The following is a 57,671-nucleotide window of genomic DNA, read 5'->3' as shown; positions in this document are numbered from 1 at the left end:
ATGGTGAACGCTTGATGCATGGAAAGCGCGGAGGAATCGTAGCAATAGAACCTAGCTCGGGGGAAATCTTAACCATGATTTCAGGTCCGACTTATGAACCATCATTATTGGTAGGGCGAAAACGTTCTAAAAACTACAGCAAACTGCACTATGATACGATTTCCAAACCAACTTTCGATCGATCAATTTTAGCCGAGGCTTCTCCAGGGTCTCCATTTAAGACTCTTAATGCTTTAGTCGCATTACAAGAAGGGGTAATAGTTCCGAGTACAAGTTTCAAGTGTTATAATGGTTTCTATGTGGGTAGAACACTTCGAGGTTGTCATTGTGGTGGCGGTACTAGAAATATGAACGTGGGTATTTATAAATCGTGTAACGCATATTTTGCAAATACCTTTCGAAAAATATATGAAAAATATACCACTACCGACGAGGCCCAAGATGTGTGGTCTAAGCACATCAAAAGTTTCGGTCTCGGAGATTATTTAGGTTCAGATCTCCATACTGGTAGAAAAGGTAGAATTCCTACCAAAGAATATTATGACAAATGGTACGGGGATAATCGTTGGTCTTCATCTTATATTATTTCGAACTCTATTGGGCAAGGAGAAGTTTCTGTGACGCCAATTCAATTAGCCAACATGACTGCAGCTATTGCTAATCGAGGTCACTACTTCACGCCACATGTAATCAAGAAAGTTGCTGGAACTGACATTAGCATTCCCGACTTTGTCAAACCAAAGCATACTACCATTGACAAAAAACACTTTGATCCTGTTATCAGAGGAATGGCAGATGTATACAAAAAAGGTACAGCAGAATACGTACAAATACCTGATATCGAAATTGCCGGAAAAACAGGAACCGTTGAAAACTTTACCATTATCGATAGTGTTAAGACGCAATTGACCGACCATTCTGTTTTTGTCGCATTTGCGCCCGTCGAGAATCCCAAGATTGCTATTGCAGTATTTATTGAAAATGGATATTATGGAGGTCGATATGCCGGTCATATCGCATCCTTGCTAATTGAGAAATATATTAAAAGGGAAATCACTAGAAAGGACCTTGAAAAGGTTATGTTATCAACAACTTTAGAGTCCGAATATGCCAAGCCCTATAGTGGTGAACCTTTCAAAATCAATGAATACAATTGGAGGAGTTTACATGCCATAAAACCAAAAACGGAGGAAAACCCTTCTAAATAAATTCGCATGGCTGGCAAAAGTGTCCTAAAACGTATCGATTGGCTTACCGTTTTTATTTATCTAGCACTTCTAACGATAGGGTGGGTAAATATCTATTCCAGTACATTTACCGATGAGAATCTTTCGATTTTTGATTTTAGCACACTTCATGGCAAACAACTATTTTTTATTGGAGTAACTTTTGGTGCGATTATTCTAGTTCTCGCCCTCGAAGCTAGTTTCTATGAACGATTTTCAAGTGTTCTTTACATCATAGCGATGGTTTTGCTTTTAGGTCTCTATCCTTTCGGAAAGACGATTGCTGGGGCTACCTCATGGTATGACCTTGGCTTTTTCAACTTACAGCCCTCGGAGTTGGCCAAAGTCGCCACAGCACTTGCGCTGGCAAAATACCTAAGTGATATACAAACCGATATAAAACGAAGAAAAGACCAACTATATGCCTTTTTGGTACTTCTAATCCCAGTAATATTGATTGTTCCGCAACCGGATCCTGGTAGTGCCTTGGTATTTTTCGCAATGGTATTCGTTATCTTCCGAGAAGGACTACCCCTATATTATCTTGGTTTTGCATTTCTAGCCGTTTTGGTTTTTATTACAACACTTATGTTCGGAACAATATGGGTAAGTATATTTCTAGCCTTATTTATTGTTCTTTTCTTGTTGTTAAAAAGAAAGACTTTTAAAGTGCCAGTTTTTCCAATGATTTCAATTGCTGTAATAGCAATACTCTTTTCCTTATCCGTAAATTTTGTGTTCAATAATGTTTTTGAACAACGGCACCGCGACCGTTTCAGCTTATGGCTTCGCTTAGAAAAAGACCCAGTAAAGTTAGAGAAAATTAGAAAAACTATAGGGTACAACACCTACCAGTCTGAAAAAGCAATTGAGTCCGGTGGTTTCTTTGGAAAAGGCTTTTTAGAAGGAACCCGTACAAAAGGAGATTTTGTACCCGAACAGGAAACTGATTACATTTTTAGCACCGTGGGTGAAGAATGGGGGTTTGTAGGAACTACAACAGTAGTTTTACTTTTCACTTTGATGCTTTTGCGACTTGTTTATTTGGCAGAACGACAGAAGAATCCGTTTAGTCGCATGTACGGGTACGGGGTAATCTCAATCCTGTTTATTCACTATTTCATAAACATCGGAATGGTAATCGGAATACTTCCCACTATTGGTATTCCACTACCATTTTTTAGTTATGGTGGCTCAGGACTCCTGTTCTTTACAATCTTGTTGTTTATCTTCTTGAAGCTTGATTCAAATCGTTTAAAAGAGGGTATTTAAAACTTCCAATTCTGAATCCGAATTTTGCTTTCTAACTTATCCTCTGCTTCATCCGGTAGTTCACTGAAAAAATCTATTCCAGTTCGTTTTTCTATTTCATCAATGCTTACAACAAATTGTTTGATGGATTTGTTACTAGGCCGGTTCTGCATTAAAAATGCAATTGCCTTTAAATCTTTCGAACTTCCTTTAGCAATTATTTTATAATAGTAACGAGGAACATCAACACCTTCCTCTCCTATCTCATCTAAGCCACTTTCAAGAACACCTCCTGTAATAATGAAATGGGTACCATTTTTCTTTACCCATTGACGTGTTTTTATTTCTAATTGATTCCAGACCCCTGCATTAAACTCTCTATTCTGCGGACTTATATTACTCGTATAAAAGGTTTCGTTGTAAGCATACTCAGAAAAACGTCGATCTCCTGCTGGGCAGAGATGTCCTCTGTCATATCCTGAGCCCTTATAATTTCGCCAATCCGCAGATTTCGTTTTTACCTTAGGATCTTCTATAAAATAGGGTCGCTTGCGGTCATCATAAGTCAAATGCTTCTTTTCTAAAGGATAAGCCACCCATTCCGCTTGTTCAAACGGCTCATTGTACGAAAGTGAATAGTAGTCATGATTAACAATTGCACCCGTTGTCGATGTCGGAAGCACATAAGAAGGCATATCTGTTTGTATACTTTGTCCGTCAGGAGAAGTATAGGTATCCGGTGTGTAGAAATTTTCGAAGAGCCAAAAGCCCACAAGACAAATCAATAACAATACCGTATAGATTGTTCGGTTTTTTACACTTTTTCGCATGGCCAAATTTACTGTAATTTCAATGGAAATCCTTCTGATAATCCTGTAAGATATTAGCCTAAATTTCGACTAATAAATTGTATTTCCCCATTTACTTTTTTTACCTTGGATGGGGATTTGTTTATCTATAAATCCGACTAAAAAAGAAAGGAAAAAGATTATGCTTACATGGAAAGATGTTATTCATTTTGCAACAAAAGGAAACCCTAGCCCTGATACTCGAGTGGAAAAAGCAGAAGCTGAGTGGCGAGAAATTTTGACACCAGAACAATTTAGAATTACGCGGCTCAAAGGGACTGAAAGACCACACTCCGGAGAATTGTGTCACATTCACGACACCGGAAAATACAATTGTGTTTGCTGCGGCACACCATTGTTTGATTCGTCGATTAAATTCGAGTCAGGAACTGGATGGCCAAGTTTCACCGAGCCAATTAAAGAAAATGCGATTCAATACGAGAAGGATACCGCATTCGGTATGGTCCGCGTAGAAGTCATGTGCAATACCTGCGATGGACATTTAGGACATGTTTTCCCAGATGGACCCGAACCAAGCGGATTGCGTTATTGTATCAATTCAGAATCTATGATTATTGAAAAAGAGGAGGTAAATAATGGATAATAAAAGTTTAGAAATTGCAACTATTGGTGGTGGATGTTTTTGGTGTGTTGAAGCAGTTTTTCAGCAAATCAATGGTATCGAAAAAATAATATCGGGATACACTGGTGGAATTGCACCAGGTAAACCAACCTATCGTGAAGTTTGCTCAGGCCTAACAGGCCATGCAGAAGTAATTCAGGTATCTTTCGATGCCGAGGTAATTTCGTTTCGTGATATTTTAGAAGTTTTTATGACCAGTCATGACCCAACAACCTTAAATAGACAAGGTGGTGACGTGGGTACGCAATACCGTTCGGTAATCTACTACCATAATGAAAAACAAAAGGAAGTCTCAGAACTGGTGTTGAAAGAAATGACATCCTACTTTGAAGACCCTATCGTAACGGAAATCAGTCCGCTTGGTGTATTTTATGATGCGGAGGAATATCATCAAGACTACTACGCTAATAATAAATCACAGGGGTATTGTAGTGCTGTTATTACTCCCAAGCTTGCAAAGCTTCGCAAGATGCATGCAAGTAAATTGAGGAAAGTTTCAAGTTGACAATCCTTCTTAAACTTCTATAAAAAAAGCCCCGCTCATTGAGCGGGGCTTTTTTTATGTATATCCTTATAGAAATTATCCTTTTACGCTGGCCAATTTACCATTTTTAATGTTGTTGATTTTCAAATCTTGCAGCACATTAACCGCTTCTTCAACATAAACATCCTTAGCCAAATTCTTGTGCCAACGATTTCTCTTTTCACGTAAAACCGAGTCTTGAGTAAATAGCTCTTGCTCATACTTCAATGATTCGAAGGTAAGTTTAGAATCATAATCATTCATCTTCTTGAAATAGTCAGACTTCTTGTTGTCTTTTTCCTTTTCACTTTTATAGGCTTCATAGTTCAAGGAAATCACAGTTTCATCTTGCTGAGACTTGATCCATTGTGCATTCTCCTCAATCAGTTTTATTTGAGGATTAGCAGCCATTCGCTTCGTGCTATTTGCGATAGTTTGATCATAATCGATATAGCCATCCCAAAAGTCGTATTCTGCCGGAGTAATTTTATCCCATTTCAAAGGGTTTGATTGATCTCTTTCTCCGATATCAATATAACTGTACTTGTCTGGAACCACTACATCACTTTTAACACCTTCCAATTGTGTAGAGCCTCCGTTTATTCTATAAAACTTCTGGGTCGTCAATTTCAAAGCGCCCAAATCACCGTTTTCGTTGCTTCGAACAATATTATTCAGATCAATAACATTTTGAACTGTTCCTTTTCCAAAAGTCTGTTTACTTCCTATAACAACAGCTCTTTTATAATCTTGCATAGCAGCAGCTAAAATTTCAGAGGCAGAAGCAGAAAGCTCGTTAACTAATATTACGAGTGGACCATCCCATTGTATACGTTCATCTTTATCATCATATACATCCTTATCTTTTCCTGATGATTGCACTTGAACAATTGGGCCATCCTTTATAAAAAGTCCGCCCATTTCTACAACAGTTTTCAAAGAACCTCCACCATTATCGCGAAGATCTAAAATCAAACCTTCAACACCTTCTTGCTTTAATCGCTCCACTTCCTTTGCTACATCGGTTGCAGCATTGCGCTCACTGTAGTCATCAAAGTCTACATAGAACTTGGGTAAGTGAATTAGTCCGAATTTTTGATTTTCTTTCTTGATATTCGCCGACTTAGCAAAAGACTCCTCCAGCTCAACAACATCTCTAGTCAAAGATATAACCTCTTGTGAACCATCTATCTTTCGTACCGTTAAATCAACAACTGTACCTTCGGGTCCTTTAATCATTTTAATAGCATCATCTAAACGCATACCAACAATATCAACAGGCTCTTCACCATCTTGACCTACTTTCATAATGAGATCACCTACTTCTAAACGTGAATCTCTCCAAACAGGCCCTCCAGATATGATATCGGTTATTTTAGCTCCTTCAGGCTTTTTCTGTAAACGAGCACCAATTCCTTCAAATTTACCTGACATACTTGCGTCGAACTTGTCTTTATCATCAGGCGCGAAATAATACGTATGTGGGTCAAACTCATCCACAATAGTATTAATATACTGAACAAACCAATCTTTACGTTCTAAATCATCAACAAAATCGAAAAATTCAGCTAATGTTTTTCTTGTAGATTCTCTAGAGGATGATTCGGCCTCCTCCACAGACATTGCCTTTTCATTTTCAGCATGACCATGAGCCTTGGCAGTTTCCCCATCTTCATATGCATGCGAAATCTTGGAGTCATAAGTATTTAGTGTAGCATATTTCAGCTGTTGTCTCCAACGTTCTTTCAACTCATCTCTAGAAGTAGCGAAAGACATTTTATCATAAGCTATGTCAATTGTTTCCTCTTTTGAATAATCAAAAGGCTGTTCAAGCACTTCTTGGTAAATTGCTTGCGCGTCGGTCATTCGTTGCACCAAACGATCGTGTACAACATTAAAAAACGTGATGTCGGTATTTTTAATCTGGTCATCTATTTGAAATTTTTGCTGCTCAAACTCTTTGATGTCAGATTCTAAAAAATACCGTTTTGTGGGATCAATGACATCAATAAAATCCTCGAAGACATTCACTGAAAAATCGTCATCAATATCTTTGGGTTCATAATGTCCTTTTGACAAAACATAAGTGATTAAGTCAATCAACAATTTATCTTTATCATCATTTTCAAAGGTCTTATTTGTAAAGCTGCATGAAGCAACCGCAATTAACAATGCAAATAAGCCATAAGCGAAATTCTTCTTCATAAAATTCTGTTTACTATGTAATTTAATCGATGTGAAATAAAATATATCAAAGTAAAACTCAATGTGTGACCTATACTTCAATAGATTCTCTAAGATACTGAAAAAACCGTGCCAGTATGGAGCAAAGCCCCATTTTTTTGTTGAATACGATCGAATAGATATCTTTTTTTAAACGTATTTTTACAACTTAAATTATACACTTTGTCGAAACCTTTGATTCTTGTAACAAATGATGACGGAATTACTGCCCCTGGCCTTAGAGCTTTGGTCCGTTATATGAATGAAATCGGTGATGTCGTGGTTGTGGCACCAGACAGTCCACAATCAGGTAAAGGGCACGCTATAACTTTGGATATCGCTCTGTATTCTAAAAGAATGAAAATCGATTTGGAAAATGGTGCCAACGAGGAATATAGTTGTAGCGGAACTCCGGCGGATTGTGTTAAAATGGCACTTCAAGAGCTTTTAGACCGAAAACCTGATATCTGTGTTAGCGGTATAAATCATGGTTCAAATTCTTCAATTAATGTTATTTATTCAGGAACTATGAGTGCCGCTATTGAAGCTGGCATTGAAGGGGTTCCTGCAATCGGCTTCTCGCTTTGTGATTATTCTTGGAACGCAGATTTTGAACCTGCAGGAGAAAGTATTAAAAAAATTGTCAGGGAGGCACTTTTAAATGGAATTCCTCCCGGGGTCGTTTTAAATGTCAACATTCCCAAATTAGAAGCGAAAGATTTCAAGGGAATCAAAATTTGCCGACAAGCTCGCGCCAATTGGAAAGAGAAATTCGACAAACGTACTAATCCAATGGGCAAAGATTACTATTGGCTAACCGGAGAGTTTGAGCTTTTAGACAAAGGGGAAGATACAGATGAATGGGCCTTGGCAAACGGTTATATTTCGATAGTACCAACCCAATTCGACCTAACCGCGCATCACGCCATACAGAATATAAATAACTGGAACCTAAATGCATAAGAAAGAACTTTTAATAGGATTCGCAGTGGGTATTATTGCGAATACCATCGGTACACTTTTATACATTCTATTATTTTCGGATTTGGGAATAACAGAAACTTTTCAAGCAGCCATTCAACAAGGCCACCTTGGAAGCCTCTTAGCGCTAGGTGCTATTTTGAATCTAGTTGCCTTTTTCTTGTTTTTGAGAATTCGAAGAGATAATAGGGCCAAGGGAGTTTTGATTGCCACAATTATTACCGCTTTGGTTATTTTATATTATAAAGTTTTTTAGGGCAAGATGTTTGGTGCTCGATGCATAAAATCAATTCATCAAACACCATGCATCTAGCACCAAGCTCTTTAAGAAACAAATAATAAATGAAGTACTACATCATAGCAGGAGAAGCTTCAGGAGATTTACACGGTTCAAATCTCATCAAGGCATTGAAAGCCGAAGACCCAAAAGCAGAGATTCGCTGTTGGGGTGGTGATTTGATGCAAGCTGCTGGAGGTACTTTGGTTAAGCACTACAAAGAAATGGCCTTCATGGGTTTTCTTGAAGTTCTGCTAAATATCCTTACAATTTCTAAGAACATTAAGTTTTGTAAAAAGGATATTTACGAGTTCAATCCTCATAAGATTATTTTTATTGATTATTCAGGATTCAATTTGCGCATCGCAAAATGGGCCAAGACATATAATTTCAGCACGAACTACTATATATCTCCTCAGATTTGGGCTTCCCGTGAGGGCCGCATTGAAAAAATAAAGCGTGATATAGATTTCATGTATGTTATCCTTCCCTTTGAAAAGGAATTTTATGCAAAACATGACTTTCCTGTGCATTTTGTGGGTCACCCTTTGTTAGATGCAGTAGCCAATCGATCCGAAATTGACGAACAAGATTTTCGAACTTCTAACAATCTCCATCCTGAAAAACCAATAATCGCGTTGCTTCCTGGAAGTCGAAAGCAAGAGGTGCAAAAAATGTTAATCTTAATGTTATCTCTTACCGGCGAGTTTGCGGACTATGAATTTGTCATTGCGGGAGCTCCGAGTTTGGATGGTGATTTTTATGCACCGTTCTTAAAAAATCCGAATATCAGTTTTGTTTCAAACAAAACCTATGATATTTTGAACATTGCCCATGCTGCATTGGTAACTAGTGGCACAGCTACCTTAGAAACTGCTATTTTTAAAGTTCCGCAAGTGGTCTGCTACAAGGCAAATTGGATATCGTATCAAATCGCCAAACGCATCGTAACACTTGATCATATTTCTCTGGTTAATCTCATTATGAAAAAAGAAGTCGTCAAGGAACTAATTCAAGAAGAGTTGACTACCGAAAATTTGAAAGCCGAATTAAACAAAATACTCAGCGGAGATTTTCGAAACCAGCAACTAGCCTCTTATGAGGAACTGGAAAAAATGCTAGGAGGTCAAGGCGCAAGTGTTAAAGCTGCAGAATTAATTGTTACAAATAATAGCTGAGAAAAACTTCCCAACACAATAGAATTTCAGAAAGTCCCGTTCCACTATTTAGAGGCAACCCTTTTTTAATAGCCCGATAAGAACGCACTTTTCTAAAATATTTATTTAATTTTGAAGGCATGGGCATTAGGAACGCTTTGCATCTACATAAATTCGGGTACCTTTTGTTGGTATTGTTAATCGCAAGTTGCGGTGCTGTTAAAAAGAAAACGACTTACGGTAAAACTTCAAAAAAACGTACCGTTAGCGTTGCTCCTTCAAAAGAAGTTTCTCTTACTAGAGCACCCAGAACACGAAAAGAAAGACCTACTGCTTTATCACCCGCCGATAACATTATCAATACTGCATTGACCTTTTCAGGAACACGATACAAATACGGTGGAACAACGAAAAAAGGAATGGATTGCTCAGGACTTCTTTATGTTTCTTTCGGTGAACATGACGTACAATTACCACGAGTATCCTATAATATGGCAGAAAAAGGAAAACGCGTGCGAATCAATAAAGTTGAAAAAGGAGACTTGCTCTTTTTTAAAACCAAAAAACAGGCGAGAAGAATTAATCATGTAGGCATGGTCGTTTCAGTAAAAGGCGATGAAGTGAAATTTATTCATGCTTCTTCTTCAAGAGGGGTTATAGTCTCTTCATTACGCGAGGGTTTTTGGAATAACGCATTCGTAAAGGCCACTCGTGTCTTATAGTTTTCTTTTTTGACTACATTTAGTGTAAGAAATTACGTTAAATGGCTCTTCTGAAATTTGTTCCTATTAAGCTTACGCTGTGTCTTGTTACAGGTATTTTGATTGGACATTATTTTGACTTCGCGATTTACCATGTCTTATTTTCAACTCTAATTCTTATTGCTTTTCTTGGGTTTCTATTGAGTAAACAGACTAATAGAAACTCCATTTCTTTCGGATTGACGACCCTACTGACCACAATATTTTTGGGAATTCTTTCGGTATCCCTTTGGCAACCTAAAAACCAAAAAGACCATTACACACATCAAAATCTTGAAGAAACATATCTCTGGAAAGTAAAAGTTCGGGAAGTTTTAAAGTCTAATCTTTATTCGGATAGGTATATGGGGAATATATTTTCTATGGATGAAAAAAAGGTCTCTGGAAAGCTAGTTATGAATCTATATAGAGATTCAGGTACGGTCAAATTTCAAGTAGATGATGAGCTTTTCATATTTAGGAAGCTTTCCGAAATAAAACCACCATTAAACCCACATCAGTTTGATTATCAATCTTATTTGGCAAATATGGGAATCTATCATCAAATTCAGTTAGATAGCACAAATCATTTTGTTAATGAGAATTCCTCGAAAACTATCTACGGAATTGCCGCATCGGTTCGAAATAAAATCATTTCCAAGCTCCAAAAAGCTAATTTTGGAAAAGAAGAATTGAGTATTATTCAAGCTTTACTTCTTGGGCAACGCGATGACCTTTCAAAGGAAACCTACAACAACTATAAAAATGCTGGTGCTGTCCATATTTTAGCTGTTTCCGGATTGCATATAGGGATTCTTCTCCTGCTGTTACAATTTTTACTGAGGCCCTTAGAGCGACTCCCAAAAGGAAAAACCATCAAGCTTATCGTATTAGTTCTTCTACTTTGGTGTTTTGCTTTGCTGGCTGGTTTCTCAGCTTCAATAGTTCGCGCGGTTACTATGTTTTCTTTTGTTGCTTATGCGCTTTATTTAAATCGACCTAGCAATACCTTTAATATTCTCGCCTTATCAATGTTTGCGATTTTACTGCTGATAAACCCCATGCTTCTTTTTCAAGTAGGCTTCCAAATGAGTTATGCGGCGGTTCTTGCCATTGTTTGGATATACCCCATGCTGCAACAATTATGGTCTCCAAAGAACAAAATCATCCGTAAAATTTGGCAGCTACTTTCAGTTAGTGTTGCTGCGCAATTGGGCGTATTACCGATAAGCTTGTTTTATTTTCATCAGTTTCCCGGCCTGTTCTTTATATCCAATTTGATTATCGTTCCCGCAATGGGATTGATTTTAGGAATGGGAATCTTAATAGTAATGCTGGCACTTTTTGATATGCTTCCGCAATGGTTAGCTGAATTCTATAACGGTGTAATTGGATTAATGAATTCAATAATCGAGTGGGTAGCACAACAAGAAGCTTTTGTTTTTAAAGACATCTCTTTTGATACGATGCAATTACTTCTTTCCTATGGAATTATTATCAGTCTCCTCATGCTGTTTACGCGGATAAATTTTAAACGTCTTGCTCTATTTCTAGTATGTATCATGAGCTTTCAACTTTGGACAATCTACACATCCTATAAAACCCGAAATACGCAGATCCTACTCCTAGCCCATCGCAGTAAAAATTCTGTTTTACTCTATCAATCCGGATATCAACTTAATGTTACCACCTCAGACAGCATAAGTGCTTCAGCCATAGTTAAAGATTATGAAGTTGCGAAGCGTATCCAAGACATCCTGTTTCCCGATTTACAAAACGGCTATACATGGAGAAACAAAACGATTCTTATGATTGACAGTCTGGGAATTTATCCTTCAGGAAATCACGATTATATCCTGCTTACACAATCCCCAAAAATCAATTTGGAACGTTTAATCGATTCTGTACAGCCAAAACAAATTATTGCTGACGGAAGCAATTATCGAAGTTACATAGCACGTTGGAGAAAGACTTGTGCTAAAAGAAAGCTCCCTTTTCACTATACGGGTGAAAAGGGAGCTTATTATTTTGAGTAAATGATTTAATGATCAGATAATTCGAATCCTTCGGTTTCATCGTCATGAATAAGGGTCTCTTTATCCTCAGCTCCATGTGTTAGTCTCTTGAGAGGTTTTAATAAAAGTATCACAAGAATACCAAAAACTACGGCAAAAATGAACAATCCCCCAAAAACCTTTAGCTCACCGGCCTGAACTGATTTCTCACCAATAACTCCTGCAACTTTATTTCCCAATCCCGTTGCTGCCCAATAAACACCCATCATAAGGGCCATATATCTAGCTGGAGCCAATTTTGTGAAAAACGATAGTGAAACAGGAGACAAACATAGCTCTCCCAACGTATGAAATAAGTAGGCAAGTACCAACCAATACATCGCCGAGCTTCCGTTTGCTTCATATTGTAGTGATGCAAAGACCATATATACAAAACCAACTCCCATTATGATAACTCCTATGGCCATTTTAAATAAGGAAGAGGCTTCTTTTCCTTTTAACTTTCTTCTGGCCCAAAAATTAGCAACCAAAACAGCAAACAAAATTATGAAACCTGCATTTGCTCCTTGAAACCAAGCAGCTGGGACCTCCCAACCCATAAACATTCTATTTGTTTTCTCTTCGGCATAAAGATTCATCAATCCACCCATCTGTTCAAAACATCCCCAAAAAACCAGTACCATTAATAATGATAAAAGAAGTACAACATATCTATCTTTCTCTACTTGTCCATTAAGGTTTTTATAAATCATCATCATCAAACCAGTAATAAGGGATAACACTATGAAAAGTACTCCATAACCCCAATTATCAGGACCTTCAAAGGTAAAACCTGCATATACTGAAAAAGCCAACATTACAGCAACTATTCCTAATTGTAAGGGTGACTTGAAAAGTTGGGAAAACAAGGTAGCCAAACTAACGTCTGAGGATTTCTCTTCTACCGTTGGCGCGTTGCCTACATGCGTCAAAAATCGTTGCCCATATAGATAGACTAACAAACCTAACAACATTCCTATACCTGCCAAACCAAAACCATAGTGCCAGCCGTAAAGGGCAGCAACTAAACCAACCGAAAGTGACGCCGTAAACGAACCTAAATTTATTCCAACATAAAAAATACTAAACCCTTTATCCCGTCTAATATCATTCTGCTTGTATAAACCACCAACCATAGTAGAAATATTTGGTTTTAACATCCCGACGCCAAGAATTACAAGTCCTAAACCTGCATAATATGCCCAAATGGCGTCAATTGCTAGAACCCCATGACCAGCAGTCAATAAAACTGCTCCAATCGTCACTGCCTTTTTTTGACCAATTAATCGGTCAGCGATAAAACCACCTGGAATACTCATAACATAGACCAACATGGTATACCAACCGTATAATGCGAGAGCTTCAGTAGTGGTCCACCCTAATCCGCTCTGAGGGTCATTTTCTAAGGTTTTGGCCGTCATATATAGGGTCAACAAAGCCCTCATTCCATAATAAGAAAAACGTTCCCACATCTCTGTAAAGAAAAGGACATAAAGCCCCACAGGATGTCCAAAAAGTTCTTTTTGATGCGCTGGTTTTAATGCGTCTGCCATAATTAAGTTGGATTTGGTTTATAAGTTAGATTTAATAAAATTGGTCATTTTATTGTACAGTTGAATGCGCGTATTTCCACCGTATATACCGTGATTTCTATCAGGATAAATGGCCCATTCGAATTGTTTATTCGCTTGAATCAGAGCTTCAATCATCCGCATACTGTTCTGAACGTGGACGTTATCATCTCCTGAACCATGGACTAACAAATACCTTCCTTTCAACAATTCAGGGTAGTTGAAAGGTGAGTTATCATCATATCCGTTAGCATTTTCCTGTGGTGTTTGCATATAGCGTTCTGTGTATATTGTATCATAAAAACGCCAAGAGGTAACGGGTGCAACTGCAATGGCCGTTTCAAAAACATCGTTCCCTTTTAGTAAACAATTGGTAGACATAAAACCACCATAGCTCCAACCCCAAATACCGGTTCGTTTTTCATCAATATATGGAAGTTCACTTAACTTTTTTGCAGCTGCAATTTGGTCTTCTACTTCGAATTTGCCTAACTCTTTTTGGGTAACCTTTTTAAAATCTCGTCCTTTTAATCCTGTTCCTCTTCCATCAACACAAGCCACAATATACCCTTCTGAAACTAACATTTGATGCCAATAATCATTAGCGCCGTTCCAACGATTTGATACATTTTGAGATCCAGGACCACTGTATTGATACATAAATAGCGGGTACTTTTTTGCCGCATCAAATTCTTTGGGTTTTATCATGTACATATTCAAATCATTACCACTTATTGAAATGGTTGAGAACTCTTTTTTACTCATAGTATAGCCTTTTAGTTTTTCGGAAAGACCTGAGTTATCAATGATATCTTTAACTTTTTTACCACTCAATGCATTGTGTAAGGAATAGGTATTAGGTGTAGTAGTGCTTGAATAGGTGTTAATAAAGTAAGTGAAGTCAGCACTGAAATCTGCAGAATTAGTACCTGCTTTAGCGGTGAGTGCTTTTTTATCCTTCCCTGAACTTGAAATGCTGTATACACCGCGGTTGATTGAACCATTTTCTGAGGACTGATAGTAAATACGATCTTCATTTTGGTCATAACCGTAATACTTTGTGACTTCCCAATTTCCTTTTGTGATTTGATTCATCAATGGTCCTTCTTCACTGTATAAATAGATATGATTCCAGCCATCCTCCTCGCTTGTCCATATAAAACTATCGTCTGCTAAAAAGGTAAGATTATCAGTTATATCAACATATGCTTTATCGGTTTCCTCCAATAAAATTTCGACAGTATTATTTTTAGTATCAACCGCATGCAATTTTAAATGGTCTTGGTGTCTATTAATCGTCTGCACGCTCAACTTATTAGGATTATTCATCCATTTAATCCTCGGTATATAATATGGTTTACCCAAATCAACTTTTGAAATTTCCCTTGACTTCACATCTAACATGTGCAGGGTGACTATTGCATTTTCTTCCCCAGCCTTGGGATATTTAAACACATGAGGTTTTTGATATAATCCTGTTCCATAAACATCCATTGAAAACTCTGGAACATTGGTTTCATCAAATCTTAAGAAAGCGATTTTACTTCCGTCAGAATTCCACTCGTAAGCTTTGACCAAAGCGAATTCCTCTTCATATACCCAATCTGTGATTCCGTTGATGATTTTATTCTTTTCTCCGTCCGAAGTAAGTTTCGAAGTATTCTTAGAGGCCATATCAAACAGATATAAGTTGTTATCCGCAACATAGGCTACCATTTTTCCATCAGGAGAAATCGATGGTTCTTGAATTTTAGTTTCTGAGATTTTAGTCAGACTTTTCCCTTCCAAATCATAAACATAGTAGATACCAAGCTTTGAACGTCTAAAAATTGGCTCAATCTCTGTAGCCAACAACAGTTTTGCTTCGTCGTTTGTAAATTCGTAAGAATCAAATTTGTCAAGACCTTCAAGACTTTCTGAAGAAACTATAGTTTCAACCTTGGCTAAAGTTTTGTAATCGTATTTATCTAAGCTTGTATTGCCAGTAGTTCTATCTTGATTTAAGATGGTATACTGCTTTCCATTTTTCATAGAACGTAGTGCTTGCATACCTTCAGTTTGAAAGGCTCCACGATAAATTTCCTCAACAGTAATTTGTTTTGTTTGGGCAAAAATAGTTGCTGAAAATGCGACTATTGAAAAGAACAAAATGTTATATTTTCTCATAAATCAACATGAATGCGTTAAATCTTTCAAGTTTACTAATAATTATACAAAAATCAGCCCTTTCACCTAAAAAAGAAACAAGTTTCGGACAAAGCGACTCGTATTCCGTTTTTTGACCACAGACCTGTTTATATGTATCTTTACGAATCTAATCACCAACAGCATGACTAAACCTATTCAGGGGTTTTCAAAACTTACCAAAGAAGAAAAAATAGACTGGATTGTTTCCAATTATACCCATGATGCCGAGTCTGCAAAAATCATCTTAAAACGCTATTGGAATGATGATGAAGCTTTACAAAATCTTCATGACGAGTTCATAGAGAATACGATTACGAACTATTACCTTCCCTTAGGTATTGCTCCAAACTTTTTAATCAATGGTAAACTGTATGCCATACCAATGGCCATTGAGGAGAGTTCAGTAGTTGCCGCAGCCGGTAAGGCTGCAAAATTTTGGCTAGACCGAGGTGGATTTAAAACTACCATTCTAGGTACTGAAAAGATAGGGCAAGTTCATTTTATGTTTTCAGGGGATGCTGATAAATTGAAATCTTTCATTAATTCTGTTGAAACTAAATTACGTTCTGAAGCTTCGGATATTACCAAGAATATGGAAAAACGAGGCGGTGGAATATCTAAAATCGAGCTGCGCGATAAAACCGCTGACCTTGATAACTATTACCAGCTGCATTGTACTTTCGAGACTTTGGATGCTATGGGCGCCAACTTCATCAATTCGTGTTTAGAGCGATTTGCAAAAACCTTTAAACAGGAAGCTTTACATTTTTCTGAATTTGATGAAACTGAAAAGAATATTGAGATTGTGATGAGCATTCTCAGCAACTATGTGCCTAATTGTTTGGTACGTGCTGAAGTTAGTTGCCCAATTGATGAATTGGCTGACAATGACACCGACGCCAATGAATTTGCTAAAAAAATGATTCAGGCTATTGAGATTGCCAAAGCAGAACCACATCGGGCCGTTACCCACAATAAGGGAATCATGAACGGTATAGATGCCGTTATTTTAGCGACCGGAAACGATTTTAGAGCTGTTGAAGCTGGCGCGCATGCATACGCAGCCAAAGACGGAAAATATACGAGCCTTACGGATGCCAGCATTGAAAATGGAATATTTAAGTTTTGGATTGAAATTCCATTAGCAGTAGGTACCGTTGGTGGATTAACAAGTCTACACCCTTTAGTAAAATTAGCCTTGGAAATACTTCAAAAACCTTCGGCACAAGAATTAATGCAAATAGTTGCCGTTGCTGGATTAGCCCAAAATTTTGCCGCTGTTCGTTCGTTGGTAACTACGGGTATTCAAGAAGGGCACATGAAAATGCATTTGTTGAACATACTAAATCAGTTGGGCGCCAACGAAACTGAAAAAGCTACCTTGACCGAGCATTTTAAGAAAAATTCAGCTACGCACAGCGCCGTTGTAGAAGCCTTTGAAAATCTCAGAAAAGGAATATGACTCAGGAGTTCTATAGCAATGGAAAACTATTAATCTCTGGGGAATATGTTATTCTTGATGGTGCAGTAGGGCTGGCATTACCAACTAAGTTTGGGCAATCACTACGTGTGACCAAATCGGAACATGCGTACATCAATTGGAAGAGTCTTGCTTTAGACAAGTCCGTTTGGTTTGAAGCAGAACTAGATTCCTACAGTCTTGAAATACGACAATCTTCTGATTTAGATACTGCTCGAACGCTTCAAAAAATATTACGGCAAGCAACAAAGCTCAATCATAAATTTTTATATGGTTCTCAGGGATATTCCATAGAATCCTATTTAGATTTTGACCGTAGTTGGGGTCTAGGTTCTTCTTCCACATTGATGAACAATATTGCACAATGGGCGGAAGTAGATGCTTTTCAACTCTTATGGAATGCATTTTCTGGAAGTGGCTACGATATTGCTTGTGCTCAAAATAATACTCCAATCAAATATCATTTGAATGAAAGGCAGCCAATAGTCGAAGAAGTTGAATTTAATCCTACATTTAAGGATAGTCTATATTTCATCCATTTAAATGAAAAGCAAAATAGCCGTGAAGGTATCGCCCAATATCGAAATCAAAATTTTGATAAAGCACAACTGATAGAAAGAATTTCGGATATCACTAGACAACTTGTAACCGCTAAAAGTTTATCCGAATTTGAAAGTTTGCTGTCTGTACATGAAAATCTGATCGCTGACGGGCTAAAGCTTACAAGAGTAAAAGACGAAAGGTTCTCTGACTATACGAGAAGCATCAAGAGTCTTGGCGCTTGGGGTGGAGATTTCATACTTGCTACAGGAAATAAAAATGCTCCGGCATACTTCAAGAGTAAAGGATATGATACGGTAATTCCTTATGCTGAAATGATATTATAAAGAAGCCTTCCCATTGGGAAGGCTTCTTTATATTTTTTTCACTAAGATTATTTCGTGCCCAGCTTTAGCTATTAGTAAAATACAGCTCGATTATCTTCTATTTCTGATGCTTCTTTTAAGGCATCGAAAACTGCTGTATTTACTCTACCTGCATTTGAGTTCTTCAAAGTGTTCGCATACGTACTATAATTGTCCAAGGCCGCAGCTTCTTCTTTTTTCGTTACCATCACCATAAACACTCCTGTTTCTCCTTCTATCAAACCAGAAGTTTCTCCTTCATTCATTGCATAGGCAGCTCCTACGATAGCAGCTTCTCTTCCAGCACCTGGAATCGTTGGTGATTTTACCGTTAAAGCAGTAGCGTTTGACATCGAAACATTGGCGTCTTTTGCCAAATCCTCCATTGATTTTCCCTGATGTTGCCCTATAATCTGCGCCGCTTTTCTTTCCTTTCTGATTTTTGGAAGAATACTTGCGGAAGCATCCTCTACAGACATCACACCCTCTTTATACGCTTTCGTCAATTGCACTACAGCGTATCCGTTATTGATGTTGAAACGCTTGATATCTCCAATTTCGGTATCCTCATTAAATGCCCATTGCACAATGTTACGCTGATTTGTAAGTCCTGGTAAGTTTTCATCCAAGGCGTTAATTTTATTTACGGGTCTTATGAGATATTCACTTTCTTTTGCCAAGTCAGTGAAAACTTTATCTCCTGAAACCGTAGCCATTTCAAATTTAGTTGCCTCAGTAAAAAGGTTGTTAATGGTTTCTTCAGAAGCTTCAATTTCACGAGCTAAATGCGCTATTTGAACAATATCTTCTTTATCATCCACTCTTACAATATGAAAACCAAAATCAGTCTCAACCAAACCGATTGACCCAACTTTGTTACCAAAAGCGTAGTCGTTGAATTTTGGGGTCATAACCCCTTCTTGAAAAAATCCTAAATCCCCTCCGTTCGGCGCAGAAGGACCATCTGAGTTGTCTCTTGCCAATTCTACAAAAACAGCTCCTGGCTTTCTAGCATCCCTTAATAATTGTTTAGCTCTTGCTTCGGCTTCTTCTTTTGTTCTTTTTATTTCTGGGTTTGCGCGTTCAGCCCCTTCATAAGTAACTAAAATATGACTTGCCTTTACAGAACCGTTTGTCTTTCTAGCTATCATCTTGGAAATCTTGAAGAAATTTCCATCACGGTAAGGTCCAAAGGTTTCCCCTACATTCAAGGTCATTAACGTATCTGCAAATGAGGCAGGCAAAGCATTTTTAGCTTTAAAAATCGTATCGAATTTAATATCAGAATTTCTGTCTACAAATACACCAACATCTGTAGTATTTCTAAAACCTGGAATAGTATCTACAAGGTTAGTTGACGTATTCAGTTCAGGTGAATCATCCATTAATTTCAATAACCCATTCTCAATAGCAGTCTCATCTGCTGCGGACGCCTTTTCTTCAAAATAAACGAATTGAAGATCTCGGGCTTCCTCTTGCTTATATTCATCTTTATGGGCATTGATATAAGCTGCAATCTCGCTTTTTGTAACCGTAATTGTACTATCAGGAATAGAAGAATAAGGCACTCGAACATATTTTAAATCTACTTTGTTATTCGCTAATTTATAATCGAGTTCACCCTCTTTTAAAGTCGCTCCAACACCTGCCTTGACCAAATTAAAATACGCTTGTTCCTTTGCACTTTGAATTATGCTTTTCTCAGTCTGTAGCCATCTTGCGTATCTACCATCCTCTCTGGTAGCTTTCATATCTTCAATAAAATCGCGGAATTTATTTTCATCGAATATGCCGCTTTCATCTTGAAACTGAGGACTCTGAGCATACCCAGGAATAGTCTTGATGTAATTCATGATTTGATCTTGTTCGATATCAATACCCAAATCTTCAAATTGCTGTCCTAGAATGGTATTGCGCACCTCTTGATCGTAGACTTGATTTACAAGTTGTAACGAAGATGTATTAGCAGAGTTTTGTGAGGCAAACTCAATCTTTTGTCTAAATGCGTCTACCGAAATTTCTTCCCCATTTATTTCAGCTACTGTTGAACCAACTTTTCCCGTTGATCCGAAATCGCTGCTTGTAAAAACACCTGAAATTACAAACGCGAACAATGCCATACCAATTATCAAAATCAAAATGGTGGTTCTCTTTCTTATATTTTCTAAAATTGCCATCCTATGGAGTATTTAAAATCAGTTCGCGAAATTACCATTTTCTTTTCACCTGTTCAAATTTATTGTGCTTGTTAGATAGCTGTAATTCGCTATTAATGCTATTTTTAGACTAGGAAAGTATAATTTCACCCTTTTCGATTTTAACGAAATAAAATGGGCTGAAATTTAATCCTTTTCGACAAGCTCTAACATGACCAAATCAATTTTCGTACTCGAGACCTCAAGAACAGTAAAACGAAAGTTTTCTACCTCAATTTCTTGGTCCTGCTCAGGGATTTCCCCTGTTTCATTTACTAGCAAACCTCCCAAGGTTTCGTATTCATCTGACTCGGGCAGTTCGAACTTGTAATTTTCATTCAAATAATCCACATCTAAGCGGGCCGAAAGTTTATAGGATGTTTCTGATAGCTGCTCCTCAATCAAATCAGTGGAATCGTGTTCATCCTCAATTTCTCCAAAAAGTTCTTCTACGATATCTTCAACGGTCATGATACCTGAGGTTCCACCATATTCATCAAGAACTACCGCAATACTTTTATGTTTCTTAATCAGCACATTTAGAATATCGTGAATGAGCATAGTTTCTGGCACAAGCTCAACGGGTCTTAATATGCTTTTTATGGTCTTCGGTTTTTTAAAGAGTTCAAAGGAGTGCACATAACCAATAATATTGTCAACAGTATCTTTAAAAATTAAAATCTTTGAGTAGCCGGTTTCAGTAAAAAGCTTGGTGAGATTTTTAGGAGTTTCATGAAGTTCAACTGCCGTAATTTCTGTTCGGGGCACCATGACTTCCCGAGCTTTTACGGCTGAAAATTCCAAGGCATTTTGAAAAATCTGTATTTCAGTATCTACTTCATCTTCTTCTTCAACGGTTTCCATTTGTTCTGTAATATAGTCTCCCAACTCTATTTTACTAAAGGATAACTGTACTTCATCACCATCCGTTTTCAAGAATGTTTTCAAAATAAAATCTGAAATCTTAATTATGAACCAAGAAAGAAATCCGAATAAAACATAGAAAATATATGCAGGTAAGGCGAGTACTTTCAGTAAAGTGTTCGAATAAATCTGAAATAAAACTTTAGGGAGAAATTCCGCAGTAAGTAAGATTATCAGGGTCGAGATAAGAGTTTGGGTAAGTAAACTAAAGTCTGTCAAAATTAGTTTGAGAAAACCACTCGAAGTATCAGAGAGACCAATAAACCACTCCATCAAAACCTCACCCATGAAGAGACCATATACCACTAAGGCAATGTTGTTTCCGATAAGCATGGTAGCAATAAACTTAGAAGGCTTTTCGGTAATAAGTCTAAGTATTTTTGCCAGAAAACCCTCTTGCTTTTTTTCAATTTCAATATGGATTTTGTTTGCTGAAACAAAGGCAATCTCCATTCCTGAAAAAAATGCGGAAAATAATAAAGATAGAATGATGACAAGGGTGGAAGTATCCAAAACTACTCTTTGTTTTCACGTTGTCGTTGCTCAAATCTTTTTCGATATTTTCTACGAAACAAAAACATACCTATTGAGGCCACAGCAAAAAACACGAATAAGTACGCATAATTACGATCGGTATTCCATACTTGGGTAATTTTATACAAGGAGAATATCGCTACGAACAAATACAAGTACTCGGTATATCTTAAAATTTTAATCATCAACTGGTTCTTTTTCTTGGGCTTGTTCTTTTTCTTCAGGTATCAGCATTAAACCATAGGTTTTATGCGCGTATAAAAAGTTACGGTCTTTGCTAAAATCCATTCCTTCCCCGTCCATAATGGTTCCATCCTCAGGATTGGTATAGGTAAACGTTTCATGAGTAAAAATCCACTCATTGACTTGGTCTAAATAAAGTTGGGATGTTTCTAATTTTTTCCCATCATGGCTTTCCAACACCACATTACCCCGTAAATCTATCAAATTCGTGGCAGAATAAATAATTCCGTAATCGGCTTTTACAATACTTTTTTGGTCGCTATCATCAAAAAAATCCATGTGCAATCCATTTGGAAAGGTACGATATGGGAATTCAAGATTGGTAAAATCTTCTTGCATCGGGCTTGTCAAAACTGAAATCACCCTAGAAGATTCTGTAGAATCAGCTATAATTACCTGGTTGGCCTCTGTATATGTAAGCACAAAATTCTCTGCTATCCCTACTGGGAAAACATTCTTTTTGGCTTCATCACCCACGCGTTTGTAATTATCCCCACAGGAAAAAAAAAGCATTGCCACGAATATCGTGGCAATGCTGTTAAATGTATTGTATATGGGTTTAACCATCTTATAGGTTAGGTACTTTTACGCTACCGCCAACCCAACAACTAAAAGTTACTGTCTTACCGGCCATACCCGCGGTAAATATCATTTCTTTTGTTGGTGCCTTAGCAGAATAACTTGCCGCAGCCTTACTCGCTCTTGAACTTAAAGAAGGGTCTACTCTACCTGCCTTACGAGCCATGTCAGCCGCTTTCCAATAAATGGCACGTTTGTCAAAAGTAGTGTTGCCACATTGATTTGCGCTACCCGCATAGAGACTGGCAATTAACAAATAAGCTCTCCCGTTTGCCGGATTTGAATTAATAGCATCCTGGGCATATTTTCTAGCAGTAGACTTGCTACCTTTTCTATATATTGTAGCGACTTTATATGCAATATTTGACCTTCTTTTAGCATCTGCCTCTAACTCCAATGCTTTATTGAAATCTGCTATAGCACCTTTAGTGTCTCCAGCCTTCAGTTTCAGCTGACCTAAATAAACATAAACATCAGCAGAAGGATCGAGACCGGCCTGTACTTCTACCATTTTACTAAATAAAGGATCATCGGTACATTCTTTGGAAAACATTCTACTAACCGCTCGTTTGACCCAAGTAACATCCCCTTTCTTCTCATCAAAATTCTTTTGATATAAGGGAATTAAGTTGCCACAATCAGCCAAATCACCTAATTTACTATCAATACTTCCCGCTATCTTACCAAAAGACTTAGAATTTGTTGTGGCTGCTTTTAATCGCTTTTTCTCCTTTGAAGTCAAGGTATTCTCCTCTTCCTTAGGAAGTAACTTTGTAATTGTATCTGTTAACTTTCCATTTTCAACTTCAATTTTTTCGGTAACCTCATCATAAACATCAAATACCTCTTGTAAATCTTTTTTACCAGCTTTATGCAAATCAACTAAACTAGAAAAATAAAGGTATAAAGCTTTTGGGTTTTTAAAATTATCCTTGTCCTCAGTAAAAGCTTTTCCCAACTCACTATAAATTTCATCGTCAGAAATCATTTTGTTGTCATATCTAATGAGTACCTTATCTATGATAACCTCGGCGAGTTTAGTCTTCTTTGGAAAGTGAACCATACTTGCATCATAAAGAGCCAGAATATCATTAATAAAACCATCTTTCTCGGCACCTGAAGATTTTTTGATTTTGTCCTTTAAAATTCTTTCACCATAAATAAAATTTGCTCGGTTTAAGCCAGGGCAAGTTTCGTACACCATTTTCCATGGTGTATAGGCCGCATCATAATTTTTAACTTTCACATGCTCGGTATAAATAGAGAGGTTGGTAACACACTCTGTATTTTGAGCTTGGGCATTGCTTATCGCCATTGACCCTAAAAGCATGATTGCCGTAAAGTAGAGTTTCGTTTTCATATTCGTTTTTAATTTAAGTGGTTAATGTACTAAATTTTAGTTAGTTAATCTTTCTTTTTAAGAACCATCTGTCGTTTAATGACAGCCCGATATTTATTTTAAAATAATTTTCTTCTATAAGCATCATCTCAGTTGTTCCTCTTTTCCCAATCTCAAAACCGAGATTAATATTAGAAAAACCGCCAGCACCAGATGCCAACGGTAGACCAACTCCAAAAGTTATGCCAAAGTTATTTATTTCGGTGTTGTTAACAACCATACCTGTATTCTCCATTCGGACTCCCGCACGATACGTGACCCGTTTCAAATAGCTCTCAAATGATGTGTAATCTGGTATAAAAAAACCACCAACCGCAATAGTGTTTGCTTCTTGATAGCTCAAGTTATCCACATTGATAAAGTCATTGGAAAAGGAACTTAAATCTTGAAAGCTATATTCAGCACCTAAAAACCACTTTTTATCCTCCCCTAAGCCCAGCCCCAAAGTCGTTCTAGTAGGGATTTTCAAACCTGTTTCCTTAAGTCCGTTTGCTTCCAAATTCACATCAATAATCTCAATGTTTGCTCCCGAGGCTCTTGAGAAGGAACCTATTTCCTGGGTATTTCGGGTACTAAGGTTCGCTTGCGTGTTAATTCTAACCGAGCTGTATAATTTGAATTTATCTTTTAGAGTAGGCGTATAATTGAGCGCATAGTTAAAATCCATTCCGTTAATGCGAGACGTTCGATTATCTAAGGTTCCGAACTGTACATCTTCGATAATTTGAGTGCGTAAGGCGTCGATCGTTCCAAAATTAAAATTGGCGGTAACTCCTAAACTTAAGTCTTTGGTGATTTCATACCCCAGTGATAGATATACCTTATTTAAACCGCCTGTGCCTGAGTATTGATTTGAAACGGCAGATGTTGTTCCGTCCGTGTTGTTCGCTATTGATTCTGAAACAATATTATATCCAACCGAAGTGTAGGGCATAATACCAAAACCAACACCCATACCTTTGCCCAAATTAAATCCTAAGGCCACGTAATCAAGGTTTACAATTCGATTACTTTCGGTTACTGACGCACTTGCAAGAGACAGTTGTTGATATGAGATTCCAGCAGAATAAGCTGTAAGACGCAATTTGCCATAAGCGGCGGGGTTTTGAAGGTTTACGTGAATGCTATCCGCGTACATTCCTAAACCACCCATCATTTGATTATCAATAGTTGTTGCAGCTCTTAAATCACCAATACCAAAATAAGAATAAGGGGAAACAGTACCATCTTGAGCGTTCGCTCCTATAGCGGCGAAGCACACTATTGCAATTACAATTTTCTTGATCATTTAACGCTTGTTGTATTCCAGCAAAAGGTTCAATCCCGTGAGGAGAAATTTGGAATCCGCAAATATGGTATTTTTTAATCGTTTTGACAAAAATTGGGCGTCACCGCCTGTTAAAATAACTGTTAAATCTTTAAAACGAGAACTATAGCGTTCAATAACACCATCTATTTCGGCTAAAATACCATTTACAACTCCGCTGTGAATGCTTGAAGGTGTAGAGTTCCCTATAAGATCAATAGGGTCATCCAAATCGAGAAGAGGCAGTTTAGAAGTTTGATTATGAAGCGCTTCATAGCGCATATGTATTCCTGGGGAAATACCTCCACCCAAATATTCCCCATAGTCATTTACCATATCATAGGTAACACAAGTGCCGGCATCAATTACAAGGGTATTGGCTGTGGAATTATGATAAAAAGCAGCCGTGGCTAGGGCAATACGGTCTACACCTAAAGTTTGGGGAGTGGCATAGGAATTTTTAAAGGGAATTTTAGAAGTATGGCTTAATATGTGAACCTGACAAAAAATGGAAAGTGCAGCAATTTCCTTTTGGCCTAAACTTCCCACGGCAGATACTATGGCCCATGTAATGTCTGGGTAAAAATTAAAGACATCTCGTACCTTTTCGATAAACTTTTCACTTTCAGTACTGGTATCAAAAAGCAAGTTTTCTTTATCAAATACAGCAAGCTTTATTGCCGTGTTACCTACGTCTACGATTAGGTTCATGTAGCAAAGATGACAAAATGAAAAATAAACCCATACTTTTTTCAACGTTTTTGTTTGTATATCCTAAATTTGAAATTATATTTGCAGCCCTTTTAGGGCATGGTGCCTTAGCTCAGTTGGTAGAGCAATGGACTGAAAATCCATGTGTCCCTGGTTCGATTCCTGGAGGCACCACAATAGATCCCCGCAAATGCGGGGATTTTTTGTTTGAATTCATCCCGGTTTTTCGTTACTTCGATTGAAATGAGCATTTCAACACTTAGAAAACTTTACAAAAGAGACCTCAATAGACTAAAATCTGAAGTTGGAGCCTATACCGATGAAAAAAACTTATGGATTACCTCCGATGGAATTTCCAATTGCGGAGGTAACTTATGCCTACATCTCATTGGAAACCTAAATGCTTTTATCGGAGCGGAACTTGGCAACTCAGGTTATGTACGTCAGCGAGAACTTGAATTTTCTAAAAAAAATGTGCCAAAGGCTGCATTGATTTCAGAAATCGAAAGTACTATTCTAGTAGTAGATAGTACTTTAGAAAAACTATCCGAGGAGGACTTATCCAACGAATACCCGATTGTGGTTTTTAAAGAATCGATGAGTATCGGTTATTTTTTGATGCATTTGGCGACTCATCTAACCTATCATCTAGGGCAGGTTAATTACCACCGCCGATTATTGGACCGTTAAAAGCTTTACCTTGAACTATTTTAACCAAAGCACTCCCGCCTCCGAACTACAAGACTATCTGATTGAAAAGCAATGGATGGACTCCAAGGAGAAAATATTGTCTATTGAAAAACCTGGCGAAGGCAATATGAACGTGGTTCTTCGAATCAAAACAAGTCAACGTTCCTTTGTCTTAAAACAGTCCCGACCTTTCGTCCAAAAATATCAACAAATTGAAGCCCCTTTAAACCGAATTGCCGTTGAACATCAATTTTACAATTCAGTGCAAAGTGATGCCTTGAAAAATCACATTCCGAGTATCTTAGGTTACGATGCAACACAACATCTACTGGTTTTAGACGATTTAGGAAATTGTGAAGATATGACCAACATCTATGCTTCAAGAAATATTTCGGAAAACTTCCTTCAAAAATTGGTTGCGATTTTAACACTGATTCACAACAGTGAAGTACCAAGCAATTTTCCTGAAAACGGGGAAATGCGAGAACTAAATCATCAACATATTTTTGTCTTGCCCTTTTTAGAGGACAATGGATTTCAATTGGATGATATACAAGAAGGCCTTCAAGAGCTTTCGATGCCTTATAAGCAAGATGATGACCTGAAAGAAATTGTCAATGAGATTGGAAACAAGTACTTATCCTCTGGAAATACATTGTTACATGGAGATTATTACCCTGGAAGCTGGATGACCGAAGGGGATAACCTTTATATTATTGATCCTGAATTTGGTTTTGTTGGTTTTGCCGAATTTGACCTTGGTGTAATGGCTGCGCACATCATTATGGCTACAGGGGAGGAGGCCTATCTAAATTCCATTTATGATTTTTATGATGGCAATGCGGACAAAAAATTAGTATCTCGAGTAGCCGGAACTGAAATTATGCGCCGATTGATCGGACTTGCGCAGCTCCCTTTAGAAAGGTCTATTGAAGAAAAGCAGTATCTTTTGGAACTCGCTCGAAAAATGATACTATCATGAAACAGGTTTTTTTTGTCTTAGGATGTTTGATACTATTTGTTTCTTCATGCAAACAACCCAAGTCAAAGCTTGATATTCCGTCACCTGCAAAAGTTTCTTATGGAAACGACACCCTTACGCTTTCTAGAGAAGAGAAGTACGATAAAATCTTAGGAGCTTTAGTCGGCTCTGCAATCGGAGATGCCATGGGAGCATCAACTGAAATGTGGCATCGAAAGGATATTCAATTGAAATACGCATATATAAATGGACTTACAGCCGCTGTTCGAGAACAATCTCCAGAAGGCACTTGGGACCATAACTTGAATGCTGGGGCAACCACCGATGATACGCGCTGGAAATTTTTAATGGTCGAATACCTCAAGACCCATAAGAAAAGACTAAACGCTCAAAGCTTTGCCAAGTTCATTTCAGATTATTATGAACTGTTAGCAAAAGATTTGGCTCGAAAAGAAATCAGCACCAACCCTGATGTATTAGATACCAAGATCGAAAAAATTGATTGGATCAAAGAATGGGCCCGAGTAGCCCTAGCCTATCAAAAAGGGGACACGGCATATCAAAAAGCACAAAATCGATTCTATGGTGGCGAAATGTCTTGTGCTGGACAATTGTATACTCCTATGTTCGGTTTAGTTGCCGAAAACCCTGAAGATGCCTATAACATTGCCTATGAACACGCACTATTCGATATTGGTTATGCCAAAGATATTTCTGCACTGGTTTCTGCCATGACCCAAATGGCGATGCAGACTCGGAATATGGACTCCATAATAAACACGGCAACTTTTGTTGACCCACTTGGTTATCAAGACAGTCGTTTGGTAGGGCGAATTTCTAATGCAACCGCGAATGCTTCGGTAAAAAGTGTATTGGCTATCAAAGCGAAAGTAGTGATAGATTCCCTTATTGAAAAAGATAGTATTCTCTATAAAATGCCCAAGGGATTTCAAGGGACTCAAAAAGACTGGGTACGCCAAGAAATGGTTTATCAAATGCTTGAAAAAGACGAAAAGGCCATCGCTTTTCATACTGGCGAAATATGGCAAATTTTAATCACTGGACTCCAATTTGGAGAAGGTGATTTTGAAAAAACGATGCAGTTTATTGTCAATTATGGTCGAGACAATGACACCGTTGCCGCTATTGCAGGAATGATTCTAGGAGCCAAAGATGGTTATTCAAATTTGCCCGAAGATCTCAAAGAAGAGGTGGTAAAAGTCAGCAGAGAACAAATGGGTATTGATTTGGAAGTAATGGCAAAAGAACTGGTTAATTAAAATTCCCCTTTCTTAAATGCTGGTAAAATACCTTTTTCAAAACATTTTCGAATACCATGTTTAGTCGGACTCATTCCATTAAAGGCGTTGGTGGTTCCTCTATATTTTTTTGATTCCCATAAAATCTCCCCGTTAATCTGATTAAAAACTTTCACTTTCACACGAGATTCGCCCAAGGCTCTCTTTATAAAAAACTCGAAAATATATTCGGCTTTATCTATTTCTTTTACTTTGCTGAACTCCGGATATTTGTTCAATTCAGAAACCCAAACATCGTCATCAGGTTTAACTTTACTATCTGAAGAGGTTAGGACAAAAATATTTCTTTGCGATTTTTGAAGAGTTTCCTCAATCTTCATATTTTGTGCTTCCAAATATGGAAAAAACACAAAAAGAAATAGTATTCTAATAATTATTTCTTTCAATCTCATTTCCAAATTCGCTTTACTTTATTAATTTCAAAATCTTTCAAATTTATTTCTGAACCTCCAGGGTTTTCTATTGTCAAATCAGTATAATTTTCAGTTGGAAAGATTTGCGCAGTCATTACATATTGCCCCTTATTCAAGAAAACTTCAATAGAAGAGAGGTCTAAGATAATTCTTACTTCATATTCACTATCGGGCAAATCATTTACAGGCATCTGTGGAATGCTTGCAAAGTCTTCTTGAAAATCAACTCTACCAGATTTAGACCTATCAATTCCAAATTCGTGAATCTCACTATCTATGCCAAGTCCAAGTTTGTCACCATTGGAATTTCCAAACGTAAGTCTGAAATCCTTTGAATCTATAATAAATTGAATCTCAGTTTGATTAAAATTCTCAAAAAGTAAAATTTCCGGTTCACCTTGAGCAACAGTAATATCTTTCTTCCCCTCTCTATTAATAAGTAATTCAAAATTTCGAATAGGATAATTAAAGAGACTGAAATCATCTCCTAGTTTTTGTAATGACAACTTTCTCGGTATTGTCATAGCACTGCGCCATTTTTCAGTTGGAGTATCTCTTGCATACGTCCAATTGCTCATCCATCCTATTAAAATACGGTCTTGTCCCGGATCATTAGCATAGTTATTACCGTAATAGTTTTCGGGAAGAACGTTATACGTCACTCCAGCATAATTATCAGTTCCCCAATCAAGCCATTTAATGTCGGTTTGGTCTGTGGTAAATTTTTCGCCATCAAAATCCCCAACAAAATATTGGGTTCCGCTTCCGCCATTCGGCGCTCCAGGATTGATACTTATCAAAAGTACCCACTTTTCCTCATCGGTTCCTTCAACCTTTAAAGGAAACAAATCAGGGCATTCCCAAACTCCGCCATGCGCACCTTTATCTTTGCCAAATTCGCTCAGTTTTGTCCATTTCTTTAAATCATCGGAATTCCATAGTTGTAAATGGTCTCCCGCGACCAGAGCCATAACCCAAGTATGATTGACTTTATCCCAAAAAACCTTGGGGTCTCTAAAATCTTTTATTCCGTCGTTTCCTATAACTGGATTTCCTTCGTATTTCGTCCACGTATCCCCATTATCCAAGCTGTAGGCAATTCCTTGAGTTTGAAAATCTTTTCTACCTGCCTGCTCACCTTCCATTAAATGGTAGGTGAAAATCGCAACTAAAGGAGGGTTATCTTCCGTGCCAAATCCTGAAGTATTTGCGAAATCGACCACAGCGCTTCCTGAGAAAATCAATCCGTGTTTATCGGGAAATAAGGCAATAGGCTTATGTTCCCAACTCACTAAATCCTTACTAATTGCATGGCCCCAATGCATGGGCCCCCAAACGATATCCTCAGGGTAATACTGATAAAACAAGTGATAAATCCCTTTATGGTATACCATCCCGTTAGGGTCATTCATCCACTTTTCCTCTGGTGAAAAGTGAAATTGTGGTCGGTAAGGTTCGGTGTAATAATCCGTCTTAACTGTTGCTGCAACTTCAGGTTTTGGGTCTTTGTTTTTACAAGAAAACAAGGTTGTAAATGCAAAAACAAAAATAAGTAGTTTGGTTGGTAAATTCATTTTTCAAGAATTAAATGGAGATGGAGTGTGTTCCCAAGCCTCTTCTAAAATAGTATCTTTGCCTAATTATTTAAAATAGTATGCGATTTATTTTCTCTTTTATTTTATTCGTTTCCCTAACTACTTTGGTATTTGGTCAAAAAAAATTGGACAAAACCTTGAAGCAGTTGAATACCGAAAGTGTTCCATATGTGCATGTGGATGAGGTAGAATATACCGAAAACCTATTGATTTTAGACACCAGAAAGAAAGAGGAGTTTGCCGTAAGCCATATTAAAGATGCCATTTGGGTAGGCTATGAAAATTTTGAACATGATGCTGTTGTACAAAAGATTCCAAGTAAAGATACACCTATCATAGTCTACTGTTCCATTGGAGTTCGTTCTGAGGATATTGGCGAAAAGCTTCAAAAAGCAGGTTTTACGAATGTAAAAAACCTATACGGCGGCATTTTCGAATGGAAAAATCAAGGTAAAAACGTTTATAAAAACAACACTGTAGAAACCGATAGTGTGCATACCTTCGACAAACAATGGGGTAAGCTTCTCAAAACAGGTATTAAAGTTTATTAAGTTGATTCACCTTTCTAATAGCTATAATTTCTAAACTTTACGAATGTCTATTATCCTCCCCTCAACAAAAAAGAAAGAAGCTCCTACGGTGAACTATACGAATATGGTTTCAAAGAATTTGTTGCTCATTTTTACTCGCAACCCTGAATTGGGAAAATGTAAGACTAGATTGGCCGCAACCATTGGTGATCAAAGTGCTTTGGAGATTTATAAATTTTTACTGAATCATACCGCTGCATTGACCCAAGATGTTAATGCTGCGAAACAGGTTTGGTATTCCGAAGAAATCTGGACAGATGATATTTGGGATACTACTTTTTTCGACAAAAGATTGCAGCAGGGAAGTGATTTAGGCATCAGAATGGCCAATGCGTTTCAAGAAGGATTTGCTTCGGGATTTGAACGTATCATCATTATTGGAAGCGATATGCACGACCTTGACAAATCAGATATTGAAAACGCCTTTGATGTTCTTAAATCCAAAGATTTTGTAATAGGTCCTGCAGAAGATGGTGGCTATTATTTATTCGGAATGAATGCTTTCAATGCGAATGTATTCCAAAATAAAACTTGGGGCACCGAAACTGTTTTGAAAGATACCTTAAACGATTTAAAAAACGAAAACGTACAATTATTGGAAGAGCGAAATGATATTGATATATATGAAGATATCAAGGATATAAAAGTGTTTCAACCTTTTTTGAAAAATATGAATTCTAAATGAGACTTACAGAAAAGCAATTACAAGAATCTACTGAATACCTTAAAAGCAAAGGGTTCGATAATCCAGAAATAGGTATAGTACTCGGCACGGGGTTAGGAAAGCTGGCTGACGAAATTGAAAACCCTGTTGTAGCACATTACAACCATATTCCGTTTTTTCCATTAGCAACCGTTGAGTTTCATACGGGCAAACTATTATTCGGGACTTTTGAAGGTAAAAAAGTGGTGGTCATGCAGGGTCGCTTTCACCTATATGAAGGTTATGATCTTATGGATGTCACCTACCCGATTCGCGTTATGCATCGATTGGGTATTCAAAAACTATTCATTTCCAATGCTGCCGGAGCCATTAATCTGGACTTCAAAAAAGGAGACATGATGCTCATTGAAGATCATATCAATTTGCAAGGCGGTTCGCCATTGGCATTCAAAAACGTTGCGGAATTCGGAGATCGATTTGTAGATATGGCGGAACCTTATGATGCGGATATGGGTAAAAAATTGATGACAATCGCCAAAAAAGAAAATATTTCCCTTAGGAAAGGTGTGTATGCTTCTGTTGTCGGCCCACAGTTGGAAACAAGGGCCGAATATCGCATGTTAAAGACACTTGGGGCCGATGCGGTAGGAATGAGTACGGTGCCAGAAGTAATTGTTGCCAATCATTTACGACTACCCATTATAGCGGTATCAGTTTTGACGGATGAATGTGATCCAGATAATTTACAAGCCGTTAATATTCAAGAGATTATAGAAATTGCAGAAAAAACAGAACCGAAAATGGTGAAGTTATTTAGAGAATTGATAAAAGAAATATAAATAATGGTCTGATGCCAGATGTCAGATGCTCGATGTCAAAACTTCGCGCATCGTGCTTCAAACATCAAACCTCAAACGAATCACAAATAAAAGACATGAGTTATTTAGAAACAACGAACGATTTATATAAAGAAGCAGCTTTAACCCCCGATGTTGGTCTTTGTTGCACCACGAATCCGATTTGGCAGTTCCCTGGGCTTTCGATTCCGAAGATAATGCAAGAGATGAATTATGGTTGTGGAAGTACGGTTTCTGCCCAAGATTTAGTTAATAACCCTAAAGTTCTTTACGTAGGTGTTGGGGGAGGAATGGAACTACTTCAATTCTCATATTTCTCAAGACAAAAAGGAGGCGTTACTGGTGTTGATGTGGTTGATGAAATGCTGGAAGCTTCCCGGCAAAATTTTAAGATTGCAGAAATTGAAAATGATTGGTTCAAGAGTGAATATGTAAATCTGGTTAAAGGGGATGCCTTGAATCTTCCAGTCGGGGATGAGAGTATTGATGTTGCCGCCCAAAACTGTTTGTTCAATATCTTTAAAATGGAAGATTTGAAAAAAGCGGTTGCGGAAATGTACCGTGTTCTTAAACCTCACGGAAGATTGGTCATGAGCGATCCAACTTGCGAACAACCCATGAATGATGAATTGCGTAATGATGACCGATTGCGAGCATTATGTTTAAGTGGAAGTATTCCTATCAAAGATTACGTAAAAGTATTGACTGACGCTGGCTTCGGAACTATTGAAATCCGCGCTAGAAAATCATACCGTGTTTTATCTCCAAATCATTACCCGACGGATGAGTTGATTTTTATAGAATCCATAGAAATTGCAGCCATCAAAGACCCAATGCCAGAAGACGGACCTTGTATGTTCACTGGAAAAACTGCAATCTATTACGGAGACGAAGAGTATTTTGATGATAAAGCGGGACATGTGTTAATGCAAAATCAGCCTTTGGCAGTATGTGATAAAACGGCCGCGGCCTTGGCCAAAGCAAATGATCAAATTCATATTAGTGAAAGCACTTGGCATTATAATGGTGGTGGATGCTGTTAATATATTCTGACAAAACGCATAATGGTTAAATTACTATTTGTTTTTTTAGGTTCATTTTGGCTGGCTTGTGGGAATACCCAAGAAGTGGCCCAAAAAGAAACTGCTACATCTGAACAAAAAGTGGAAACTGTTCAAGTGATAACCTCGGATACAATTGATTTAGAAGGTACGGTTGTTCCTTCCGAAGAAATAAAGGAAAGTGAACCGCCTATAGAAGAGGTTGTAACGGAAAAAGAAAAATCTGTAGCACCAACTGAGTCCCTCCAAGAAGAGCCGGAAGTAATGGAGAACACAATTTCATTACCAAATCATGAACTATGGAACACGCTTCTTACAACTTACGTAAATGATAAAGGTGACGTTGATTATAAAAGCTTTTTAAACGACATTTCTTCTTTAGAAGAATACCTTGGCCATTTAGCAGAAAATAGCCCGAAAAAAGATTGGTCAAAAAATGAAAAGTTAGCGTATTATATCAATCTTTATAATGCAGCAACGGTGAAATTGATTTTAGATAATTATCCAACCAAAAGCATCAAAGACATTAAAAACCCTTGGGGGAAAGATTGGGTTAAAATTGGTAAAGGCTTGCTATCTTTAGGAGATATCGAACACAAGGTTCTTCGTAAAATGAACGAACCTCGTATTCATTTTGCCATCAACTGCGCATCCTTTTCGTGTCCTAAATTATTAAACAAGGCTTTCACCGCGAGTCAAATGGAGGCACAATTACAAAAGACCACCCATGACTTCATAAATGATAAGACAAGAAATATCATTTCAAAACATAAAATACAATTATCGAATATTTTCAAATGGTACAAAAAGGATTTTACAGAAAATGGTTCGTTGATTGACTATATAAAACCCTATACAGAAGTTAATATCGACGTAGATACAGATATCAACTATCTCAAATACGACTGGAATTTAAATGAAGCCCAATAACCCCCGAATCAGCATAATAATTCCTGTATTAAACGAAGCGACTTCCATTGCCAAGATATTGAGATATCTAAAGTCAAATAGTTCTTCTGAGAATATTAAGGAAATTATTGTGGTCGATGGGGGCAGTTCGGACAATACCGTGAATATTGCTTTCAATCAAAATGTAAGTGTACTTCACTCAAAAAAAGGAAGGGCAAAACAAATGAATTTTGGAGCACAAAACGCTACTGGAGAAATACTTTACTTTCTTCATGTAGACACGCTTCCCCCAAGAAATTTCGACCAAAGCATTATTGATACCGTTCAATTAAAAAAAGAAGTAGGTTGTTTTCAAATGAAGTTTGACAGTAAAAGTAGATTCCTAGCTTTTTTTGCTTGGTTTACTCGAATCAACATTAAACTTTGCCGAGGCGGTGACCAATCACTCTTTATTACAAAAAAGCTGTTCGCAGAGGCTAAAGGTTTTAATGAAGACTATATTGTTTTTGAAGACAATGAATTCATCAATAGAATTTATACCATGACAAGTTTTACAGTCTTGACGCGTCATGTAAAAACATCCGCAAGAAGGTATGAGGAACGAGGTGAAGTTGCGCTACAATACCACTTTGGAATGATTCATTTGAAAAACTACTTGGGAGCGGGGCCCGAGCAATTGTACGATTACTACAAACGAAAAATTGTTTCATAATGCCCTATGAATTTTTTTTAGAACTCTTATTTCCTTTGTCTTTAAGGCATAAAAAAATGTTTGGGGTAGACTCCTATTATATTGGTGAAAAAATCGTTTTTGCCCTTCGCAAAAAAGATAACCTGTTGGAAGATAATGGAATTTGGATTGCATCAAAAATTGAATATCATCAAAAATTGAAACACAAAATCCGAGGTTTGAATGCAATCAAAAGTTATGGCATCAAAAGTTGGTTAGTGCTGCCTGAAGAATTTGAGTATTTTGAAGAAGAGGCTAACAAACTATCGGAACTGATAAAAAAGAATAGTGTATTGGTAGGCAATATTCCGAAGACCAAAAACAAGCGTTGACTATCGAATACGTCCTATCTCCCCTGTTTCATAATCCAATATGACTCCTTCAGAAATCCATTTGGCCAGAGCTTGGCGGTTATCAGGAACCAAGATTCGCTTTTGATCCTTTTTATTTCTGATATTTCCAATTTCTATAAAGGTCATTGCCGGATGTGTTTTTCGAACCAAATACAAATTTGTTCGGTCTTCAAAGGTGCCGGTATATGTTCGGTTGGGCTGGTATTTCTTATACTTTTTCTGAAAAGTCTTATGCACATTCTCCGCTAGTTTTTTGCCATTTTTACTTTTTTCATGGTGATAGAAGAAAACATCAATATTTTGACCCTTACTTCTACTATCTACATGTGTAACTATCAATCGTTGAAACTTACCTCGATTCTTTCTGTGCAGCTCATTTATTATATCCACACGTTGTTTTAATCTAGCCACTTGGTTCAGTGGAATGACTTTATCACCATAAGCAACCTCATCGCGGTCGATTTCCAAAATACGTTCATCACGGATACCATCATTTGGATCTCGAATTATAATGTAAACCGTAGCCCCATGGGAAAGTAACTCTTTTGCCAATCGTAGGGTAATATCATAGGCATATTCATCCTCAGCAAGAGATTTGCCCGCATAGTTTGCCATCGCACCTGGATCAGGACCACCGTGTCCTGAAACCAAATAGTACACCGCGCCTTTTAATTTTTCACTTTTCGTCAGAACAGCAGCGTGCTTGTCTCCAAAAATGGAAAATTCCTTGGTTTCAATTTTTTTTATTTCCGTGGATTTCTTTTGAATAGAATCTACAATAGCAACTGTATCAAGTTTTACTGGAGGAATGAAGTAGTTACGTCCTGCATACAAATGGACGCTATCCCTCAAATTATCCATATTCATCGCAATAAAGTCATCGTAAGCCTCATAGGGATTCATTCCCTGCTTTCTTAACAGCGAAAGAATACCATCTCCCTTTTCAGCCTTGACAGTTGTCAAAGAATCCTGAGCATAACCAGCTAAGCCTATAATGGCAAAAAACAAAAGAAAAGCAATCCTATGAAAAACTCTAAAAATCATATAGTGTAATCTAACCTTCAATTCAACTTCAAAAATGATGCCTAGAAAAGCACCCTTCTACAAAATTAAATACGTTTTTTGAAATCAAGTCGTCGGTTTTGAAAAATAGTTAACGATTTACTTAACAATATCGAAACTCTAGAAATACTGTCCTATGCCAAAAACCACACCTCGTGAAGCATCCCTTGTAATACCATAACCGTAATCAATGCGAAAGATTGCATTGAAAATTTTCTTGTGAATAAATCTAACTCCAACACCGGGGTAGATTCGAATATTCTGGCTATCAGCAAAATCACCAAAACCTCCACCAGGGTTGCGCCATGAACCACCATCTACAAAAACGTTGCCCTGAAGCACGAACCAGTTTTTATCTACCAGCGTATGGCGGTACTCGGTATTAAAAACAATCGCACCGGTTCCTCTATCAATAGTGTTTCCTACTCCACGAATATTTAGATTGTTGTCAACGGTAAACGGCGCAAACGGAGTTTCTACATTACTTGCCAATCCTAAACGTAATCGATTGGCCCAGTTCCCTTTTTGACCGATACGATGAAAATAGGTGAAATCGTTAAAGCCAATTAAAAACTCTGGTAGGCTTGTATCTGAACTTCCTACATATTGAAAATTCAACTGACTTCGAAATCCTTCTAAATATTGGTAGAAGTATTCCAAATCATTGAACTCATAAATAAGTTTGAATAAATGTTTATCGACATTAAGGGCTTGAGGTACTTGTTCATTCGTCGCACCTGATAGATACGAATAATCCTCGGTAAATAGGCTAAAACCGAGTTCAATTCTGTTTTGAAAGTTAAACTCGTATAATCCTAAGACCTCAAAACCTTTGTTGTTATATCTGTAATCGGCCGTGGTATTATCAAAAAAAACAGGTTCTTGAGTGGTAAAATCTTGATACGTAATGGCTAACCCTAATTTATTCGAAAACAAATAGGGGGCTCTGACGCTTATTCCATAGGAATTGAAAACATCATGCTGGTAAAAACCACCTAGGGTAATATTCCTACCTAAAAGATTAAATTCTTGGAGTCCGATTCTGAAGGCAAAATCATCATTCGATGAAGAAAATAAATTTGCAAAGGGAATCAAAGTGAAATTTTCCTCGATATTATAAAAGACATTATGCCTCCCTTTATCATCGGCAGAAAAAACCTGAAAATACGCATGTGAAATAGCAGGGAGTCGTTTTAAGCGTTCCATGTCTTCAAGTATAATGGTAGAATCCAATACCATTCCAGACTGCAACCTGATAATCTTCTTTATGAAGGAAGTCTTTGTTCTTTTGGCACCTTGAACCTTAACGTCGGCTACTAGGTTTTCCTGAGCATGGCCCAAAGTCATTATCAAAAAAACCAAAATGGAGAGAAAAGACCTCGACATGAATATTTTGTGTTAATCTCGCCAAAGATACATTATAGGTCTTACAAAGAGATCACAGACAACTATTCAACCTGAAATGGTATCTCAGAAAAAAGATTAACCCAATTGTCTTCGCTCACACCGAGTAAGGTAAAGTTATAAGATGACCCAGATTTTAAGGTGGGAGGTGTTCCACGGGTAACATTTAATACCACATTATCGAGATTATAATACTGAAAATTTCTTTCAAAAGTATAGGTGCCCGAGAGCAATTTGTTTGTAGCATCAGACACCACATGGAAGTAAATTTTCGTATCTGAATAACTTCCATCCTGCCAAGAAAAGTCAGGCATATTTGTAGAAGCCTCTACCGATACATTCTGCGAAAGATATTCCGTAGGTTTCGTATTTTGCTTCAATCGAATCGGGTTTGACAGATGCGTTTTTCCACCTTCATCGAAAGCGACAATGACCCATTTTTCATTTATTGTCGACACTTCGAATTTCTTTAAAAAACCATTGAAAACGTCTCGAATCGGAAATTCTACGGGAATATAATTTTCAAAATCATTCTTGTCAACACTCACATCTTCAGTCTCATAATATTTGAAATTCGTAGTACTTGGCCTCGGATAAAAAAATACGCTTATCAAATCATCGTCTGCATTACTTGCTGCACAAGCGATTACATTATCTACAACCACTTCTTTACTCGCTATAGATGAATCCAAAGTAGGCGCCAAAATATTTTCTGCGTCAGTAGAACAACTGAGAATTAGAAATGCGATAATGAGGGGACAAAATCGGAACATATTAATTGGTTTTATAATATTCGGTTATTATTTTTTGAGCAGGTTTATTTTGAGGGGTAAAGCGATTGTCGTCAGTACCGCCTGATTTTTGATGATTGATAAACCACTTCCATACATATCCTCCTGCGAACCAATCTTCCTTCCAGAATTCCTCAAAAATGGCTTTTTTGGCATTGACTTGACCTTCTAGATTGACGCCCTCCTCATGACGATCTACTTCCCAAGGTTTTTTTGCTGTATAGTCCATACTTCGATATCCAAATTCAGTGAAAAGAACAGGTTTATTCTTAGTTTTTGAAAGATTGGCAATCTTTGTTTTCCAGGGCTTCCATCCTTTTTTTAACTGTTTAATCGACGGCGTTTTTTCTTCTGATAGTGGAAAGTATGCGTCTATGCCTATATAATCAAGGTCTTCCCAAAAAGTAGTTCTTGTGTACTCGTCCCAGTTAGCTGCATAGGTCAGTTTTCCCTTATAGACCTTTCTGATTTTTTGAACAAGATTCTTCCAATAGTCCGGTCTGTTCTTTACGAACTGCTCAAGTTCGGTGCCAATACATAAAATATCGGCTTTGGTTTCCTCAGCCAATTCAGCATAAGTAAGAATGAAGTTATCATATGACTTTTCCAAAGTTTTCCATTCTTCCTCGGTGTTCATCTTAAGCGTACCTGTAAACTCTCCGCGCGAAATCCATATTTGGGGCTTCACCATAACTTGCACCCCGTTTTTCTGAAGGAGTTCAATATATTGTTTGGCACCCCTTTTTGTTTCTCCAAACCATTGTCGGTCTGTATTATGAATGATTTCAGGGGAATTGATATTGCGTATAAACCCAAAGGGCATGACTGCCGCATGATTTGCATTCACTGACAGTACCTCGTCAACATGTTCTTGCTTTGCCTCTTCGCGAGATGCAACAAAACTAACTCCATTGATTTTTGGAATGACCTGACTAGCACATGAAAACTGTAGCAAGGAAAGCAATAAGAAACCTAAAACCCTCATTCATTTGCACTTAGCCTGCAAAAATAAGGGTTTTTGAGTGAATCTTTTAAAATTTGAAGAGAAAGTCCTGCCCCTAACCTCCACCGAATGGAGGGGGAATAAATTAATCCGAGAATTTCTTAACGTTATGAAAGAAGTTCCCTCCCCCGAGGGAGGGTTAGGGAGGGGACTAAAAAATACCTCTCAACCCAAGATTAAACGTTTGACCCAAACCTGTGTTATTACCTCTCACAAAATTGGTGTATAACAATTCAAGATTCAAGGCTTTTGTTAATTGATATTTCGCTCCCCCACCTACAGCCGTGAAATTCTGTCCAAAATTATTTCCCAAATCCACTCTTGAAGAGTGTTGGGCCAAGGCCAATACGGTAAATTTCGAACTTGGAAAATAGCTGAGAAAAACTCCCGGATTGATATTCAAACTATTGTTGGCAAAACTCTTTTCCCCATCACCCAAATTGAGTTCTGTTGTAAGTTCGGTAAACAACTGCCATTTATTCCCTGGAAAGGTATAATCATAAAATAGTCGATTTTGCCATACGAAGCCGTTTTGTTCTAGAAATACGCCATTACCGTTGTTTATGGGAAGAAAATCTTCACTCTCATTATCAATTAGTGGAATAAAAACAGAACTTTGAATACTGAAATTACTTACCGAAGGAAAAGGCACAAACTTTATAGAAGGGGCAATTGCAGTCAAACCAGAACGGGCCGTGCCGGTTTCACCATCAAAGCTAAAAACATCCAAAGCACCACGGTCAGCGATAACATTTGAGCGCACCCTAGCGATAAGGCCAAGATTCACTCTCTTATTTTGCCCTACCCCAGTATAAAATTCGAAGGTAGAAGTGAAAAACGTTTGTCTTGGTTCATCACCTTCTGAAAAGGTACTTTTCGTTTGGGTATATAGGTTGTTGAACCACTTTAAATCTACCTGTCCTTTTCCTATAAGTTTAGAAGGAGTGTACTGTTGAATATTACTTTGCTCCTGAGCAGGTTCATCGACCATCTCCTCCTTGTCTTTCATATCATCTTGTGCAAAACCTATCGAGGTTGCGAAAAGAACGCCTGCTACTGTTATGTAATTTCTTAATGATTTCATTTTTCTTAATTTTTATTGTTGGATATTGTTTTACAATAGAAGCCCAGTCCTATCCAAATATGTAATGGATTTAGGAAAATTCTTTTGCTTCTTTCTTAATTTATTATTTGACTTCGTTCAACGTCCAGTCGTACGGATAGTAAGATACTTTTGATTTCTCCGGAAGTTTTTCGGATTTATATTTATTAATAAAATCAACAAGTTGCTGCCCATCTTGTTTGAAATCTCCTGGATACCATTCAAAAATCTGGGAAACCTTGACCTTATTCTTATTTACTCGAATGAAATTCGGGTCATTAATGGCTAACTTTGTCTGTTTTTCTAGCTGAGAATCCAATTTTGATGGAGTATAAGCTTCATTTATTATGGGGGGACAACCTAATCCACCACACACCAAAACGAAGTGAAAGCGTGGTTCTTTAGGAAAGTTTTTACGCAGTAATTTATTCTCGATATCGTTTAATGTGATTTTTGTTCCTCCGATTTCGTTCTTGTTGCCATCAAAAAAACCAGGTTTATCTAAAGGTGATTTTATCGGGTAGTTCTTTACAATTCCGTTAATAACTAAAAGGTTATAGCCATTAATCCAAAAAGATTGATACTCGGCAGCATTGTCTTTCGAAACTGAAATCGCTTTTGCCATTTCTAATAGCTCATTCAAAGCTTCGGGATTATCCTTTATTGATTTGTATGCGACTCTTCCATTTTTGACATTCGCTTTAAAAAAGGCGTCAGACTTTGAAAAGAATTCTGAAGTGCTCTGTGCGAAGGTAAAAGAAGCTGTAAGAAATAAAACGATTACTAAACTTATATTTTTTCTCATAATAAAATTGGTATTGTCATTCAAAACTGAAACCTCTGTCGAAAGCATTTTAACATCCCTACAAAATTAATCTACTTTTATGCTTTTTTTAAGATTTTCAAAATCAGGGGCTTACAAGTTCGAGAACCATGTGCAAACCTTACATAATAGGTTAATATTTAAATTCTTTCTAAATTAAGCAATGTGATTAAGTTCTTGAATTTTACAGCGACCTAATTTTCATTCCCAAAATATACATATGGAGCATATTGTTATAATAGGTAACGGAATTGCTGGGGTAACAGCGGCCAGACATATTCGAAAAAATTCCGACAAAAGAATTACCATCGTTTCTGCGGAAACCGATTATTTCTTCTCGCGTACCGCCCTTATGTACGTTTACATGGGGCATATGAAATTCGAACATACGCAACCCTATGAAAATTGGTTCTGGAAAAAGAACAGAATTGAATTGAAAAATGGGTATGTCAATACTGTTGACCATCAAAATAAGAAGTTGGTTTTAGCCGATGGAAATACCATAGGTTACGACAAGCTTATTTTAGCCACTGGTTCAAAACCCAACAAATTTGGCTGGCCTGGTCAAGACTTACTTGGCGTTCAGGGTTTGTATTCCAAACAAGATTTAGACCAACTGGAAGCTAATGCACCAGACAATAAAGTTTGTAAAAGAGCTGTGATTGTAGGTGGTGGACTAATCGGAATCGAAATGGCAGAAATGCTTCGAAGCAGAAAAATCCCTGTTACATTTTTGGTTCGCGAAACCAGTTTTTGGAACGGGGTTTTACCCGCCGGTGAATCTGCAATGATCAACGAACATATTCTAGAACATCATATAGACCTAAAGTTAGCCACTAACCTTGTTGAAATATTGGCTGATGAAACGGGAAGAGCAAAGGCCGTCACCACGGATAAAGGTGAAACTATAGAATGCTCGGTAGTCGGACTCACGGCGGGTGTATCTCCTAATATTGATTTTCTAAAGGACTCTGGTATTGAACTTGGCCGTGGAATCAAAGTCAATCGACATCTTGAGACTAACATTACAGATATTTATGCTATTGGCGATTGCGCAGAACAGTATGAAGGCATTGGCCAAAGAAGACCAATCGAAGCGGTGTGGTATACCGGTAGGATGATGGGCGAAACAGTTGCTCAGACTATATGCGGAAACAAGATTGAGTACAAACCGGGGCACTGGTTCAATTCTGCCAAATTCCTAGATCTTGAATATCAGACCTATGGATGGGTCTTTAGCGAACGCGGAATGAAGGAAAATGAACAACATTTTCACTGGCGTGATGACAAGGAGAAAATTTGTGTTACCGTAGCTTTTGATAAAAAAACGAAACAATTTTTAGGCATCAATACTTTCGGTATTCGTATGCGACACGAAATCTTTGACCGCTGGCTGACAGAAAAACGTGATGTAAATCACGTAATGGAATATTTGAAAGATGCCAATTTTGACCCTGAGTTCTATTCGCAATATGAAAACAAAATTGTTTCAAAATTCAATTCTGAATTCGGAACCAGTATTTCCCTAAAGAAAAAAAGTTGGAAACGAATTTTTAGCAACGCTTAACCGATAATAAAAATGAAAGTAATACAAAATATAGGCATAGCAATCTTTTTAATCGGTTTGGGGGTTTTCACAACACTTCCTTTCATAGGAGATTTTAAACTTGACCAAAGTTCTTTCGACGAATTGATTGACAGTCAGGGTATCAAAAGTGAAATTTTCGTTTCAGACCTTAAAAGTAAATTGGTAAACAAGAATTTCTCAGGTTTCCAACCCTTGGCTCCTTTGGTTGAGGAATCTATTGACAAAGCAAATACTGAACATACCAAAAACAAGGAATGGGGAAAAAAGGTTTACGCCGGAAGTGATGATCTAGCAACGACTATTCGCAAAAAATCGGGCTACGGTTATGTTCCTCAAAATAAAGGATTAATGTGGTTCTTAACATTCGGACTTGGAATTATCGGTGCTTTAATGTTCATTCTTCCACAAGTAGTTACCTTAGGAAAAAAAGGTATTAAGAATGACCACATCTATCACCAAAGCTCTACAAATAAAGGTTGGATAGCTTGGTTGGTGTTTATATTTCTGGTAAGCTTCTATCTCGTTTTGTATTTCAAATCAGAATATGCAGTAAACTGGACCTACTTGGTAGATCCAATAAGTGAAAGCCTTAGTGGCAATCCTGCTGGTCATTGGTTTGTTTATGGTTTCATGTATTGCGTTGTTATGACTGTAATGGCCGTACGAATGTATATAAAGTACCGTCACAATATGTATCAAATGGTACGCACTACCTCAGTATTGTTCTTTCAAATTGTCTTCGCATTCTTAATCCCAGAAATAATGGTGCGCTTGCAATTGTCCTATTCAAAAGGCTATGATTTCAAAAATGCATTTCCTTTAGACTATGATTTTTTCTTTAACTGGAACTTAAAAGAACTAATAGCTGGTGGAGGGCTAGGATTATTCATTCTAGTTTGGGGAATTGTTTTAACTGTGGTTATAGTTCCTGTAATGGTATATTTCTTTGGAAAAAGATGGTACTGTTCATGGGTTTGTGGATGTGGGGGATTGGCCGAAACCCTTGGTGACCCATATCGACAACATTCCAGCAAGTCCCTTTTTTCATGGAAAGTTGAACGTTGGCTAATTCATGGGGTATTACTATTCGCTTTGGTAATGACAGGCTTCACTTTGTATGGCTTTTTTGCAGAAACAGGGACTGTTCTTGGAATCAAAGTCCAAAGTATCATGAACACCTATAGCTTTCTAATAGGAGCTATTTTTGCCGGAGTAATAGGAACAGGCTTCTATCCTATTTTTGGAAACAGGGTTTGGTGTCGCTTTGGTTGCCCCTTAGCGGCTTATTTAGGGTTCGTGCAACGCTTTAAATCTCGTTTTAGAATTACTACCAATGGTGGTCAATGTATTTCTTGCGGAAACTGTTCGACCTACTGCGAGCAAGGTATCGATGTTCGTGCCTATGCCCAAAAGGGTGAAAATATAGTACGTTCAAGTTGTGTCGGCTGTGGCGTATGTTCCGCAGTTTGCCCGCGCGGAGTTCTAAAACTAGAAAACGGGCCTGAAGAAGGACGAATTAATCCTACTGAAGTATTGTTAGGAAATGATGTTGATTTGATGGAGTTGGTGAATAAGAGGTAATACGGAAGATAAAAAAGATAAGAAGCTCCCCTCCTTTCGCTCACGGAGAGCCCAATTATAATAAACTTGTTAGGTAGCTTCAAAACTTCCGACATAATCTAAAAAGCAATCGCGTGTTTGCCAAAGTATTTTTACTTCTGACATTCTTTTTATCCTTCGGAAATTCATCCGAAGCGGTATTTCATGAGGGTCGGGAGAATAGCCTGTATCACAAAGAATACTATGAAACGGGCAAAACAAAGGCTGAAGGTTGGATTTATAATGGAATCAAAACTGGCTACTGGCGATTTTACCATCCCAATGGTAAAATTTCCGAACAGGGGTACTACCAAAACAATCAACGCATTAAATACTGGTACTTTTACAGCTCTCAAGGAAAGAAGCAATCAGAGGGGCATTATACCGAAGGCAAAAGAGCCAATTGGTGGCTTTTCTATGACCAAAACGGGAATATCAATCACAAGTGTCAGCTCAGCAACGGTATTAAAAATGGCTATTGCCTTATGTATAATAATACCAAATTAACCTCGGCAGAAAAATATAAAAATGGGAAAAAAATTAAAGAATGGTTCAGTTTCAGTAGTTTTAGGCGCGAAAATAACCTTTCCGATTTAAAGTAATGATAAAAGTCATCATTCCCGCTTTTAATGAAGCGGATTCCATAGCCGAAGTAATTAAAGAGATTCCTGATTCCGTTGAAGAAGTAATTGTTGTGAATAACAACTCCACTGATGAAACGGTCCGAAATGCAGAAGCGGCAGGCGCTACGGTATTAACAGAGAATAGAAAAGGGTATGGATATGCTTGTTTGAAGGGGATGGATTACATAGCAGAACAATCCAATCCACCTCAAATTATCGTATTTATCGACGGAGACTATTCTGATTATCCAGAAGAACTCATCAAAATCGTTGATCCTATTTTAAATAAGGGTTATGATTTTGTAATAGGTTCGCGAGTAAAGAGACTAAGGGAGGAGGGGAGTATGACCCCCCAGCAAATTTTTGGAAATTGGCTAGCTACCTTTTTAATGAAACTGTTCTTTCGGGCAACATTTACTGACTTAGGACCGTTTAGAGCCATAAAATATGACAAGTTATTAACACTTGAGATGGAAGACAAGACCTATGGCTGGACAGTTGAAATGCAGCTAAAGGCACTTAAAAAGAAACTGGCATATACCGAAGTACCAGTGCGTTACAAGAGGAGAATTGGCATTTCAAAAGTGTCAGGTACCGTAAAAGGTAGTATATTTGCAGGCATAAAAATCCTTGGTTGGATTTTTAAATATAGTTTAAAATAATATGGGCTTAATAATCGCTTACGTCATCTTGGCAATCTACAGTATTGCGCTGTTGTTGATTTTTTTCTATAGCCTTGCGCAGTTGAACCTTTTGGTTAACTACCTAAGTAATAAGCGCCAAAATCAAACTGCACCGAAATTCAACCTTTTAGATCCAAAAGAGATTCCGTACGTGACCATACAACTTCCTGTCTATAACGAGGAGTATGTAATGGATCGTTTGTTGGAAAACATTTCGAAAATAGAATACCCAACAAGCAAGTTAGAAATTCAGGTTTTGGATGATTCTACCGATGATACGGTTATTGATACCGCTAAACATGTCGAAGCACTCAAGGCAACAGGATTAGATATTACTCATATACGCCGCACAAACCGCCAAGGTTTTAAAGCGGGTGCATTAAAAGAAGGACTAGAAATTGCCAAGGGAGAATTTGTAGCCATTTTCGATGCAGATTTCCTTCCAGATAGTGATTGGTTGAAAAAAACAGTTATCTATTTTAAAGACCCTGAAATTGGCGTTGTTCAAACGCGATGGGGTCATATCAATAGAGACTATTCTACACTTACGAAAATTCAAGCTTTCGCGTTAGATGCACATTTTACCTTAGAGCAAGTCGGAAGAAATTCAAAAGGGCATTTCATTAACTTTAATGGTACCGCAGGAATTTGGCGTAAAGAATGTATTCTTGATGCTGGAAACTGGGAAGGTGACACCCTTACCGAAGATCTTGATTTAAGTTACCGCGCACAATTGAAAGATTGGAAATTCAAGTATTTGGAAGATGTCGAAACTCCTGCTGAGCTACCCGTTGTTATAAGTGCGGCTCGTTCGCAGCAATTCCGTTGGAACAAAGGTGGTGCGGAAAACTTTAGAAAAACCGTATGGAGTGTTGTGACGGCTAAAAACATCAACTTCAAAACAAAATTCCATGGTGTAATGCACTTGTTGAACAGTTCAATGTTTTTATGTGTATTTATGGTAGCTCTTTTAAGCATTCCTGCGATGTATATCAAGGCGATTTACCCACATTTGGACTGGGTATTTACAACCCTTAGTTTCTTTGTTTTAAGTACTATCATACTCTTTGTTTGTTATTGGTTTACCTATAAAAGTATTCAAGGAAGTAGCTTTGACAATTTTGTGGACTATATCAAACTCTTTTTTACCTTTTTCTCGGTTGCCCTCGGATTTTCACTACATAACTCAATTGCGGTTCTAGAAGGCCACATGGGCAAGCGTAGTGAGTTTGTGCGTACTCCGAAGTTCAATATAAATAGCCTGAAGGAAACATGGAAGGGTAACAAATATTTAGCTAAAAAGCTATCACCAAATATGATTCTAGAATTTGGCCTTATGGGGTATTTTCTCTTTGGAATGTATAGTGCAATACCCTTAAATGATTTCGGACTCTTTCCGTTTCATTTTATGCTCTTTATTGGCTTTGGGTATGTTTTTACGAAGTCGCTTACTGCGCGTGCTTAGTTAGCTACTTGTTTGGTTTCAACACCAAAAAATGTTCATCCATAACATTTCCTGTTAAGATAATATCTTGATAAGGCACCGCAACGGTTGAAGCAGACATCTCAGCACCATCATTCAAATAAATCATTTCAATGGTATAATCACCTTTACCACGATAGTTGATTTTTATAATTTCCGATGGAGCTATTTCTTTCTTACCGTCAGCATAAGATGAGAACCCTAGTAAGTTTGGGTGAGCGCCTATCAATAAGTTTCCCTCGGAATCAAATTCTATGTTATCAACTCCAGTTGCACAATCAATATCTTCAAAAAAATTTAAAGTCCCATCTTCATTCGGTGAATACACTTTCACTTCAAAATTTCTTGGCGATGCCACAAAAAGTAAATTTCGCTCTTTATCATAATTTATGCCATTCGCGTAACCAATACCGTTAGCTACTTCAGTATATTTTTCGCCATCAAAATACATCACATTCGATAAACCCAAACCGCCATAATCCTCTAACAGTCTTCCTAACCCATCTTCATATTTATGGTCGTTAGTAAAGTAAAAACGATTCTCATCTAACATAACCACATCATTCGGACTCACCAAGGCAGGATTAGTTATCGTTCTTTCAAAGGTCAAAACACTATCCTGTAGCTTGAAAACTTCAAATGAATGCCCTTTTAAAGTATGATTGACCGCCATCACCGTATAGAAACCATCACTTTGATGCATAGAAATTCCGTGAGGAGCGAAAGGAATATCTAGGTTTGTAGTCAACTTTGTAGTGGAAAAGTCTTTTGAATTTAAATCCATCAAGAATAATCCTCCTAGTTTTTCTTGCTCAACAAGTGATTTTTTACGCGGAGATGCAGAGATCAAAGCTAAACTAGTTCCCGGAACTAACATAATATCTTCAGCACCTTCAAGGGGTAGTTCTTTTACAACTTCTCCATTAAAAGTATTTTCGATGGTTCTAAAATATCCGGTTGTAACAACAACATATCCTGCATACAAGAGAATGAGAAGCAAGCAGTAGCCGATTATTTTCTTTAAACGTTTCATAAGAGTTTTTATAAGTAGCTTTGAATTTAATCTTTTCAAATATCTATTGCAATTAATACATTGTAATGGAAAAACTATTTTGATATGAACCATAACCAGCGACTATTTACAATCCTTTTTGTGGCAATAATCTCAGCAAATTGCATAGCACAAGATTCAAAACAAGAGGTCCTAAATGTGGTCAACACCTTTTTCAAAACCATGCAAGAGAAAGATTCTATCGCCTTTAACAACTTGTTTCTGAAAAACGCCTATGCTTATTCAATTAGAGGACAAGGAGATTCAGCACGGGTCAAGAGTTCAATTCTAAAAGCTAGTAACTCAGAAAATATACTAGAAGAGCGGCTCAGTGAAGAAGAAATTACAATTCATGTCAATAAAAATGTAGCAGCCGTGTGGGCGCCCTATGATTTTTGGATTGATGACAAACATTCGCATTGCGGCTATGAAGTGTTTACCCTTATCAAGAAAAAAGCAGGATGGAAAATAGCATCTCTTACTTACTCAGTAGAACAAGATACATGCAACAAATAATTTTCGTTTCTTAGCAGTACCACTATTCAACCGAAAAATGCCCGACCGAATACTTAAATACTGGAACCTCCACAAAGTATCCATTCTTTTAGCATTTCTAAGCGCGGCTTTTTATTTCACTTTTGCCTATCATTTAGAGCGAACGGACTTTGTAAAACTTCTTGGCCTTTTTGCAGCACTTTTCGTTTTATGTTTCAAACTCGTTCAATTTGAAAAATGGAATTTTAAGTTCTTATTAGGGGTTGGCATTCTCTTTCGTTTGGCCTTTCTATTAGCAGAACCCAACCTCTCTCAAGATTTCTACCGCTTCATTTGGGACGGCGAACTGGTAAGCCATTTTATTAATCCGTATTTGAATGTCCCAAATACCCTGATTGAACAACCTGATTTGATAATTGCCAATGCACAAGAACTATATAATGGCATGGGTAGTTTAAGTGCAAAACACTTTAGTAACTATCCTCCATTAAATCAACTTATGTTTGCGCTAGCTGCATTGCTAGGTGGGAAAAGCATTTTGGGCTCGGTTATCGTAATGCGAGGAATAATAATTCTTGCCGATATCGGAATTTTCTATTTCGGGCGCAAGCTGCTAAAAAATATCAATCAGTCACCGCACTTGATTTTCTGGTATTTTCTGAATCCGCTAGTGATAATCGAATTGACCGGAAACTTGCATTTTGAAGGCGTCATGCTTTTCTTTTTTGTTTGGGCACTCTATTTACTTTCAATACACAAATGGCAATGGGCAGCAGTAGTTTATGCCTGTTCCATTTCGGTGAAATTGGTACCGCTTTTATTTCTTCCCTTATTCCTAAAGCATTTCAAATTCGATAGAGCAATTGCGTTTTATGCGATTATTGGTGTGACTTCTCTCCTGCTCTTTGCCCCGTTTTATTCTTCAGAATTTGTCCATAACTATTCTCAGACTATCGGACTATGGTTTTCAAACTTCGAATTCAATGCTAGCCTATGGAATGTGGTCAAAAAAATCGGAGTTCAATTCGATGCCAAACCTTGGGAGTTGATTAAAACTTATGGAAAAATTACTCCTATACTAACCATTGTTATCGTTCTACTATACACATTCCTGAGAAAAAATCAGAAATTATCTGTTCTGTTAACTTCTATGCTTTGGGTCTTGACGCTCTATTATTTCATGTCGGCGACTGTACATCCCTGGTATGTTATTTTCCTTTTGGTTTTAACTGGCTTCTCAAAATATCGCTTTCCTATCATCTGGTCAGCTGCGATTGTTTTAAGTTATTTCGCGTATTCCCTAACTGACTTCAAAGAGAACTTATGGTTATTGGCAATTGAGTATCTAGCAGTTTTGACCTTCCTAATTTATGAATTGGTTGCATATCGTAACAAAACTTGAAGTTTTTGTAAAAAATATCATCAGGATTAGGTGAGTTCAAGATAATTTGTACATTTACCTCATAATGAACGCACAGAATAACATATCTACCCTAACGAGCATTACTGCTCCCGTACGTCCATTCGCGCCCCGTCGCCGTCGCCCGTAAGGGTACTATACATTTCATGGAATTTAGGTGAGTCCAGTTCCGCACAAACCATCAAATTTTTCTTTAACTCTTTTAAATTTTCATAGCAATGAATATTGTTGTTGCTAACACATCACATTTCAAATACGCGCAAATCATTTGCGATACCATAGCCGTTTCTGCCAAAGTTCGCGGTACGGGAATTGCAAAACGTACACCTGAGTATATCCGCGGAAAGCTTGAAAATGGCAATGCCGTAATCGCTTTGGATGGCGATACGTTTGCTGGTTTTTGCTATATAGAAATTTGGGGGCATGCAAAGTATGTCGCTAATTCGGGACTTATCGTACATCCTGATTTTCGTGGAAAAGGACTTGCAAAAAGTATCAAGCAGAAGATTTTCGAGTTGTCGAAGGAAAAATTTCCAGATGCGAAAATATTCGGGATTACGACAGGATTACCCGTCATGAAAATCAACTATGAGTTGGGCTATAAACCCGTAACCTTTTCTGAACTCACCGATGACCCCGAATTCTGGAAAGGTTGTCAAACCTGTAAGAACTTTGACGTTTTAACGAGAACAGAACAAAAAATGTGTTTGTGTACAGGCATGCTCTATGACCCTGCAACAAAACCTAAGAAAGAAAAGAAAGTAAATGGAAAGGCATTTAATCGATTAAAAAGTATTAAGGAACAATTGTTCCTCAAAAAGAATAAGAAATGAACAAATTAGTTTTAGCATATAGCGGTGGATTGGATACCAGTTACTGCGCCAAATATCTGAGTAAAGAAAAAGGATATGAAGTACATGCCGTCAGCGTCGATACTGGCGGGTTTTCATCCGAAGAAATCAAATCCATTGAAAATAAGGCCTTACAGTTAGGCGCAACGTCTTATACATCCATTGACGCCGTGCAGACCTTCTACGAAAAAGTGGTTAAATACCTCATCTTCGGAAATGTTCTGAAGAATAATACATACCCCCTTTCGGTTAGTTCTGAAAGAATTGTTCAAGCCATTGAAATCGTCAACTATGCAAAAAAAGTAGGGGCAAAATATATCGCCCATGGAAGTACAGGTGCGGGTAACGACCAAGTCAGGTTTGATATGATTTTTCAAATTATAGCACCAGAAATTGAAATTATCACTCCTATTCGGGATAACAAACTGGCACGGGAAGAAGAAATTGAATACCTCAAAGCTAATGGCGTAGATTATCCTTGGGAAAAAGCAAAATACTCCGTTAATCGTGGACTTTGGGGAACTTCTGTTGGCGGTGATGAGACCTTAACTTCTGAAAAACCGTTACCTGATTCAGCGTATCCGAGTCAGTTGCAAGAGAAAGAACCCACTGAAGTTAAGTTGACTTTTGAAAAGGGTGAGCTAGTATCTATTGATGGTGTAAAAGACAATCCTGTAGCCAATATTGAGAAAATGGAAGCCATAGCATCAAAGTATGCCATTGGACGAGATATTCATGTGGGTGACACCATTATCGGAATTAAAGGCCGAGTTGGTTTTGAAGCTGCGGCAGCTTTAATTATTATAAAAGCGCATCATTTATTAGAAAAGCACACCCTAACCAAATGGCAACAATTTCAAAAGGAACAACAAGGTAATTTCTATGGAATGTTATTACATGAAGGAAATTATTTGGATGCCGTAATGCGAAATATCGAAGCTTTCTTGACAGATACCCAAAAGACAGTTTCAGGAGATGTTTTTGTAGGATTATATCCGTTCCAGTTTAGACTAAACGGAATCTCCTCAAAACATGATTTGATGAATGCATCCTTCGGAAGCTACGGTGAAATGAACAAAGGATGGTCAGCAGACGATGCAAAAGGGTTTATCAAAATATTGTCGAATTCAGGAAAAATTTACAATCACGTTAATAATGATTAAAGCAGGAATAATAGGTGGTTCAGGATATACAGGAGGCGAATTGATTCGAATTCTCCTACATCACTCAGAAGTTGAAATCGATTTTGTTTACAGTACAACAAGAGCAGGGAAATCAGTTTTTTCAGCACATCCTGATTTGTTGGGCACCACGGATTTACACTTTACAGGAAATGTTAACGCCGATGTAGATGTAGTTTTTCTTTGTTTAGGACATGGAAATTCTACTAAGTTTTTAGGAGAGTACACCTTTTCAGAAACAACTAAAATCATTGATTTAAGCAATGACTTTCGTCTTCAAAAAGATGCTACCTTAAATGGGAAGAACTTTATTTACGGATTACCTGAACTCTATAAAAATGAAATTGAAGAAGCCAAATACATCGCGAACCCTGGATGTTTTGCGACAGCTATTCAGTTAGGCTTGATTCCACTAGCAAAAGCTGGTTTACTTGGTGCAGCTATTCATGTAAATGCCGTAACCGGAAGTACGGGAGCGGGCGTTATTCCATCAGAAACCACACACTTCAGCTGGCGAAACAACAATGTAAGTTGGTATAAACCTTTTACTCATCAGCATTTAGGAGAAATCAACGAGAGCTTGAACGCATTACAAACAGATGTTGGCGAGTTGTTCTTCCTTCCCAACAGAGGGAATTTCACAAGAGGTATTTTGGCAACAGCATACACAAAATACGAAGGAACAGAAGAAGAAGCCATTCAGCTTTTCGAAGATTTTTATAAGGACGCAAAATTCGCACAAATCGCTAAAGAACCCATTAATTTAAAGCAGGTTGTGAATACGAATCAATGTCATATTCATTTACATAAATATGAGGGAACTTTATTAGTAACCTCAGCTATCGATAACCTCCTAAAAGGTGCATCAGGACAAGCCGTTCAAAATATGAATTTGATGTTCGATTTCGAAGAATGCGAAGGATTACAATTGAAAGCAGGAGTTTATTAAATCTATATAGAAAAGCGCAAAGCGAATAGCGTTTTGCGAAAAGCCAGAGAAAATGAAAATAGCAATAATAGGAACAGGAAACTTAGGATTGTCCATTGCAAAAGGAGTGCTACACAGCAATGGTGCCACCAACATGTACATGACCAAAAGGAATGTTGAAAGCATCAAAGAATTTGAAAGCTACGGAAATGTTACGGTCACTTCCGATAACCGAATAGCGGTTCAAAACTCTGACATTTTAATTTTTGCTGTACAACCTTCACATTTTGGTCAAATCTTAGAGGACATCAAAGATTTATTAAATGAGAAACATGTAGTCATTTCGACCATTACCGGTTTTAGCATTGCAAAGATGGAAAGCATCATTGGCGCCGATAATTACATTGTTCGAAGTATGCCCAATACAGCCATTTCAGTTGGAAAGTCAATGACTTGTATTTGTGGTAATGAAAAAGGGAGAAAACGTATTGATTTAACCAAAGCTATTTTTAATCGAATGGGACATTCCTTGGAAATTCCAGAAGAACAAATGCAAGCTGCTACAGTTATCTGCGCAAGTGGAATCGCCTTCTGGATGCGTTTGATTCGTGCAACAACACAAGGTGCAATTCAACTTGGTTTCGATGCCAAAGAGGCTCAAGAATTAGCTATGCACACCTGTAATGGGGCAGCTAGTTTGTTGATAGAATCAGGTAATCATCCCGAAGAGGAAATCGATAGAGTAACCACCCCAATGGGTTGCACGATTAAAGGTCTTAACGAAATGGAACATCAAGGTTTGAGTTCTTCTTTGATTCGCGGAATCGTAGCCTCATTTGATAAAATAACGGAGTTTAAAACAAAATAGGCTAAACGCTAATTGCCGCACGCTAATCGCACTAAAGGTTGGGGTAGAGCGATAAGCGTAAAGCGAAAAGCAAAAAATATGAACCTATTCGATGTATATCCCCTTTATGATGTAACTCCTGTTTCCGCGGATGGAATCGTAGTAACAGATGACAAAGGACAAGAATATCTAGATTTCTATGGCGGTCATGCTGTGATTTCCGTAGGACACTCTCATCCACATTATGTAAAACGACTAAAAGACCAATTAGATAAAATCGGTTTCTATAGTAATGCAGTTCAGAATCCGTTGCAAGGTGAACTGGCGACCAAACTAGGTGCGTTATCGGATTGTGAGAATTACAATTTGTTCTTATGCAATTCCGGGGCAGAAGCAAATGAAAATGCCTTGAAAATGGCATCCTTCCATACAGGAAAAACCAGAATTATTGCGTTTAAAAATGGTTTCCATGGAAGAACTTCTGCCGCTGTTGCTGCAACGGATAATGAGAAAATCAATGCTCCGCTGAACAAGCAACAAAAGGTTACGATTCTTCCTCTAAATAATATTTCTACTTTCAAAACAGAAATCGAAAAAGGAGATGTTTGTGGAGTTATCATTGAAGCGATTCAGGGCGTTGGAGGATTAGACGAACCCACTACCGAATTCTATCAAGAAATTGGTCGAATGTGTAAGGAAAACGAAGTGGTCTTGATAGCGGACGAAGTACAATCCGGATTTGGGCGTAGTGGTAAATTCTTCGGATTTCAACATCACGGTATACAACCAGATATTATTTCCATAGCAAAAGGCATGGGCAATGGCTTTCCCGTTGGAGGTATATTAATTCATGAAAACATTAAAGCTTCCTATGGATTGTTGGGAACTACTTTTGGTGGGAACCATCTTGCCTGTGTCGCGACAACAGCTGTTCTTGAAATCATGGAAAACGAAAATCTTATCGAAAATGCAAGAAAACTAGGTGACTATTTTAATAAAAAAGCAACGACAATCCCACAAGTAAAACGCACTAAAGGACGTGGATTGATGCTCGGCCTCGAATTTGATTTCGAAGTAGCCGAACTCCGTAAAAAACTGATTTACAAACAACATTTGTTTACAGGAGGAGCCAAAGACAAACAGGTGCTTCGGATTTTACCCGCCCTAAATATTACTAAAGAAGATTTAGATGTATTCTTTGAAAAATTAGAAATAGCACTCAGCCAATAGCGAATATTATGAAACACTATTTATCCGTAAAAGATATAGATTCCCTTCCCGATTGGGTGTCAGAAGCAAGAAAACTCAAGAGTAACCCAAGAGCATTCGAATATCTTGGTAAAGGAAAAACCATATGTTTATTGTTTTTCAACAATAGTCTACGAACACGGCTCAGTACTCAAAAAGCAGCTTTGAATTTGGGTATGGAAGTGATGGTAATGAACTTCGGAAGCGAAGGTTGGCAATTGGAATTTGAAGATGGAGTAGTAATGAATCAAGGAAAGTCTGAGCACATCAAAGAAGCAACGAAAGTGGTTTCTCAATTTTGTGATATTGTTGCTATTCGTGCCTTTGCATCACTAACCAATAAAGAAAAAGACGAAGCGGAAGTTGTACTAAATGGATTTACAAAGTTTGCATCCATTCCAGTGGTCAATATGGAAAGTTCTGTTGCGCATCCGCTGCAAGCACTGGCTGATGCTATTACATTGGATGAACAAAATACCAAAGCAAAGCCAAAAGTTGTGCTTTCTTGGGCACCACATCCTAAAGCTCTGCCACACGCAGTTGCCAATTCTTTTGTTGAAATGATGCAATTACAAGACGTAGATTTTGTAATTACTCATCCCGAAGGATATGAATTAAATCCTCAAATTACTAAAGACATGGTGATTGAATACAACCAGAAAAAAGCCTGTAAAAATGCGGATTTCATCTACGTGAAAAACTGGAGTAGTTATTCAGATTACGGAAAAGTTCTGAGTCAAGATTCCGATTGGATGATGACCTCCGAAAAATTGGGAAATGCTAAATTCATGCATTGCCTTCCCGTTCGAAGAAATGTGGTAGTCGAGGATGCGGTTTTAGATGGAGAACAATCTTTAGTAATTGAACAAGCGAATAACAGAACTTTTGCTGCGCAGGTTGTTTTGAAAAAGATATTGGAATCATGACGCAAAAACTATCCATAATAAAAATCGGCGGTAACGTCATTGAAAACAAAACGGAGCTTTCGAAGTTCCTGAAGCTTTTTGCCGACTTTGATGGTTTCAAAATACTAGTCCATGGTGGTGGAAAATTAGCCACCCAATTAGCTACTAAGCTTGGTATTGAATCAAAAATGGTCGACGGAAGAAGAATTACCGATGCCGAAACACTTGAAGTAATCACTATGGTGTATGCAGGATTAACTAATAAAAATATCGTAGCCCAATTACAGGCAAATAAATGTAATGCTATTGGTTTGAGTGGCGCTGATGGTAATGCTATTTTAGCACACAAACGCCCCGTAGAGGAAATCGACTATGGTTTTGCCGGAGATGTAGACGGTGTGAACAAAAAAATGATTTCAAAACTTTTGAAGGCTGACTTAACCCCTGTTTTCTGTGCTATGAGC

General features: G+C 37.6%; 54 protein-coding genes and 1 tRNA gene (2 of these 55 running past the window's edge). 36 read left to right on the top strand and 19 right to left on the bottom strand.

What is annotated here, in order from left to right; all coding sequences use genetic code 11:
- Positions 1 to 1,208, top strand: partial view of a penicillin-binding protein 2 gene (gene mrdA, locus FEE95_RS08735; protein ID WP_138657479.1) — the 3' portion only. It extends 709 nt beyond the left edge of the window; 1,208 of the gene's 1,917 nt are visible here — the last part of the coding sequence; the start codon falls outside the window, past its left edge; its stop codon occupies positions 1,206 to 1,208.
- Between the two features lie 6 nt (positions 1,209 to 1,214).
- Positions 1,215 to 2,498 (top strand): rod shape-determining protein RodA, encoded by a 1,284-nt coding sequence (gene rodA, locus FEE95_RS08730; RefSeq protein ID WP_138657478.1) that lies wholly within the window; start codon positions 1,215 to 1,217, stop codon positions 2,496 to 2,498.
- On the opposite strand, the gene FEE95_RS08725 is transcribed toward rodA, so the two are convergent.
- Positions 2,495 to 3,307 carry a DNA/RNA non-specific endonuclease gene (locus FEE95_RS08725; RefSeq protein ID WP_138657477.1) on the bottom strand — a complete coding sequence of 271 codons (813 nt, stop codon included), beginning with the start codon at positions 3,305 to 3,307 and terminating at the stop codon, positions 2,495 to 2,497. The two genes, rodA and FEE95_RS08725, sit on opposite strands and share 4 nt — an antisense overlap.
- Positions 3,308 to 3,467: 160 nt before the next feature.
- Between FEE95_RS08725 and msrB the strand changes: the two genes are divergently transcribed.
- Positions 3,468 to 3,929: a peptide-methionine (R)-S-oxide reductase MsrB gene (msrB, locus tag FEE95_RS08720; RefSeq protein WP_138657476.1), complete on the top strand. Its 462-nt coding sequence runs from the start codon at positions 3,468 to 3,470 to the stop codon at positions 3,927 to 3,929.
- Complete coding sequence (gene msrA, locus FEE95_RS08715; protein ID WP_138657475.1) at positions 3,922 to 4,473, top strand: peptide-methionine (S)-S-oxide reductase MsrA; 552 nt, start codon at positions 3,922 to 3,924, stop codon at positions 4,471 to 4,473. Before msrB ends, msrA begins: the two co-directional genes overlap by 8 nt.
- A gap of 75 nt (positions 4,474 to 4,548) precedes the next feature.
- On the opposite strand, the gene FEE95_RS08710 is transcribed toward msrA, so the two are convergent.
- Positions 4,549 to 6,696 carry a carboxy terminal-processing peptidase gene (locus tag FEE95_RS08710; RefSeq protein ID WP_138657474.1) on the bottom strand — a complete coding sequence of 716 codons (2,148 nt, stop codon included), beginning with the start codon at positions 6,694 to 6,696 and terminating at the stop codon, positions 4,549 to 4,551.
- A gap of 201 nt (positions 6,697 to 6,897) precedes the next feature.
- Here FEE95_RS08710 and surE point away from each other — a divergent pair, with 201 nt between their 5' ends.
- The 5 genes from surE to FEE95_RS08685 all read left to right on the top strand — a co-directional run bounded on the left by surE (position 6,898) and on the right by FEE95_RS08685 (position 11,905).
- Positions 6,898 to 7,677, top strand: a complete 780-nt coding sequence (gene surE / locus FEE95_RS08705) for a 5'/3'-nucleotidase SurE (protein WP_138657473.1) — start codon at positions 6,898 to 6,900, stop codon at positions 7,675 to 7,677.
- Positions 7,670 to 7,951, top strand: a complete 282-nt coding sequence (locus FEE95_RS08700) for a hypothetical protein (RefSeq protein ID WP_138657472.1) — start codon at positions 7,670 to 7,672, stop codon at positions 7,949 to 7,951. The genes surE and FEE95_RS08700 overlap by 8 nt, the downstream gene beginning before the upstream one ends.
- Positions 7,952 to 8,037: 86 nt before the next feature.
- Positions 8,038 to 9,150 (top strand): lipid-A-disaccharide synthase, encoded by a 1,113-nt coding sequence (gene lpxB, locus FEE95_RS08695; protein WP_138657471.1) that lies wholly within the window; start codon positions 8,038 to 8,040, stop codon positions 9,148 to 9,150.
- Positions 9,151 to 9,269: 119 nt separating this feature from the next.
- Positions 9,270 to 9,851, top strand: coding sequence for a C40 family peptidase (locus tag FEE95_RS08690; RefSeq protein WP_138657470.1), 582 nt, complete (start codon positions 9,270 to 9,272; stop codon positions 9,849 to 9,851).
- 41 nt (positions 9,852 to 9,892) lie between these two features.
- Complete coding sequence (locus FEE95_RS08685; protein ID WP_138657469.1) at positions 9,893 to 11,905, top strand: ComEC/Rec2 family competence protein; 2,013 nt, start codon at positions 9,893 to 9,895, stop codon at positions 11,903 to 11,905.
- A gap of 5 nt (positions 11,906 to 11,910) precedes the next feature.
- Here the strand turns inward: FEE95_RS08685 and FEE95_RS08680 are convergent, their stop codons facing one another.
- Both FEE95_RS08680 and FEE95_RS08675 read right to left on the bottom strand, forming a co-directional pair.
- Complete coding sequence (locus FEE95_RS08680; RefSeq protein WP_138657468.1) at positions 11,911 to 13,476, bottom strand: peptide MFS transporter; 1,566 nt, start codon at positions 13,474 to 13,476, stop codon at positions 11,911 to 11,913.
- An 18-nt stretch (positions 13,477 to 13,494) separates the two neighbouring features.
- Positions 13,495 to 15,660: a S9 family peptidase gene (locus tag FEE95_RS08675; RefSeq protein WP_138657467.1), complete on the bottom strand. Its 2,166-nt coding sequence runs from the start codon at positions 15,658 to 15,660 to the stop codon at positions 13,495 to 13,497.
- 163 nt (positions 15,661 to 15,823) lie between these two features.
- Here FEE95_RS08675 and FEE95_RS08670 point away from each other — a divergent pair, with 163 nt between their 5' ends.
- Together FEE95_RS08670 and FEE95_RS08665 are read left to right on the top strand one after the other, a co-directional pair.
- On the top strand, positions 15,824 to 17,143 hold the full coding sequence (locus FEE95_RS08670; protein ID WP_138657466.1) for a hydroxymethylglutaryl-CoA reductase, degradative: 1,320 nt from the start codon (positions 15,824 to 15,826) through the stop codon (positions 17,141 to 17,143).
- The gene (locus FEE95_RS08665; RefSeq protein WP_138657465.1) at positions 17,140 to 18,048 is read left to right on the top strand and encodes a GYDIA family GHMP kinase; all 909 of its coding nucleotides are present in this window, start codon (positions 17,140 to 17,142) and stop codon (positions 18,046 to 18,048) included. The genes FEE95_RS08670 and FEE95_RS08665 overlap by 4 nt, the downstream gene beginning before the upstream one ends.
- 71 nt (positions 18,049 to 18,119) lie before the next feature.
- Here FEE95_RS08665 and FEE95_RS08660 read toward each other — a convergent pair whose 3' ends face one another.
- The 6 genes from FEE95_RS08660 to FEE95_RS08630 form a co-directional block, all read right to left on the bottom strand.
- Positions 18,120 to 20,243, bottom strand: coding sequence for a peptidylprolyl isomerase (locus FEE95_RS08660; RefSeq protein WP_138657464.1), 2,124 nt, complete (start codon positions 20,241 to 20,243; stop codon positions 18,120 to 18,122).
- 165 nt (positions 20,244 to 20,408) lie between these two features.
- Entirely contained in the window at positions 20,409 to 21,698 is a 1,290-nt protein-coding gene (locus FEE95_RS08655) for a hemolysin family protein (RefSeq protein ID WP_138657463.1), read from the bottom strand.
- 198 nt (positions 21,699 to 21,896) lie between these two features.
- Positions 21,897 to 22,529, bottom strand: coding sequence for an LPS export ABC transporter periplasmic protein LptC (gene lptC, locus FEE95_RS08645; RefSeq protein ID WP_138657461.1), 633 nt, complete (start codon positions 22,527 to 22,529; stop codon positions 21,897 to 21,899).
- Position 22,530: 1 nt separating this feature from the next.
- Positions 22,531 to 23,901, bottom strand: coding sequence for a tetratricopeptide repeat protein (locus FEE95_RS08640; protein ID WP_171037007.1), 1,371 nt, complete (start codon positions 23,899 to 23,901; stop codon positions 22,531 to 22,533).
- 40 nt (positions 23,902 to 23,941) lie between these two features.
- Entirely contained in the window at positions 23,942 to 25,228 is a 1,287-nt protein-coding gene (locus FEE95_RS08635; protein ID WP_138657460.1) for a porin family protein, read from the bottom strand.
- On the bottom strand, positions 25,229 to 25,957 hold the full coding sequence (locus FEE95_RS08630) for a type III pantothenate kinase (RefSeq protein WP_138657459.1): 729 nt from the start codon (positions 25,955 to 25,957) through the stop codon (positions 25,229 to 25,231). It lies immediately after the preceding gene.
- A 101-nt stretch (positions 25,958 to 26,058) separates the two neighbouring features.
- Between FEE95_RS08630 and FEE95_RS08625 the strand changes: the two genes are divergently transcribed.
- From FEE95_RS08625 to FEE95_RS08610, 4 genes are all read left to right on the top strand, one after another.
- Positions 26,059 to 26,131, top strand: a tRNA-Phe gene (locus FEE95_RS08625).
- 69 nt (positions 26,132 to 26,200) lie between these two features.
- Entirely contained in the window at positions 26,201 to 26,647 is a 447-nt protein-coding gene (locus FEE95_RS08620; RefSeq protein WP_138657458.1) for a DinB family protein, read from the top strand.
- Between the two features lie 10 nt (positions 26,648 to 26,657).
- Complete coding sequence (locus FEE95_RS08615) at positions 26,658 to 27,629, top strand: phosphotransferase (protein WP_238474530.1); 972 nt, start codon at positions 26,658 to 26,660, stop codon at positions 27,627 to 27,629.
- The gene (locus FEE95_RS08610) at positions 27,626 to 28,909 is read left to right on the top strand and encodes an ADP-ribosylglycohydrolase family protein (protein WP_138657457.1); all 1,284 of its coding nucleotides are present in this window, start codon (positions 27,626 to 27,628) and stop codon (positions 28,907 to 28,909) included. The genes FEE95_RS08615 and FEE95_RS08610 overlap by 4 nt, the downstream gene beginning before the upstream one ends.
- Here FEE95_RS08610 and FEE95_RS08605 read toward each other — a convergent pair.
- Both FEE95_RS08605 and FEE95_RS08600 read right to left on the bottom strand, forming a co-directional pair.
- Positions 28,906 to 29,340: a hypothetical protein gene (locus FEE95_RS08605; protein WP_138657456.1), complete on the bottom strand. Its 435-nt coding sequence runs from the start codon at positions 29,338 to 29,340 to the stop codon at positions 28,906 to 28,908. The genes FEE95_RS08610 and FEE95_RS08605 overlap by 4 nt on opposite strands.
- Positions 29,337 to 30,935 (bottom strand): glycoside hydrolase family 32 protein, encoded by a 1,599-nt coding sequence (locus FEE95_RS08600; RefSeq protein WP_138657455.1) that lies wholly within the window; start codon positions 30,933 to 30,935, stop codon positions 29,337 to 29,339. The genes FEE95_RS08605 and FEE95_RS08600 overlap by 4 nt, the downstream gene beginning before the upstream one ends.
- Positions 30,936 to 31,015: 80 nt before the next feature.
- On the opposite strand from FEE95_RS08600, the gene FEE95_RS08595 reads away from it, so the two are divergent.
- From FEE95_RS08595 to FEE95_RS08565, 7 genes are all read left to right on the top strand, one after another.
- The gene (locus FEE95_RS08595) at positions 31,016 to 31,507 is read left to right on the top strand and encodes a rhodanese-like domain-containing protein (RefSeq protein ID WP_138657454.1); all 492 of its coding nucleotides are present in this window, start codon (positions 31,016 to 31,018) and stop codon (positions 31,505 to 31,507) included.
- 43 nt (positions 31,508 to 31,550) lie between these two features.
- Positions 31,551 to 32,231, top strand: coding sequence for a TIGR04282 family arsenosugar biosynthesis glycosyltransferase (locus FEE95_RS08590; RefSeq protein ID WP_394347951.1), 681 nt, complete (start codon positions 31,551 to 31,553; stop codon positions 32,229 to 32,231).
- Positions 32,228 to 33,049, top strand: a complete 822-nt coding sequence (locus FEE95_RS08585) for a purine-nucleoside phosphorylase (RefSeq protein ID WP_138657453.1) — start codon at positions 32,228 to 32,230, stop codon at positions 33,047 to 33,049. The genes FEE95_RS08590 and FEE95_RS08585 overlap by 4 nt, the downstream gene beginning before the upstream one ends.
- 95 nt (positions 33,050 to 33,144) lie before the next feature.
- Positions 33,145 to 34,110: an arsenosugar biosynthesis arsenite methyltransferase ArsM gene (arsM, locus tag FEE95_RS08580; protein WP_138657452.1), complete on the top strand. Its 966-nt coding sequence runs from the start codon at positions 33,145 to 33,147 to the stop codon at positions 34,108 to 34,110.
- Positions 34,111 to 34,131: 21 nt separating this feature from the next.
- Positions 34,132 to 35,058, top strand: coding sequence for a DUF547 domain-containing protein (locus FEE95_RS08575; protein ID WP_238474529.1), 927 nt, complete (start codon positions 34,132 to 34,134; stop codon positions 35,056 to 35,058).
- Positions 35,045 to 35,749: a TIGR04283 family arsenosugar biosynthesis glycosyltransferase gene (locus FEE95_RS08570; RefSeq protein WP_138657451.1), complete on the top strand. Its 705-nt coding sequence runs from the start codon at positions 35,045 to 35,047 to the stop codon at positions 35,747 to 35,749. Before FEE95_RS08575 ends, FEE95_RS08570 begins: the two co-directional genes overlap by 14 nt.
- Positions 35,749 to 36,099: a hypothetical protein gene (locus FEE95_RS08565; RefSeq protein ID WP_138657450.1), complete on the top strand. Its 351-nt coding sequence runs from the start codon at positions 35,749 to 35,751 to the stop codon at positions 36,097 to 36,099. Before FEE95_RS08570 ends, FEE95_RS08565 begins: the two co-directional genes overlap by 1 nt.
- On the opposite strand, the gene FEE95_RS08560 is transcribed toward FEE95_RS08565, so the two are convergent.
- The 6 genes from FEE95_RS08560 to FEE95_RS08535 form a co-directional block, all read right to left on the bottom strand.
- Positions 36,100 to 37,164, bottom strand: a complete 1,065-nt coding sequence (locus FEE95_RS08560) for an N-acetylmuramoyl-L-alanine amidase family protein (protein ID WP_138657449.1) — start codon at positions 37,162 to 37,164, stop codon at positions 36,100 to 36,102.
- A 138-nt stretch (positions 37,165 to 37,302) separates the two neighbouring features.
- Positions 37,303 to 38,568 carry a POTRA domain-containing protein gene (locus FEE95_RS08555; protein WP_138657448.1) on the bottom strand — a complete coding sequence of 422 codons (1,266 nt, stop codon included), beginning with the start codon at positions 38,566 to 38,568 and terminating at the stop codon, positions 37,303 to 37,305.
- Positions 38,569 to 38,630: 62 nt separating this feature from the next.
- The gene (locus tag FEE95_RS08550; protein ID WP_138657447.1) at positions 38,631 to 39,359 is read right to left on the bottom strand and encodes a hypothetical protein; all 729 of its coding nucleotides are present in this window, start codon (positions 39,357 to 39,359) and stop codon (positions 38,631 to 38,633) included.
- A gap of 1 nt (position 39,360) precedes the next feature.
- Positions 39,361 to 40,362 (bottom strand): glycoside hydrolase family 113, encoded by a 1,002-nt coding sequence (locus FEE95_RS08545; protein ID WP_138657446.1) that lies wholly within the window; start codon positions 40,360 to 40,362, stop codon positions 39,361 to 39,363.
- Positions 40,363 to 40,531: 169 nt separating this feature from the next.
- On the bottom strand, positions 40,532 to 41,464 hold the full coding sequence (locus FEE95_RS08540) for a hypothetical protein (protein WP_138657445.1): 933 nt from the start codon (positions 41,462 to 41,464) through the stop codon (positions 40,532 to 40,534).
- A 103-nt stretch (positions 41,465 to 41,567) separates the two neighbouring features.
- The gene (locus tag FEE95_RS08535) at positions 41,568 to 42,287 is read right to left on the bottom strand and encodes a DUF547 domain-containing protein (protein ID WP_138657444.1); all 720 of its coding nucleotides are present in this window, start codon (positions 42,285 to 42,287) and stop codon (positions 41,568 to 41,570) included.
- 238 nt (positions 42,288 to 42,525) lie between these two features.
- Here FEE95_RS08535 and FEE95_RS08530 point away from each other — a divergent pair, with 238 nt between their 5' ends.
- From FEE95_RS08530 to FEE95_RS08510, 5 genes are all read left to right on the top strand, one after another.
- A complete protein-coding gene (locus FEE95_RS08530; RefSeq protein WP_138657443.1) occupies positions 42,526 to 43,872 on the top strand; it encodes an NAD(P)/FAD-dependent oxidoreductase in 1,347 nt (448 codons plus the stop codon).
- 12 nt (positions 43,873 to 43,884) lie between these two features.
- Entirely contained in the window at positions 43,885 to 45,474 is a 1,590-nt protein-coding gene (locus FEE95_RS08525; RefSeq protein WP_138657442.1) for a 4Fe-4S binding protein, read from the top strand.
- A 113-nt stretch (positions 45,475 to 45,587) separates the two neighbouring features.
- Positions 45,588 to 46,094 (top strand): toxin-antitoxin system YwqK family antitoxin, encoded by a 507-nt coding sequence (locus FEE95_RS08520; RefSeq protein WP_238474528.1) that lies wholly within the window; start codon positions 45,588 to 45,590, stop codon positions 46,092 to 46,094.
- A complete protein-coding gene (locus FEE95_RS08515; protein WP_138657441.1) occupies positions 46,094 to 46,777 on the top strand; it encodes a glycosyltransferase family 2 protein in 684 nt (227 codons plus the stop codon). The genes FEE95_RS08520 and FEE95_RS08515 overlap by 1 nt, the downstream gene beginning before the upstream one ends.
- Position 46,778: 1 nt before the next feature.
- The gene (locus tag FEE95_RS08510) at positions 46,779 to 48,263 is read left to right on the top strand and encodes a cellulose synthase family protein (RefSeq protein ID WP_138657440.1); all 1,485 of its coding nucleotides are present in this window, start codon (positions 46,779 to 46,781) and stop codon (positions 48,261 to 48,263) included.
- 4 nt (positions 48,264 to 48,267) lie between these two features.
- Here the strand turns inward: FEE95_RS08510 and FEE95_RS08505 are convergent, their stop codons facing one another.
- The gene (locus FEE95_RS08505) at positions 48,268 to 49,314 is read right to left on the bottom strand and encodes a strictosidine synthase family protein (protein WP_171037006.1); all 1,047 of its coding nucleotides are present in this window, start codon (positions 49,312 to 49,314) and stop codon (positions 48,268 to 48,270) included.
- A gap of 84 nt (positions 49,315 to 49,398) precedes the next feature.
- On the opposite strand from FEE95_RS08505, the gene FEE95_RS08500 reads away from it, so the two are divergent.
- From FEE95_RS08500 to argB, 9 genes are all read left to right on the top strand, one after another.
- Entirely contained in the window at positions 49,399 to 49,848 is a 450-nt protein-coding gene (locus FEE95_RS08500) for a nuclear transport factor 2 family protein (RefSeq protein WP_138657438.1), read from the top strand.
- Positions 49,849 to 49,885: 37 nt separating this feature from the next.
- A complete protein-coding gene (locus FEE95_RS08495; RefSeq protein WP_138657437.1) occupies positions 49,886 to 51,229 on the top strand; it encodes a mannosyltransferase in 1,344 nt (447 codons plus the stop codon).
- A 236-nt stretch (positions 51,230 to 51,465) separates the two neighbouring features.
- Complete coding sequence (locus tag FEE95_RS08490) at positions 51,466 to 52,080, top strand: GNAT family N-acetyltransferase (protein WP_138657436.1); 615 nt, start codon at positions 51,466 to 51,468, stop codon at positions 52,078 to 52,080.
- The gene (gene argG / locus FEE95_RS08485; protein ID WP_138657435.1) at positions 52,077 to 53,261 is read left to right on the top strand and encodes an argininosuccinate synthase; all 1,185 of its coding nucleotides are present in this window, start codon (positions 52,077 to 52,079) and stop codon (positions 53,259 to 53,261) included. The genes FEE95_RS08490 and argG overlap by 4 nt, the downstream gene beginning before the upstream one ends.
- The gene (gene argC / locus FEE95_RS08480; protein WP_138657434.1) at positions 53,254 to 54,228 is read left to right on the top strand and encodes an N-acetyl-gamma-glutamyl-phosphate reductase; all 975 of its coding nucleotides are present in this window, start codon (positions 53,254 to 53,256) and stop codon (positions 54,226 to 54,228) included. Before argG ends, argC begins: the two co-directional genes overlap by 8 nt.
- A gap of 52 nt (positions 54,229 to 54,280) precedes the next feature.
- The gene (gene proC, locus FEE95_RS08475; protein ID WP_138657433.1) at positions 54,281 to 55,075 is read left to right on the top strand and encodes a pyrroline-5-carboxylate reductase; all 795 of its coding nucleotides are present in this window, start codon (positions 54,281 to 54,283) and stop codon (positions 55,073 to 55,075) included.
- 78 nt (positions 55,076 to 55,153) lie between these two features.
- Entirely contained in the window at positions 55,154 to 56,284 is a 1,131-nt protein-coding gene (locus FEE95_RS08470) for an aspartate aminotransferase family protein (protein ID WP_138657432.1), read from the top strand.
- 8 nt (positions 56,285 to 56,292) lie between these two features.
- A complete protein-coding gene (locus FEE95_RS08465; protein ID WP_138657431.1) occupies positions 56,293 to 57,228 on the top strand; it encodes a Rossmann-fold NAD(P)-binding domain-containing protein in 936 nt (311 codons plus the stop codon).
- Positions 57,225 to 57,671: the 5' portion of an acetylglutamate kinase gene (gene argB, locus FEE95_RS08460; protein WP_138657430.1), read on the top strand. Its footprint extends 333 nt past the window's final position; 447 of the gene's 780 nt are visible here — the first part of the coding sequence; it begins with the start codon at positions 57,225 to 57,227; its stop codon lies off the right edge, out of view. Before FEE95_RS08465 ends, argB begins: the two co-directional genes overlap by 4 nt.

Source organism: Maribacter algarum (ex Zhang et al. 2020) (assembly GCF_005885635.1).
Lineage (GTDB): Bacteria > Bacteroidota > Bacteroidia > Flavobacteriales > Flavobacteriaceae > Maribacter_C > Maribacter_C algarum.
Note: the sequence above shows the minus strand (reverse complement) of the source record. Positions and strands in the feature narration are given on the sequence as shown.

Bases quoted from the DNA above. Each gene is read 5' to 3' on its own strand.
- rodA (WP_138657478.1), top strand. From the start codon at position 1,215: ATGGCTGGCAAAAGTGTCCTAAAACGTATCGATTGGCTTACCGTTTTT.
- FEE95_RS08725 (WP_138657477.1), bottom strand. From the start codon at position 3,307: ATGCGAAAAAGTGTAAAAAACCGAACAATCTATACGGTATTGTTATTG.
- msrB (WP_138657476.1), top strand. From the start codon at position 3,468: ATGCTTACATGGAAAGATGTTATTCATTTTGCAACAAAAGGAAACCCT.
- msrA (WP_138657475.1), top strand. From the start codon at position 3,922: ATGGATAATAAAAGTTTAGAAATTGCAACTATTGGTGGTGGATGTTTT.
- FEE95_RS08710 (WP_138657474.1), bottom strand. From the start codon at position 6,696: ATGAAGAAGAATTTCGCTTATGGCTTATTTGCATTGTTAATTGCGGTT.
- FEE95_RS08700 (WP_138657472.1), top strand. From the start codon at position 7,670: ATGCATAAGAAAGAACTTTTAATAGGATTCGCAGTGGGTATTATTGCG.
- lpxB (WP_138657471.1), top strand. From the start codon at position 8,038: ATGAAGTACTACATCATAGCAGGAGAAGCTTCAGGAGATTTACACGGT.
- FEE95_RS08690 (WP_138657470.1), top strand. From the start codon at position 9,270: ATGGGCATTAGGAACGCTTTGCATCTACATAAATTCGGGTACCTTTTG.
- FEE95_RS08685 (WP_138657469.1), top strand. From the start codon at position 9,893: ATGGCTCTTCTGAAATTTGTTCCTATTAAGCTTACGCTGTGTCTTGTT.
- FEE95_RS08680 (WP_138657468.1), bottom strand. From the start codon at position 13,476: ATGGCAGACGCATTAAAACCAGCGCATCAAAAAGAACTTTTTGGACAT.
- FEE95_RS08675 (WP_138657467.1), bottom strand. From the start codon at position 15,660: ATGAGAAAATATAACATTTTGTTCTTTTCAATAGTCGCATTTTCAGCA.
- FEE95_RS08670 (WP_138657466.1), top strand. From the start codon at position 15,824: ATGACTAAACCTATTCAGGGGTTTTCAAAACTTACCAAAGAAGAAAAA.
- FEE95_RS08665 (WP_138657465.1), top strand. From the start codon at position 17,140: ATGACTCAGGAGTTCTATAGCAATGGAAAACTATTAATCTCTGGGGAA.
- FEE95_RS08660 (WP_138657464.1), bottom strand. From the start codon at position 20,243: ATGGCAATTTTAGAAAATATAAGAAAGAGAACCACCATTTTGATTTTG.
- lptC (WP_138657461.1), bottom strand. From the start codon at position 22,529: ATGGTTAAACCCATATACAATACATTTAACAGCATTGCCACGATATTC.
- FEE95_RS08640 (WP_171037007.1), bottom strand. From the start codon at position 23,901: ATGAAAACGAAACTCTACTTTACGGCAATCATGCTTTTAGGGTCAATG.
- FEE95_RS08635 (WP_138657460.1), bottom strand. From the start codon at position 25,228: ATGATCAAGAAAATTGTAATTGCAATAGTGTGCTTCGCCGCTATAGGA.
- FEE95_RS08630 (WP_138657459.1), bottom strand. From the start codon at position 25,957: ATGAACCTAATCGTAGACGTAGGTAACACGGCAATAAAGCTTGCTGTA.
- FEE95_RS08620 (WP_138657458.1), top strand. From the start codon at position 26,201: ATGAGCATTTCAACACTTAGAAAACTTTACAAAAGAGACCTCAATAGA.
- FEE95_RS08610 (WP_138657457.1), top strand. From the start codon at position 27,626: ATGAAACAGGTTTTTTTTGTCTTAGGATGTTTGATACTATTTGTTTCT.
- FEE95_RS08605 (WP_138657456.1), bottom strand. From the start codon at position 29,340: ATGAGATTGAAAGAAATAATTATTAGAATACTATTTCTTTTTGTGTTT.
- FEE95_RS08600 (WP_138657455.1), bottom strand. From the start codon at position 30,935: ATGAATTTACCAACCAAACTACTTATTTTTGTTTTTGCATTTACAACC.
- FEE95_RS08595 (WP_138657454.1), top strand. From the start codon at position 31,016: ATGCGATTTATTTTCTCTTTTATTTTATTCGTTTCCCTAACTACTTTG.
- FEE95_RS08590 (WP_394347951.1), top strand. From the start codon at position 31,551: ATGTCTATTATCCTCCCCTCAACAAAAAAGAAAGAAGCTCCTACGGTG.
- FEE95_RS08585 (WP_138657453.1), top strand. From the start codon at position 32,228: ATGAGACTTACAGAAAAGCAATTACAAGAATCTACTGAATACCTTAAA.
- arsM (WP_138657452.1), top strand. From the start codon at position 33,145: ATGAGTTATTTAGAAACAACGAACGATTTATATAAAGAAGCAGCTTTA.
- FEE95_RS08575 (WP_238474529.1), top strand. From the start codon at position 34,132: ATGGTTAAATTACTATTTGTTTTTTTAGGTTCATTTTGGCTGGCTTGT.
- FEE95_RS08570 (WP_138657451.1), top strand. From the start codon at position 35,045: ATGAAGCCCAATAACCCCCGAATCAGCATAATAATTCCTGTATTAAAC.
- FEE95_RS08565 (WP_138657450.1), top strand. From the start codon at position 35,749: ATGCCCTATGAATTTTTTTTAGAACTCTTATTTCCTTTGTCTTTAAGG.
- FEE95_RS08560 (WP_138657449.1), bottom strand. From the start codon at position 37,164: ATGATTTTTAGAGTTTTTCATAGGATTGCTTTTCTTTTGTTTTTTGCC.
- FEE95_RS08555 (WP_138657448.1), bottom strand. From the start codon at position 38,568: ATGTCGAGGTCTTTTCTCTCCATTTTGGTTTTTTTGATAATGACTTTG.
- FEE95_RS08550 (WP_138657447.1), bottom strand. From the start codon at position 39,359: ATGTTCCGATTTTGTCCCCTCATTATCGCATTTCTAATTCTCAGTTGT.
- FEE95_RS08545 (WP_138657446.1), bottom strand. From the start codon at position 40,362: ATGAGGGTTTTAGGTTTCTTATTGCTTTCCTTGCTACAGTTTTCATGT.
- FEE95_RS08540 (WP_138657445.1), bottom strand. From the start codon at position 41,464: ATGAAATCATTAAGAAATTACATAACAGTAGCAGGCGTTCTTTTCGCA.
- FEE95_RS08535 (WP_138657444.1), bottom strand. From the start codon at position 42,287: ATGAGAAAAAATATAAGTTTAGTAATCGTTTTATTTCTTACAGCTTCT.
- FEE95_RS08530 (WP_138657443.1), top strand. From the start codon at position 42,526: ATGGAGCATATTGTTATAATAGGTAACGGAATTGCTGGGGTAACAGCG.
- FEE95_RS08525 (WP_138657442.1), top strand. From the start codon at position 43,885: ATGAAAGTAATACAAAATATAGGCATAGCAATCTTTTTAATCGGTTTG.
- FEE95_RS08515 (WP_138657441.1), top strand. From the start codon at position 46,094: ATGATAAAAGTCATCATTCCCGCTTTTAATGAAGCGGATTCCATAGCC.
- FEE95_RS08510 (WP_138657440.1), top strand. From the start codon at position 46,779: ATGGGCTTAATAATCGCTTACGTCATCTTGGCAATCTACAGTATTGCG.
- FEE95_RS08505 (WP_171037006.1), bottom strand. From the start codon at position 49,314: ATGAAACGTTTAAAGAAAATAATCGGCTACTGCTTGCTTCTCATTCTC.
- FEE95_RS08500 (WP_138657438.1), top strand. From the start codon at position 49,399: ATGAACCATAACCAGCGACTATTTACAATCCTTTTTGTGGCAATAATC.
- FEE95_RS08495 (WP_138657437.1), top strand. From the start codon at position 49,886: ATGCCCGACCGAATACTTAAATACTGGAACCTCCACAAAGTATCCATT.
- FEE95_RS08490 (WP_138657436.1), top strand. From the start codon at position 51,466: ATGAATATTGTTGTTGCTAACACATCACATTTCAAATACGCGCAAATC.
- argG (WP_138657435.1), top strand. From the start codon at position 52,077: ATGAACAAATTAGTTTTAGCATATAGCGGTGGATTGGATACCAGTTAC.
- argC (WP_138657434.1), top strand. From the start codon at position 53,254: ATGATTAAAGCAGGAATAATAGGTGGTTCAGGATATACAGGAGGCGAA.
- proC (WP_138657433.1), top strand. From the start codon at position 54,281: ATGAAAATAGCAATAATAGGAACAGGAAACTTAGGATTGTCCATTGCA.
- FEE95_RS08470 (WP_138657432.1), top strand. From the start codon at position 55,154: ATGAACCTATTCGATGTATATCCCCTTTATGATGTAACTCCTGTTTCC.
- FEE95_RS08465 (WP_138657431.1), top strand. From the start codon at position 56,293: ATGAAACACTATTTATCCGTAAAAGATATAGATTCCCTTCCCGATTGG.